Genomic DNA, 57,106 nt, shown 5'->3' with positions numbered 1-57,106 from the left:
AGGAGGTGATGACCGACAACGGGTCCGCGTATGTCTCCCGGCTGTGGGCGGCAACGTGCGCCGAGGTGGGGCTGGTGCATATTCGCACGCGCCCGTACCGGCCGCGCACGAACGGCAAGGCCGAACGGTTCATCCAGACGCTGTTGCGGGAATGGGCGTACGCGGCGACCTACCGCGACAGTGACCACCGACGAGCGGTGCTGCCAGAATGGGTGCGCTACTACAACACTCAGCGACCCCACGGTTCCCTCGGCCACAAGGCGCCCATGACCGTCCTCGCGGCGGCATGAACAACGTCCCTAGGAACTACACCTAGCGCCGCTGGGGATCGGGTGCGTGCGGATCGCCTCCGGCAAGAGCTACGACCAGGTGATCCCGTGGGGCAGCCACCCGCTCACCGACCCGCTCTGGTCGAGCGAGGGGGTGCGCGTCATCCACGACGGCGCCGACGCTCCGCGCGGCGGCAAGATCGCCCGCATCGCTCACGAGCCTCTCGTCCACGAGCATCTCCGCGTGTGCTGGGAGCAGTTCGATCAGGAGAACTGCGGGAGCTGCGTCAACTGCACACGCACCCGCCTCTACTTCGAGCTGACCGGCGCCGGGCACCGGCTGCGGACCTTCCCGGGGCACATCACCCTGCACCGGCTGCTCGACAACGGATTCCGCGATGTCAACGAGGTGCTCAACATGCGGCACCTCGCCGACGCCCTTCTGGCCAATGCGACCACCCGCGCCTACGGGTCGATCATCGATGCGCGCGTGCGGTTCATCAATCGCCGGCATCCGAACCCCGGCGGTACCCCTCTGCCCGCGCCCGACCGGCGTGACCGCCTGGCCCTGCGGCTCGCACGACGACGGGCACGGATGCTCGAGCAGCGCCAACCGCTGCCCCACCGCCCCGACGCCTGACCGTCGGCCGCTCGGGCCGGGGCAGATCGACGCTCAGACGGCGTTGGCCGTCGCGACCAGCAGCGTGCCGGTGCCGCCCACGAGCAACGCGGCGCGCTCATCGACGTAGGCCGCCTCACCGCGCCGCAGGGTCGCACCGTCGTCGAGCCGGCAGTCGCCGCCGATGCTGATCACGATCGCCGGGCCGCTCAGGGGCACCGTCTCCTCGGCGCCGGCGACGGTGACGACCTGCACGGCGAAGTCGGGAACATCGGGGCGGAACACGCGGCGCGCGCCCTCGACCGCGGGCCGCATCCTGGGTTCCGTGATCGGTCGGAAGTCGACGACACGGAGGAGTTCGTCGACGTCGACGTGCTTGCTGGTAAGTCCGCCTCGGAGGACGTTGTCGCTCGTCGCCATCACCTCGATGCCGAGGCCCTCGAGGTAGGCGTGCAGGTTGCCGGCCGGCAGGTAGAGAGCCTCGCCGGGAGCGAGGGACACCGTGTGCATGAGGGTCGAGATGGCAACGCCCGGGTCGCCCGGGTACGCGGCGGCGAGCCGGCGCACCGTCGACGCGGTGAGCGATCGGTCGCCCTCCGACCACTCGCGGAGGGCATCCACGACCCCGTCGACCTCGGGACCGCGGCGCAGCAGCCAGGGCACGACTTCGCGCAGTGCCGACTCGTCGACCAGGCGCTCGACGAGCGGGGCGAGCCGTGCATCGCCGACGGCGGCGAGCTCGGCGCGCGCCTCTGCGACGGGCCGGAACCCGCACAGCGCCAGGAAGGGGTCGCTGAGGGCGACGATCATCTCGGGCTTCGCGTTGTCGTCGCGGTAGTTGCGGTGCGGCGCATCGACGGGGATGCCCGCGGCCTCCTCGCGCGCGAACCCGGCCCGGGCCTGCTCAGGCGTCGGATGCGCCTGGAGCGAGAGCGGCGCGGCGGCCGCGAGGATCTTCACCAGGAACGGCACAGCGACCCCGGGGCGGTGCTCGGCGAGCCAGGCGGCGAGCGTGGTCCCCGGCTCATCGGCGAGCAGCGCCGGTGAGCCGGGATGCGTACCGAGCCAGACCTCGGCCTCGGGCCCACCGCTCGGGGGCAGTGCGCGGAACGCCGCGATGGCGTCGTACGAGCCCCACGGGTACGGACGGGCAGCATTGGTGATGCGGAGCAGCACGGGAACCTCTCGACGGGGAGCGCGAGCGGGCACAGGCTCGGGCAGGCACAGGGTACTACCCGCGATCCCCGGGCGCGGTTGCGGCGCGGGAGCCCCTTGGTGCACTCCCGACAAAAGGAGGGCCGCTGCCCGCCGCCCGCCCTGCGGGAAGGCCACGGACTCCGCCGCGTGCGCTGGCCCCTCGCCTAGCGTGGTGCCCATGACCTTCCCGACCCTCGCCAGTGACTTCTACGCCTTCGAGAGCCAGCTCGCCGAGCACGAGCAGCGCGAGCTGGTGCGCCTGCGCACCTTCCTCGAGACCGAGGTCAAGCCGGTCGTCAACGACTACTGGGACCGCGCCGAGTTCCCCCGGCAGATCCTTCCCGGCCTGCACGCGCAGCAGGTCTTCGGAAACCTGTGGGAGGAGACCAAGGCCGGCGACTTCAGTGCCGTCTACAGCGGCTGGACCGCCCTCGAGCTGGCTCGCGTCGACGCGAGCGTCGCCACCTACGTCGGCGTGCAGAACGGACTCGCCATGGGGTCGATCGGCGTCGCCGGCTCGCCCGAGCAGCGCGCCGAGTGGCTGCCCAAGCTGAAGACCGGCGAGGTGATCGGCGCCTTCGGCCTGACCGAGCCGCTGTCGGGCAGCGACTCGGCCCAGGGCCTGCGGACCACCGCCACCCGCGACGGCGACCACTGGGTGCTGAACGGCGCCAAGCGCTGGATCGGCAACGCCACCTGGAGCGACATCACGATCATCTGGGCGAAGAGCACGGAGGACGGCCAGGTGAAGGGCTTCATCGTGCCGACCAGCACCCCCGGCTACACGGCGACGAAGATCGAGCGCAAGCAGGCCCTGCGCATCGTGCAGAACGCCGACATCGTGCTCGAGGACGTGCGCGTGCCCGAGAGCCACCGGCTGCAGAACGCGAACTCGTTCCGCGACACCGCGGCGGTGCTGCGCCTGACCCGCGCCGAGGTCGCCTGGGCCGCCGTCGGCACGGCGATCGGCGCCTACGAGGCCGCGGTCGACTACGCGACGCGCCGCGAGCAGTTCGGCAAGCCGATCGCGAGCCACCAGCTGGTGCAAGACCTGCTCAGCCGCAGCCTCGGCAACATCACCGCGAGCATCGCGCTGTGCACGCGCGTCTCGCAGATGCTCGACCAGGGCGTGCAGCGCGACGAGCACGCCTCGCTGGCCAAGGCCTTCGCGACGACGGCGATGCGCGAGACCGTCGCGCTGTGCCGGGAGGCTCTCGGCGGCAACGGCATCGTGCTCGACTACGACGTCGCGCGGTTCCACGCCGACGCTGAGGCGCTGTACAGCTACGAGGGCACGCGCGAGATGAACTCGCTCATCGTCGGGCGCGCGATCACCGGCGTAGGCGCCTTCGTCTGATCGAGCATCCGCCCGGGGCACCGCAGCGGCCCGACGTTAGGCTGGAGCCCATGACGTGGCTCCGCGACCGGCGCGTGGCTCTCGCCGCGCTCACACTGTTCACGTTGCTGGCGGGCGACGCCTGGCGGTACTCGGTGAGCTGGTACGGCTGGGGCGCGGTCGTCGTGCTCATCGTGGCCGGCTGGATCGCCGTCGCGGTGCGGGCCCGGGTGGACCTGCGCCGTATCCCGATCGCGCTGGGCGCGCTCGCGGCACTCATGACCGCATCGATCCTCTGGTCGGCGTATCCGGGCGCCTCGGCACTGGGGGTGACGGGCACCCTCGCGACGATGCTCGTCGGCGTGATCATGGCGCACACGCTCGACCTCGCGCAGCTGGTGCGGGCTCTCGGCGTGGCTCTCCGCTGGATCCTCGGCCTCTCCCTGGCGTTCGAGCTCGTCGTGGCCGCGGTGCTGCAGCGCCCCGTGCTGCCGCTGTGGGTGGAGTACGAGGAGCCCTTCCCCCGCGCGTTCTACTGGTCGCGCGCCCTGCTGTTCGAGGGCGGGCGCATCCAGGGGATCCCCGGCAACGCGAATCTGCTCGCCTTCGCCGCGCTGCTCGCCGTCATCGTGTTCGGCATCCAGCTGGCCGAGCGCCGTGTCGGGTCGGCCGCGGGCTGGGGCTGGCTGGGCGCCGCCCTGCTGACGCTCGCCCTGACCCGGTCCTCCACCGTCCTGCTGTGCGGCCTCGCGGCGGCCGCGATGGTCGGTGTGGTGCTGCTCGCTCGCCGGCTCACCCTGCGCGGGCAGTACGCGCTGGCCGGCGCGACCGCGCTCGCGCTCGGGGCCGTCGCGGCAGGGGCCGTCGCGGCCCGCGAGCCACTGCTCGCCCTCCTGGGGCGCAGCGAGGACCTCACCGGGCGTCTCGACATCTGGGCCGCGGTGATCGAGCTCGCCCAGGAGCGTCCCGTTCTCGGCTGGGGCTGGGTGAGCTACTGGGCGCCCTGGGTCGAACCCTTCGACGACCTCGTCGTCATCAACGGGGTCACCTACCTGCAGGCCCACAACGCGTGGCTCGACGTCTGGCTGCAGCTCGGCGCGGTGGGCCTGGTCGTGTTCGGCGTGCTCGTGGTCACGACGGCGGCGCGCACCCTGGGCTGGACGATCGACGCACCGCGGTCGGCGGAGGAGACCCCCGCACTGCGCCTGCTGCCGACCCTCGTGCTCACCGTTCTGCTCGTGCACAGCCTGGCCGAGTCGCGCCTGCTGATCGAGGCCGGCCTCGTGCTGCTGACCTGGCTCGCGGTCGCGTCGCGCCGCCACGGGCCGCCACGCCGCGGCCCCGCATCCGTCGACGCTGCGAGGGCCCCATGAGGCCGGATGCCCTGCGCGCGCTGCGCGACGCCCTCGGATCGCCCCGCGCGACCCAGGTGCTCACCGAGGTCATCATCACGGTGGCCCTCGTCACCCACGCGGTGCGCGCGTTCGTCGGCTGGCCGGGCGCCATCGCGATCCTGACGACCCTGATCGTGCTCGCCTCGGTATCGCTCGCGGGACAGCCCGAGCGCGCCGAGTGGCGGGGGGTGCTGCCCGTCTCCCTCCTCGCACTGTTCTCGCTCATGGCCGTGAGCATCATCTGGAGCCAGTACACCTGGGCGTCCCTGGGGGGCATCGCCTACGCGATCGCCTTCGGCGTCCTCGGCGTCTACATCGCGCTCGTGCGCGACCTCATCCAGCTGGTGCGGGCGATGGGCAACGCCCTCCGGGCGATCCTCACCGGCTCGTTCGTGCTCGAGATCCTCAGTGGCGTGATCATCGACACCCCCTTCGCTTGGATCGGCATCAGCGGCGACCTGGCGGCGGGAGGTCCGATCCAGGGACTGGCCGGCACTCGCAACGCGCTCGCCTTCCTCGGCGCGCTGGCCGTGCTGAGCTTCTGGATCGAATACCGCACCCGGTCGGTGCCGCGCGGGCTCACGGCGTACTCGCTGACGCTGGCCGCGGCCACGATCGTGTTCGCGCGGTCGCCGGTGTCGCTGCTGGTGCTGGCGGCCGTCCTGGCCGCCGGGCTCGCGCTGGTGGTCCTCCGCCGCCTCCAGCCGGTCGCGCGCCGCGCGACGCAGAGCGTGCTGCTCGTCGCCGCGATGATCGGGGCGATGATCGCCTGGATCTTCCGCGACAGCGTGATCACCGTGGTCGACGCCACCGCCGACGTACAGGCGCGCACGAGCGTCTGGTCGGCCGTGAGCGGCCTCATCGACCAACAGCCGGCACTCGGCTGGGGCTGGGTCGGGCACTGGCCGGTCACCGTCTATCCGTTCTCGAGCGTGCGCTCGAGCGCCGGTCTGCAGCCCGACTCGGCGCTCAACGCCTACGTCGACATCGGGCTCCAGCTGGGACTCGCGGGGCTCATCGTGCTCGTGACCGCGCTCGGGCTCGCCTTCGTGCGGGCCTGGCTGGTGGCGAGCGACCGCCGGAGCACCGTCTACGTCTGGCCCGCTCTGACCCTGGTGCTGCTCATGACGACGAGCCTCACCGAGAGCTACCTGCTCTTCGAGGGGGGCCTGCTGCTCTTCGTCACCAGCGCGTTCGCCGCTGCCCGCAACCGCTCGTGGCGGCGGCGCCTGGCGTGAGCCCGGCCCGTGGCACGATGGAGTCCATGCCGTCGCCGCGCCGTCCCCGCATCGTCGTCGTCGGCGATGTCGGAGGCGGGAGCACGCTGCACGTCGGCGACGAGGCCATGACCGAGACCGCCGTCGCGGAACTGCGACGGCGCGGCCTCGACGGCCTCCTCCTCCTGTCGCGGAATCCGGCGGACACGCGGGCGCGCTACGGGGTTGCGAGCATCCAGCGCATCGGATTCGCCGGTCTCGATCACGACGCGGTCATGGCGCGGTATGACCGCGTGCTGCGGCTGCTCGAGGGCGACGGCGACGCACTCCCGCCCGGGGACCCCGCCCACACGGTGATCCGCACCGTCCGCGATGCCGACGCCGTGCTGATCGCGGGGGGCGGCAACATCACCACGCTCTACGCCGAGCACCTCGCCGAGCGCGCCGCCGTCGGCGCCATCGCCGCGCGCGCCGGGATCCCCCTCGCCATCGGCGGGCAGAGCCTCGGACCCGACTTCAGCGCAGAGGACAGCCTGCGCGTCGCCGCGCTGCTCCGCTCGTCGCACCTGACGGCCGCCCGTGAGCCCGGGTCGTTCGCGCTCGGCCGCGCGCTGGCCCCCGGCACTCGGCTCGTGGAGACCGGTGACGACGCGGTGCTGCTCGGCCCCGCCGATGCGAGCGACGAGGAGATTGCGCGGCGGCACGGCCTCGTGCCGGGGGGCTTCGTCGCGCTGAGCTTCTCCCCCGCATCCGGCGTCATGGGCTACGCCACACTGCTCGACGACCTTCGGCACCTGGCCGGCTCGATCGCGGCCCACACCAGCCTCCCGCTCGTGCTGGTGCGGCACGAGGGGGCGATGGATCCCGCCGACTCTCTCGCCGACGACGCCATTGCCGTGGCCCTCGCCCCGCTGGGCGTTGCCTCGCCGCGGATGCTCGACGCGCGCACCAGCGCGGCGCTCACGCGCTCGGCCGCGCTGTGCGTCACCAGCCGCTACCACGGCGCCGTCTTCGCGCTCGCGGGCGCGGTGCCCACGGTCGCCCTGTGGCCCGAGCGCTACTCGCTGCAGAAGATGCAGGGGCTGCTGGCCCACCACGGTCTCGACGACTGGTGCGCCCCGCTGAGCGCGATCGGTACCGGGCACGCGGAGCGCCTGATCAGCGCGGCCTGGGAGCACCGCGGCGCGATCGCGGAGCACCTTGCCAGCGCCCGTCCGGCCGCCCGCGCGCACGCCGAGCAGTGGTGGGATGCGGTCGCCGCGGTCCTGACCGGGCGCGAGCCGAGCATCCCCGGGCCGTACCCCACCCCGCCGCGCCTCGACCTCGAGGGTTCGCTGGCCGCGGAGCTGAGGCGGATGGCGGCGCTGACGCTCGCCGCCGAAGGGGCCGGCGGTCACGCCGGAGACGACGAGGCGGCGCGCTGGCAGGCTCGGGTGCGCGAGCTCGAGACGAGCAGCTCGTGGCGCATGACCGCTCCCCTGCGCGCCGTCTCGGGGTTCCTGCGCGGGCATCGGGACCCCGCGCGCGGCGGCCGCGGGCCCGGCGGCGTGGGCTAGAAGGAGCCGCGCAGGGCCGCGATGCCGCCCTCGGTGTCGCCGTCGAAGATGACCCGACCGTGCGACAGCACGATGGCGCGGTCGCACACGCGGGTGACCTGATCGGCCGAGTGGCTCACGAACAGGATCGTGCGCCCCTCCTGCTGGAACTCGGCGATCTTGTCCATGCACTTGCGCTGGAACCGCTCGTCACCCACCGCGAGCACCTCGTCGACGAGGAGAAGGTCGGGGTCGACGTGCACCGCGATCGCGAACGCGAGCCGCACGTACATGCCCGAGGAGTAGAACTTGACCTGCGTGTCGATGAAGTCGTGCACCTCGGCGAAGTCGACGATTGAGTCGAAGTAGCGGTCGGTCTGCTTGCGCGACAGCCCCAGGATCGAGCCGTTGAGGTAGACGTTCTCGCGACCGGTGAGGTCGGGGTGGAACCCGGCCCCCAGCTCGAGCAGGGCCGCGACGCGGCCGCGCCGCTCGACGATGCCGCGGGTGGGCTCGATGATGCCGCCGATGACCTTGAGCAGCGTGCTCTTGCCCGAGCCGTTCGCCCCGAGCAGGCCGACGGAGCTGCCGATCGCCACGTCGAACGCGATGTCGTCGAGCGCCCAGAAGTCGTCCTTGTGCTGGTTGGACCGGCCGAAGTTGACCAGCCGCTCCTTCAGCGACTTCTCCTTGCGGATCACGAAGCGCTTGGCGACGCCGTCGACGCGCACGATCGAGGATGCGGTGCTCATCAGATCTCCTGCGCGAAGTTGCCCTGCAGGCGCGAGAACACGCGCTGCGCGATGACCACCAGCACCAGGCCGACGAGGAAGGTGATGAGCAGCCGGAGGTCGAGATCGGCCGGCCACGGCTGCGGCGGCACGACGACGCCGCCGATGACGCGCTCCTGCGAACCCGCGGCCCAGATGCCCCGCTGGAACGCCAGGATCGCCGTCGACATCGGGTTGATCAGGTAGGCGCTCTCCAGCCACGGCAGGTCGGAGCGCTCGCCCGCCTCGACGACGAACGACCACGAGTAGACGATGGGCGAGGCCCAGAAGAAGACGAGAAGGCCGACCTCGACGAGGTACTGGATGTCGCGCAGGTAGACGTTGACGGCCGAGAGCAGCAGCGCGAGAGCGATGCCGTAGACGGCGGCGATCGCGACGGCGACGGGGATGTACAGGAGGTTCCATGAGAGCGGGAACTGCCCGAGCGCCACGACCGCCGCGACGAGGATGAGGAACTGCACACCGAAGTTGACGAAGGCCGAGCCGGTGGCGGCCAGCGGGAAGATCTCGCGCGGCAGGTAGACCTTCTTGATCAGCCCCGCGTTGGCGAGGATCGACTGGGTTCCGGTGACGACGATCTCGCTGTAGAGCGCCCACAGCGTCAAGCCCGCGTAGACGAAGATCGCGAAGTCGGGGATCGCCCGGGCGGCCCCGAGGAACTGACCGATGGCGACGAAGTAGATGAGGAGCATCGTCAGCGGCTTGATGAGGCTCCACAGGAACCCGAGCGAGCTGTCTTTGTAGCGCGCCTTGAGCTCGCGGCGCACGAGCAGCGCGAGCAGCTCGCGCCGCGCCACGACGTCGCGGATGGCGCGCCACAGCCCGGCGAACACGCCGACCCGTCCGGCGACCGTCCGCTCGAACGGCAGCGCCTCGACGTGGGCGACGCGCTGCTGCTTATCCAACCGACGAGCCCGTGCGCACGATGCCGTACTGGATCTCCTTGAGGCGCTCGAGCGACTCCTCGGCCAGCACGCGGTTCGTCCGCTGCAGATCGGCGAGGACGCCGAGCGCGAACGACAGGAGCGCTCCGATCAGGAGGGCCACACCGAGGATCAGCGACTGGAGGTGCTGGCCGGCTTCATCACCGAACACCCAGATCAGGATCAGGTAGCGGACGAAGGGGACCATCGCGCCGACGAACATGAACGTGCCGATGGCCGCGAAGAAGGCGAACGGCTTGAACATGATGTAGCTGCGCAGGATCGCCTGCGCCGACTTGGTGACGTGCTGCCCCATGCTCGAGAACAGGCGCGACTCGCGCGTCTTCGGATTGGTGTCGATGGGCACGCTGCCGATGCGCAGACGCTTGTTGCCGGCCTGGATGATCGTCTCCATGCAGTAGCTGAACTGGGTGACGATGTTGAGCTTGATGAGGGCGTCGCGCGAGTACGCGCGGAAGCCGCTCGCCGCGTCGGGCAGGTCGGTGCTGGCAGCCAGATTCACGACGGCGCTGCCGAGCTTCTGCAGCTTCTTCTTGAACCACGAGAAGTGGGCGATCGTGTGCGTCTGGCGGTCGCCGATCACGATGTCGGCCTCGCCGGCCACGATCGGGGCGACCAGGTCGGGGATGCGGTCCTGCGGGTACTGGTTGTCGCCGTCGGTGTTGACGACGATGTCGGCCCCGTGAAGGAGGGCGTAGTGCACCCCGTCGCGGAAGGACCGGGCGAGACCCATGTTGCGCACGTGGTGCACGAAGTGCTCGACGCCGTGCTCGCGCGCCACCTCGACGGTGCGGTCGGTCGAGCCGTCGTCGATGATCAGGATGTGGATCTCATCGATGCCCGGGATCGACCGCGGGATCGTCGACAGGACGGCGGGGAGGGTCTGCTCTTCGTTGAGACACGGAACCTGCACGAACAGCTTCATGACACTCCTGAGCTCGACTGGGGCCGGCCATCGACGTGCCCCCCGTTGACCATGAACGACCATAGTTCATCGGCATAGGCTTCCCAACTCCGGATGCCCCGCTCGCGCGCCTCGCCGGCGAGCCGCTCGCGGCGCACGTCGTCGGTGAGCAGCCCGCCGATCGCCGCGGCGATGGCCCGGTCATCCCGGGGGTCGACCAGCACGCACCCGGCGGTCGCGATCTCGCGCATGCTGCCGAACGCGGAGGTGATGACGGGGGTGCCGAGCGCGAGCGACTCGACGATCGGCAGCCCGTAGCCCTCGTTGAGCGAGGGGAAGACCGAGAACGCCGCGCGCCGGTAGAGGGCCGCGAGCGTGACGTCGTCGACGCGCAGCAGGCTGCGCACCGGGCGGCCCTGCCGCTGCAGCTCGGCGAGCCGGTCGAGGAACCGCGTGGAGTTCCAGGCGTTGCCACCGACGAACAGGAGGTCGAAGTCGTGCCCCTCGCTCCAGGCGAGCTCGGCGGCGTGCAGCACGGCGAGGTGGTTCTTGCGCGGCTCGTGACTGCCGACGCACAGCACGAGCGGGTGGTCGGGCCGGACGAGCTCCTGGAGCTCGACGGCGTCCCCACCGGCGGGCACGGGCTCGTCGGCGAGCAGCACCGAGGCGATGCGGGGCGCCGTGATGCCCGCGGCCGCGACCATCGCGGACCACCCGCGGTACTCGACGGCGGCCGCCTCGGAGATCGTGGCCACGCGGTCGAACCAGGCGACGGTCGCGAGGTTGCGGGCGAAGGCGCCGGGCATGCCGCCACCGGCGGTCTCCGGCACGGTGAGCGGAACGCAGTCGTAGCCCACGACCGAGCACTCCCCCGCACCCGACTGGGCGAGAGCCTGCAGCCGATCGAGCCGGGTCTCCTCGACGGCCAGCTCGGGCAGCACGTAGGTCGACCGCCAGGGCACGACGGTGTCGTGCGCCGAGCGCGGCCGTCGCGCGGAGTCCCGGGCCTCCTGCCAGCGCTCGCCGAGGTGCTCGAGGGCGCGGTTGTCGGGCGTCCACCCGACGATCGTCATGGCGCGGTCGGCCGCGGTCCACTGCTTCATAACGCCGACGACGACGCGCTGGATGCCCGTCTCGAGGTCGGTGCGGACCGTGTGGTGCACGTCGACGACCACACCGCCCTCGACGACCCGCACGGCGCGGCGGCGCAGACGGCGGGCGGGACGCAGCGCCAGGAGGGCGCCGGCCCCGTCGAGCCGCACCCGGCGGCGCCAAGCGGTCACCTCGGGCGCCGTCGGCAGCTCGCCGCGGAGGACGGCGAGCACGAGCCAGACGCGGTCGGAGGCGGGCTCCGCCTCCAGCACGGTCGCGAGCGAGCGCTCATCGACGGCGTCGGTCGGAGCACCGAGGAGCCGGGCGAGGAGGGCCAGGCGCTCGGGACGGGTCCGGGCGCGGTGCGCCTGCAGCTCGGTCGCGCTCACGCCGCACCTCCGGCGGTCTCGGTGCGCGAGGCGGCCGTCGAGCCGAGCATCGCGGCCCACAGCTCGTCGGCGTACTGCTGCCAGGTCCGCTCGGGCCGCTGGCGCGCCTCCGTCTGCAGACGGTCGACGAGCGCGTCGTCGGTGAGTACCGCGCGCAGGGCCGCGACCAGGCTGTCGTCGTCCCGCGGATCGATGAGCAGGCAGCCGCCGTCACGCGCGATCTCGGCCGTGCTGCCGTAGCGGGTGGTGATCACCGGCGTCGCCCGCGAGAGGGCTTCCGCGACCGGCAGTCCGTAGCCCTCCTGGAGGGAGGGGAAAACCATGACCCGGGCGCGGCGGTAGAAGGCGGCGAGCTCGTCGTCGTCGGCATCGCGGCGCACCACGACGGGGCGGCCAGCAGCACGGAGGGCGGCGACCTCGGCGTCGAAGGCTCCGATGAACTCGGCGCTGCCGCGACCGACGAGCGCCACCTCGAAGTCGAGCCCCTCGCGCCAGAGCACCTCGGCGGCGAAGAGCAGCGCACGGTGGTTCTTGCGGGCCTCGTGGCTGCCGACGGAGAGGACGAGCATCCGGCCGTTGTCGGGCGTGCCCTGCGCGGTTGCGTCGCTGCCCGCGGTGAGCTCGGCGGGGAGCGAGCAGGCGCTCACCCGAGGACCGACGACACCCTGCGAGGAGAGGGCGGAGACGTAGCCCGCGAATTCCTGGGCCGCCGACTCGCTGATGCCCACCACGGAGGTGGCGTGCTTGACGAGGGTGAGGTAGCGCGCGAACTTCTCCGCCTCGCGGGCGTGCAGCATGTCGGCGCTGACGATCGGGATGGTGTCGTACCCGATGAGGTGCACCCGGTTGCCGGAGAACTCGGCGAGAGCGGCGAGCCGCTCGCTGGAGGGCTCGCTCGGCACCTCGACGACGACCACGTCGCTGCGCCAGGGCACGATGATCTCGCCCTGCCGCGGCGGGGCCGCGGCCCGATCACGGTCGGGCGCGTTCCAGGCCACGACCCGCGCGGTCTCCCCGGCAGACAGGGCCCGCAGGCTCGCGCTCGCCGGGGCCCAGGCGGCGAGGTGGACCCCGCCGGGTCGGGCCGTCCAGCGCGCCATCGTCTCGCGCACCACGCGCTGGATGCCGGTGTTGTGCTCGTGCGTCGCGCTGAAGTCGACATCCACCACCACGCCGCTGTCGACGACCGCGAGGTGCCGCTCCAGCCCGCCCGCCCCGATGGCGAGGGGACGAAGGGTGGTCAGCACCGCCCGGATGGCGGCGGCACCGTCGAGGAGGTCGAGCACGCGCCGTACGGCGAGCACGTCCTCCTGCCGCGGGTACGCCCCGCAGATCGCGATGATCAGCAGCCAGACGGCCGCCGCATCACCACGCGCGGCATCGCCACGGGCCGCATCGACCAGGCGGGCGAGCCGCTCCGCGGAGCCCCCCTCGTCGGGCTGGCCCAGCGCGGCCAGGGCGGCACCGAGGCGCTGGCCGGTCGCGGCCGCGACGGCGGCGTCAGTAGCGGCGCTCATCCGGCGGACCGCAGTCGAGAGCGGAGGATCGTCCAGGCCAGAGCGACGGTCCGGGTGAGCCCGACCTCCCTGACCTTGTCGCGCAGGCGGATGGCGATCGCGAGGTAGCGCCCGGCGCCCGCACGGTTCGAGAGATCGGCCAGGCGGTGGTGGCGAGCAGCCGCGTGCTGGGTCGCGGCGAGCCAGGATGCGAGCTCGGCGTCATCGAACGGCGCGTCGGATGCGCGGCGTGAGTGCACAGGTCTCTCTCATTCGGTATTCGAACGGCGAAGGTCGTGGTCGGCGACCCGCTCACCTTTGAACACGGGGAGACGCACGGGGACGGGGTAGTCTAGCAGTGCCGTATCGCGTTCTGCAGTCATGGACGGACACCGGACGCCGGGGGCGGCGGGCACAAGGGGGAGTGGTCGATCGTGAGCCTGAGAGCACGACTGGTAGGGATTCTGGGCGCGTTGGTGATCGTCGCCGGCGGCATCGTCGCCGTGCCGTCGAGCCCCGCGACGGCTCTGTCGGGCGCCGACTTCAACCCGGGCCTCATCATCAGCGATGAGGTCTTCTTCAACGCGAACACGATGACGCGCGATCAGATCCAGGCGTTCCTGGACGCCAAGGGCGGCACCTGTCAGTCGGGCTACACCTGTCTGGCCGACTACACGCAGACGACGTTCACGCGCGCGGCCGACTCGACCTGCGCCAGCTACACGGGCGCGGCGAACGAGACCGCGGCCTCGATCATCTTCAAGGTCGCGAAGGCCTGCGGCATCAACCCCCAGGTGCTGCTGGTGACGCTCCAGAAGGAGATGTCCCTCATCACCCGCACGAGCCCGACGTCGTGGTCGTACAAGATCGCGATGGGCTACGGATGCCCCGACACCGCCCCCTGCGACGAGCGCTTCTACGGCTTCTACAACCAGGTGTACCTGGCGGGTCGTCAGCTGGTGCGCTACGGCGAGTTCCCCGACTACTACAACTGGTTCCCGATCGGGGTGGCGACGAATGTCCGCTACCACCCGAAGGAGGCCTGCGGCACCAAGCGGGTGACCATCCAGTCTCGGGCGACGGCGGCGCTGTACTACTACACGCCGTACACGCCGAACGCGGCAGCGCTCGCCAACCTCACCAGCACGGGCGACGCCTGCAGCTCGTACGGCAACCGCAACTTCTGGCGGTTCTTCAACGCCTGGTTCGGGTCGCCGGTGCTGCCGCAGACCCACATCAACTACGTCGTCGCCGTGTACGACGACGTTCTGGGCCGCCCCGCGAGCGCGCGCGAGTACCCGGGTTGGGTGCGGGCCATCCTCACGGGCATGCCCCGCCAGCAGGTCGCGAACGGCTTCGTCAACTCGACCGAGTACCGGCTGCGCAAGATCGATGAGGCGTACCGCACCGTGCTCGACCGCGAGCCCGACGCGGGCGGGCGGGCCAGCTGGCTCGAGGGTATCCGTCGCGGGCAGCTGACGCCCGACGATGTCTTCGAGATCTTCCTGTCGACCAAGGAGTTCTACCTCAAGGCCGGCGGCACGGACACCGCCTTCGTCGACGCGCTGTACCAGCGGGTCATCGGGCGACCAGCAAGCGTCAACGAGCAGGCGCACTGGGCGCGATACGTCGTGGAGAAGAGCCGCAAGTGGGTCGTCAATGCGATCTACAACTCGGTCGAGACCTCGCGCAACCGGGCCAACGAGACCTTCATCGACTACCTGGGTCGCGAGGCGACACCCGAGGAGCGGATCAGCTGGGGCTCGTTCATCCGCTCCCGCGGGCCGCTCGCTTTCCGCGCCGCGATCCTCGCCACGGACGAGTACTGGGAGTACGCGCAGACGCGGACGGCCGAGGATGCGACCACGAGCAGCGCGCCCGGCCCGGCGCCGACGCGCAGCCCGGCCCCGACACCGTCGCCGAGCCCGACTCCGGCACCGACCGCATCGCCGAGCCCGGTTCCGAGCGAGAGCGTCTCCCCCGCACCCACGGCGGGCACCACCGCCTAAGACGGGCGAGGGCCGTCGTCGCCGTTCACTCCGGGCGGCGTTCCGTCGGCGGCGTAGTCCCGTAGTTGCCCGCTCGGTCGGCGCTGCTCAGTCGGCGCTCGTCGCGCCCTCGTCGAGGGCGGCGAGATCGGCCGCGACCATCGCGGCGACCAGTTCCTCGAAGCCGACGGTGCGGCGCCAGCCGAGAGCGGCCTCGGTCGCCGAGGGGTCGCCGCGCTGCTCGGGCGCGTCGTTCGGCCGCATGAAGCGCGGGTCCTGCCGCACGAGCGGCTGCCAGTCGTCGATGCCGACCGCGGCGAAGGCGGCGGCCACGAAGTCGCGCACCGAGTGGCTGACACCCGTCGCGATGATGTAGTCGTCGGGAGCATCCGCCGCCAGGCGCAGCGCCTCGGCGTAGTCGGGGGCCCAGCCCCAGTCGCGGCGGGCATCGAGGTTGCCGAGCGTCAGCGTCTCCGCCCGCCCGGCCGCGATCTGCGCGACCCCGTGCGTGATCTTGCGGGTGACGAAGGCGAGCGGGCGGCGCGGCGACTCGTGGTTGTAGAGGATGCCGTTCGCGGCGGGCAGCCCCCCGGCCCGGTACATCTGCACGAGGTGGTGCCCGAGCGCCTTCGCCGCGCCGTAGGGCGTCACGGGCGCGATCGCCGTGCGGGCCGTCTGCGGCTGATCGACCGCGCGGCCGAAGACCTCGGCGCTCGAGGCGTTCACGACGCGGACCTCGTGCCCCGCATCCGTCAGCCGCTTCGCGGCGGCGAGGATCGCCGCCGTCGAGCCGCCGACCGTGACCGCGTAGGCCGCGGGATCGGCCCAGGACTCGGCGACCGAGGTCAGGCCGCCGAGATGGAAGACCGCATCGGGGCGCACCCGCTCGATCACCGTCGTGATCTCGTCGGGCCGGGTGAGATCGGCGACGTGCAGCTCCGGAGCGCCGCTGCGCGCCTCCTCGCCGACCGTGCGCACGGCCCCGTGGACCTCCCAGCCGTGGGCGGTCAGCGACTCGGCGAGGTAGCTGCCCGTCTGACCGGTGATGCCGGTGACGAGAGCCCGGCGCATCAGGCCGATTCGGCGTCGATGCGCGCGAGGTCGGCGTCGACCATCATGCGCACGAGCTCGGGGAAGGAGACGGTCGGCTTCCAGCCGAGCTTCTCGTGCGCCTTGCTGGCATCGCCGATGAGCAGGTCGACCTCGGCCGGGCGCATGAAGCGCGGGTCCTGCAGCACCTTCGGCCGCCAGTCGTCGATGCCGACGTGGCCGAACGCCACATCGAGGAACTCCTCGACCGAGTGCGTCTCGTTCGTCGAGACGACGTAGTCGTCGGCCTCATCCTGCTGCAGCATGCGCCACATCGCGTCGACGTAGTCGCCCGCGAAGCCCCAGTCGCGCTTGGCGTCGAGGTTGCCGAGCGTGATCGTCTCCTGACGGCCGCGGGCGATGTTCGCCACGGCCATGCTGATCTTGCGCGTGACGAACTCCGGTCCGCGCATCGGCGACTCGTGGTTGAAGAGGATGCCGCTCGACGCGTGCATGCCGTAGGACTCGCGGTAGTTGATGGTCATGTAGTGGCCGAAGACCTTGGCGACGCCGTAGGGCGAGCGCGGCCAGAGAAGGGTCGACTCCGACTGGGGCACGTGCTGCACCTTGCCGAACATCTCCGAGCTGGAGGCCTGGTAGAACCGCACCTTACCGATGTCGTCGCCGGCATAGAGGCGCACCGCCTCGAGCGCGTTGAGCACGCCCTTGCCGGTGACGTCGCTCGTGAGCATCGCGTTCTCCCACGAGTAGGCGACGAACGAGATGGCGCCCAGGTTGTAGAACTCGTCGGGCCGCGCCACGTCGAGGGCGCGCAGGATGCTCGAGATGTCGAGCAGGTCACCCGTGAGGATCGTGACGAACGGCAGCTCGCGCTCGAGGAACTCGATCTTCGGATTGTTCTGGCCGCGCACGAGGCCGTAGACCTCGTAGCCCTTGTCGTGGAGGAGCTTGCTGAGGTAGTAGCCGTCCTGACCCGTGACTCCGGTGATCAGTGCTCGTTTCATAGTGCAATCTTTCGTCGAGGTGAGGGGGTCGTGCGCCGACGTGCCGGCCGCCTGCGACTGCCGGCCCCGTCGGGGCAGATCGGCGTTCGTCCGGTCGACTCTACCGCGAGCGCACCCCGGCGGCCCTCCTCGACCGGCGCGCGACGGGATAATGGAGCGTCACCCCCGACAGGAAGGCCCCTTGTGCACGCTGCTCCGCCGATCGTGATCGACGCGACGGCGATCCCCGCGCAGGTGGGCGGTGTCGGCCGGTATCTCGAGCAGCTGATCCCCGCCCTGGACGCGGAGGGTGTCGCCCTGGTGATCGCCTGCCAGCGGCGCGACGCCGACTGGATCGCCGAGAGCGCCCCGCACGCGGTCATCCACACCGTGCCCGCGGCCGTCGAGCGCACGGCGCTGCGCCTGCTCTGGGAGCAGACGGGGCTCGTGCGGCTGGCGCGACGGCACCGAGCGGCGGTCATCCACGCGCCGCACTACACGATGCCCCTGCTCGCCGGGCGCCCCGTCGTGGTCACCCTGCACGATGCGACCTTCTTCTCCGACCCGCACCTGCACAGCCGGCTCAAGCGGGTGTTCTTCCGGGCGTGGACCCGCCTCTCGCTGCGGCGCGCGGCGGCCTGCATCGTGCCCAGCGCCGCCACCCGCGACGAGCTGGTGCGATTCGTCGGGCCCCGCGCGGCCGCCTGCCATGTCGCCCACCACGGGGTCGACGGCTCGGCGTTCCACCCGCCGACCGCGGACGAGGTCGAACGGGCACGCACCCTCGTCGGCGCTCCGCACTGGATCGCGTTCCTTGGCACCATCGAGCCGCGCAAGAACGTCCCGAACCTGATCCGCGCGGTGCTGGCCGCGCAGCCCGAGCTGCAGGGGCGGTATCCGGATGCGGCGCTCGTGCTCGCCGGCGCCCGCGGGTGGGACACCGAGGTCGACGGGCTCCTCGCCGAAGCGGGCGACCGGGTGCGCGTGCTCGGCTACGTCGACCGCGACGACCTGCCCGGCCTCCTCGGCGGCGCGCTGCTCGTCGCCTACCCCTCGCTCGGCGAGGGATTCGGCCTGCCGGTCGTCGAGGCGATGGCCTGCGGAGCCCCCGTGCTGACGACGCGGCGCCTCGCCCTCCCCGAGGTCGGCGGCGACGCAGTCGCGTACGCTGAGCCTTCGACGGAGGGGATCCGCGCGGCCCTGGTCGCCCTGCTCGACGACGAGGCCGCGCGGCACGAGCTGGGCCAGCGCGGAGTCGCGCGCGCGGCCCGCTTCACCTGGAGCGCCGCCGCGGCCGCGCACCGCGCGGTCTACGAGAGCGTGAGCAGGAGGGGAGGCAGTGATGGCCGCAGTTGAGTACGGCGACGGCATCGGCGTTGTCGTCGTCACCTACTCCCCCGGCGTCGAGCTCGACGCCTTCGTCGCCTCGCTCGACGCGGCGACGGCGACCCCCCTGCCCGTGGTGCTGAGCGACAACGGCTCGACCGACGGCGCGCCTCAACGGGTGGCCGCCGCCCGTCCGGGCACGCGGCTGATCGTGGACGAGACGAACCCCGGCTACGGGGCGGCCGTCAACGCCGGAGCGGCCGTGCTCGGACCGGAGATCGGGTGGGTGCTGGTCTGCAACAGCGACCTGACCGTACGGCCCGGGGCGATCGAGCGGCTGGCGGAGGTCATCCGCGCGGACGACAGCATCGGCGTGGTCGGCCCGCTGATCCGCAATGACGACGGCAGCGTCTACCCCTCGGCCCGGCGCCTGCCGTCGTTCCGCGACGGCATCGGCCATGCGGTTCTCGCCGACCGGTGGCCGGGCAATCCGTGGACGCGTCGCTACCGCCAGGAGGAGCTCGGGCTCGCCACCGAGCCGACCGCGACCGGCTGGGTCTCGGGGGCCTGCTTCCTGGTACGACGCAGCGCCTTCGACGCGATCGGCGGCTTCGACGAGGGCTTCTTCATGTACTTCGAAGACGTCGATCTGGGCAAGCGGATGCTCGAGGCCGGCTACAGCAGCGTCTACGTGCCCGATGCCGAGGTGGTGCACATCGGCGGAAGCTCGACGTCGCAGCACTCCGAGCGCATGCTGCGCGCGCACCACGAGAGCGCCTACCGCTACCTGGCGAAGAAGTATCCGCAGTGGTTCATGCGCCCCGCCCTGCTCGTCGCCCGCTGGGGCCTGCAGCTGCGCCTGCGCAGCGAGCTGCGGCGCACGGCCCGGTGACCGAGCCGCGGGCTGGCGCCCCCGATTGGAATCATGCCAGTCTGGGCATGACGCCCGCCCCGCACCAGGAAGCAGGTCGACGATGACTCCCAGCGCCCCGTCCACCCCCGCACCGGCCGCCGAGCCGCGGTACGGCGTGCTCGGCTGGATCGCCGCGTTCGCGCGGGCGCTGGTGGCGCTTCCGAGCTTCCGCCGTCACATGGCGCTGGTCGAGGCGTCGGTGAACCAGCAGCTGCGGGCCCTCGAGGGCCGGCTCGACGCGCTGGAGCAACAGGCCGGCACGGTCCGCGCGGGCGCTCCATCAAGGCAGCCGCGGGGCACGGAGGATCCTCTCTCGGTCGCGGTCTCGTTGCGCGAGCTCGGGCGCCGCGTGAGCGCGCTCGAGGGCGAGCAGACGCCCTCCGGGGGCTGACGCGATGAGCGCGCCCCGAGTCTCGATCGTCATCAACACGCTGAACCGGGCGGAGTCGCTGCCGACCACCCTGGAGTCGCTGCAATGGGTCGCGTACCCTGGCGAGTTCGAGGTCGTGGTCGTCAACGGCCCGTCGACCGACGGCACCGACGCGGTGCTCGCCGCGTGGGCCGACCGCGTGGTGGTCGAGCGCTGCCCCGTGGCGAACCTCGGGGTGTCGCGCAACCTCGGCATCGCGGCCGCGAGCGGGGAGGTCGTGGCGTTCATCGACGACGACGCCGTTCCCGAGCCGGAGTGGCTGCGCGAGCTGATCGCCGCCTTCGACGACCCGGCGGTCGGAGCGGCGGGCGGCTTTGTGATCGACCACACCGGGGTGGGCTACCAGAGCACGTTCGCGCTCTTCAACCGGCTGGCGGACCCAGTGGCGTCGCCCAACGCGGCCAGCCCGGAACGGGTCTTCCCGTACAGCCTCACCTTCCCGCACCTGATCGGCACGAACATGGCCTTCCGCCGCGCGGCGCTCGAGGAAGTCGGCGGTTTCGACGAGCAGTACGAGTACTACCTCGACGACACCGATCTGGTCGTCCGGATCATGGACCGGGGCTACGACGTGCGGCAGGTCGCCGGCGCGCACCTGCACCATCGGTTCGCCCCGAGCACGATCCGCGACCACCGCCGCGTGGCACGCAACCGCTACCCGGTGCTCAAGAACCACGCCTACTTCGCGCTCCGGCACGCCCGGCCGTTCTTCGACGAGAGCGAGCTCGTCGACCAGCAGTGGGCCTTCGCGCAGATGCACGAGGGCGAGATGGTGCAGGCGGTCGCGGACGGCCTGGTCGACAGCGGTGATCTCGACCGCTTCCTGCAGCACCGCGATCGCGCGGTCGAGACGGGGATCCAGGCCGCTCGCGAGGCCAGCCGGAACGGGCATCGCGGGCAGCTGCCGCGCGGACTGAGCGGCGCCGGGTTCCGGCGGTTCCCCACGCTCGTCAACGACGACGTCGTGCGCCGGGTTCTGGTGGCGGGGCCGTCGCGGGTGACGGCCACCCTCGAGCGAGGCCGCTCGCTCGCCGCCGAGGGCCAGATCGTGCACCTCATCGTGCCGACGCACAACGACGACCACATCGACTTCGACCGCGGGGTGTGGGTCAGCGCCGTGGACGTGCGCTCGACCCCCTGGCGCGCCGCGCGCACACGGGGAGCCCGTCGTCTCGCCGAGCGGTTCGCCGGCCTCGTCGGCTGAGCGCCGAGTCGGCCGGGTCAGCGCACGCAGGCGGCGGCGCTCGCGCTGAGCGCCTCGACCTCCCAGACACCGACCGTGAAGTCGACCTTCTGCCATCCAGCGCCCGGGGGCTGGCTCAGCAGCGACATCGATCCGCTGACCGTCTCGCGCAGGCGGATGCTCACGCCCTCGTCATCGATGCGCTCGCCGAGCACGGGGCCGCCGTTCTGGAGCTCGTAGACCAGGATCCGCCCGGTCAACGAGCAGGCCAGAGAACTGTCGATGGCCGCACGATCAACGACCTCATCGCGGCCGAAGTTGTCGCGACCGGTCACGCGCAGCACCTCATAGCCGTAGGAGATCTGCATGGGGCGGGCGAAAGCCATCCACGTGTTCGGGAAGAAGAAGCCGGGCACGGTCGCGGTCGACGTCGCGGCCCAGACCACCGGCACCTGCTCCTGCTCGACGGCCTCGTTCAGGTCGACCTGCAGATCGTAGGCGCCGCGCATGTAGCTATCGGCAAGCATGAGCCGCAGGTTCTGCTGCTGCGGCAGCACCACGATCGCCATGACGACCGCGCCGATCGCCAGCAGGGCGGGGGCGGTGAGCATGCCCGCGGGCACCCGTGCCCGCACCCGCTCGGAGGCGGCCGCGCGGCGGCGGGTCAGCTCGAGACCGATGCCGAGCAGGAGGAACAGCGCCGGGAGGATCTCGCTCACCGCGTAGCGGTCCCAGTACAGGAAGAAGGAGTGGTCGGAGAGGAGTCCGAGCCGCACGGTCTGCAGGGCGTAGAACAGCGCGATCGTGGCGCCGAGCATGAGCACGACAGCCGCCCGCGGGGCGTCGTCGCGGGCGCGGGAGCCGAGCACGATCGCGGCGATCCCCACGACCATCAGCACGACCCCGAGGCGCAGCGTGATGTTCCACAGGGCGGTGCCGCCGACGGCTGTCGCCAGCACGCCCGCCGCGAGCACCGCGGCGACGATGATGCCCAGGATGCCCGGCACCCGGGTCGGGCGGCTCTCGACCACTGGGCGGCGGGCGATCACGACGGCGGCGGCGATCGCGGCACCGCACACGATGATGAGCACGGCGGCCGTGGTCACCGTGGGATCGAAGAGCCCGAGACGGCCGCCGACGAGCGACATGACGGCGTCGGGAAGCAGGTTGGTCAGCTGGGTCTCGACGTAGTAGCGGCGGATCTCCGTGATGCCGTACCAGAAGCCGAGCACCGCCGCGACGATGTTGCCGGCAACGAGCATCCACACGGAGCGCCGCAGGGCGCGGAAGTCGGGCACGACGATGGTGCACACGGCGAGGATGACCAACGGCACGAGCAGCAGCGGGCCGGTGCCGCGCAACAGGCCCAGCGCGGTCATCGCGAGAACGTTGAGCAGCACGGGCCCGAGCGGGCGCTCGGACCGCATGGCCGTGTAGGCCGTCACCACCCAGATCACGAAGAGCGGCGCGTTGAGGGTCTCGCTGCTGGGGAAGCTCGAGTACCAGATGGCGTGCACGTGCACCGCGACGAGCCCGGAGACCGCGAGAACGAGCCAGCGGTTCACCTCCATGCGGTGCAGGGTGCGCGCGATCGCGATGGCGAGCACCAGGCCTGAGACCGAGAGCGACGAGGCGACGTGCTCGAAGCCGAACACCGCGCTGTTGAGGCCCAGGTAGGCGGGCAGGAGCGGCGGCCACGACGACGACAGCTCGCCGGTGCGGGCGAACTGGTTTGCCCAGTTGATGTAGGCGCCCATGTCGCCCAGCCAGGGTAGGAAGTTCACGGAGTCGACGCGCGGGATCAGCGTCACCACCGCCACGATGGCGGCCCCGGCCCAGAACCAGCGGTCGCGAGCGGAGAGCACCGGGCGCGCGGGAACCTCGCGCCGCCGCACGGCGAGGACGATCAGCACCACCCAGCCCGCGGCGAAGAGCGCCAGCGGCACCGCGCCCCACCACGCGTAGACCGTCGGCATGAGCATGAGGACGAGGTACCCGTAGATGGAGGCGTCGGCGGCGAGCGCCGCCCAGCCCTCGCCGCGCTCGCGCGCGAGCAGCGCGATCGGCAGCCCCAGCACGAGGCAGACGAGGAGCGCGAGAGCGATGATGCCGAGGATCGTCATGCGCGCGAGGCTTCCGCACCGGTGACCAGGGCGGCGATCAGGTCGGCCTGCGCCAGCGACCGCGCCTTGACGGCAGGGAGGTGGGTGCGCAGGCGATCGCGCACCTCGTCACCCGCGGCGACGAGCGCCTCGAACCGCTCGCGGAGGAAGTCCGGCTCGAGCTTGTCGTGGCCGAAGGCCCACTCGTCCAGCTGGAACATCTCCAGCACCTCCTGGTACTTGTGGCTCCAGCCGATCACGAGCGTGGGCACCGCCATCGCGAGCGACGAGACCATGGCGTGGAACCGGCTGGCGACGAAGTAGTCGCACCGCCCGATGAGGTACCGCAGGGTCTGCGACGACAGCTCCCGGTCGATGAACAGCACGCCCTCGGGGTGGGCCAGCCGCTCGTGGATGCGGGAGCACAGGGGGAGGTCGTTGTTGTGGGTCTTCTCGGTGCCGGTGCGCACGCTGTGCGGGAAGAGCACCACCCGGCGGCCGGATGCCACGAGTTCGTCGATGAATGCGGCGACGTCGCCGATGTAGTCGGCGCCGCGCGCCTCGACCTTCTTCTGCAGGACGACGCTCGGCGAGACGCCCACCACCTGCTCCGGTCCCTCGAAGAAGCCGAGGTCGAAGGCCGCAGCGGCGGCCGCCTGCTCGGTGCCGTCGAGCTCGAGCGAGAAGGCGTAGTCGGCTCCGGCGTACAGGTTCGTGAGGCCCAGGGCCTCGGCGAACTCGTGGGTGATGCGGCCGCGCGTGACCAGGGTGTGCACTCGGGGCAGGAAGCGCTTGGCCGACCAGCGGTTGATGGGGTTCTGGAAGGGCCCCACCGCCTGCGCGCACTTGAAGACCGGCACCCGCAGCATCATCGCCGGCAGGATCGAGGCGACGTTGTAGAGGAGGAACTTCTCGCGGCCGTCGGTGAAGGTGATGCCGCCCTGGTCGAGCAGCACCTGCGACGAGGCGAGCGCTCCGATCGCGCGCGACCGCGCCCGGAGCAGCGGACGCAGCGGCGGCAGGATGCGGTAGAGCAGCGCGAGGGTGTTGATCGTGACGCCGAGCTGGCGGGGACGGGCGTCGATGATGTCGAGAGCGGCGTACTCGTTCTGGGCGCGGTCCTCGGCCGGGTACATGCTGAACAGAGTGAAGCGCACGCCCGGGATGCGCTCGCTGAGCGTCGCGATCGAGCTCTCGAGCATCGCCGACGCGCCCTTGTTGCCCGACAGTGCCGAGCCGATGATCGCGATGCGGGGAGCGGGGACGGTGGTGGTCATGCGGTGGTGTCCTTACGGGGCAGGATGCGGAGCAGGGCGTACATCAGGGCGAGGAGAGCATCGGCGATCGTGCTGAGCAGCCGCGCGAGGAGCGAGATGAGCACGGCATCGGCGGCGGAGTAGCCCGCGGCCACGAGACAGGCGAAGAGCACGGCCTCGCGCACACCGAGCCCGCTCGGCACGAAGAAGACCAGGATACCGAGGGCCCCGGCGAGCGCGTAGGCCGCGCCGATCAGCAGCCAGTCGTCGGCGGGGACGCTCGTGATCGAGGCGGCGACGAGCACGATGCCGACGCCGTTGATCACGCGCGGCGCGACGAAGCCGGCGAGCAGAGCGAGGGTTCGGCGGGTCGGCAGGAAGTACTCGACGGGGAGCGCCTGCTTGGTCAGTCGCCGGGTCGCGAGATCGAGCACGCGTCGGAAGACGCGGCGGTCGAGCACGGCGATGAGCGGTACGAGCGCGATGCCGACAACGATGGCGGTGGCGATGTTGCCCGCCAGCACCCCGACCCCGACCGAGATCGCGATGATGACGACGCTCGGCACGATCGACACGATCTGCAGGAAGACGTTCTCGTAGATGAAGCTGATCAGGATCACCATGCGGCTGATGCCGCGGCGCCCTCCCCACACGACCTTGTTGACGAGCGACCCGACCTGCCCGGGGATGTACTTGAGCAGCCAGGATGCGCTGTGCACCTCGATGGCCTCGCGCGGGGTGATGCGGGCATCCGGGGCGAGGACGGCGACGATCGCGCCCCACAGCAGCCCGGAGACGGGGACCGCCGCGGCGAAGACCACGACCGCGACGACCATGAGTCCGTTGGGCCGCAGGTCGGCCGCCTGCACCTGCTCCCAGTTCTGGGCGAGGGCGAGGGCGAAGAGCCAGCCCACCGCGATGAGCACGACCGTGGTGAGGCCGTACCGCAGGATCGTGCGGGTGCGCGGCCGACGGCCCGAGCTCATCGCAGCACGTTGTACGAGCGGAAGGTGTCGAGCTCCTTCTTCTGCGAGTAGGGCACCATGCCCTCCGGGTGCGCGTGCCCGACGGCGATCAGCATGACGACGCGGTCGGAGATGTCGAGGCCGAGGGTCTTCTGCATCTTCGCCTCGAGAGGCTCGAAGTCGGGCCAGTTGATGACGCTGGACGACAGGCCGAGCGTCTCGAGGGCGAAGATGAACGACATCGCGGCGAGCGAGGAGTCGACGTAGATCGCGTGCCGGTCGCGGGGGCTGAAGTACGACTCGAGCTTGCCGACGACCACCACCACGGCGGGAACGTTGTGCGCGAATCCGGCGGCGCCGAAGGGCAGGCCGACGACGGTCTGCACGGCCTCGGGCTCGTCATAGATGCGGAACTCGTAGGGCAGCCGGTTGCAGGCGGTGGGGGCCTGCCGAGCGACGGTGAGCGCCTTGTCGATGAGCTCGCGGTCGACGGGGCGCTGCTCGAACCAGCGCACCGAGCGGCGCTGCATGGCGAGCTGGTGCAGCTCGTCGTAGCTGATGGTCGAGAGCTGCCTCTTCACGTAGGGCACCTTGCCCGAGGGCTCGGTGGGCTTCGGGAGGGCCTCGAACCGCGCCCGCGCGGCATCGACGACCGGGTGGCTCCCGGTGCTGACGCGGAAGTACTCGGTGATGACGTCGTGCGCCCACTCCATCTCCGCGGTCTCCATCGGCGCGGCGTCACCGGTGTACTGGGCGACGGCGGCGGCGTAGAACTCGACGGTCTCGCCGATGTAGTCGCGCGCGAAGACATCGCGGCGTGGCCGCATGATGATGCCCTTCTCGAGGCGGTGCACGTTGCGGCGCAGCTCGACGTGCGTCAGGCGCGCGCGGCCCTTGTTGCGGTAGTAGTTGCGGCGACCCCGCAGCACGGCGGCCTGCTCGCGGTTGAAGGTCAGGAAGCCGATCGTGAAGAACAGGTGGGTGAGGATCCGGCTCGACCCGAAGGTCTCCAGGAACACCCGGTTGACGACCTCGTAGGTGCGGCGGATCCAGGTGATCGCCAGCAGCTTCTTGGCGATGCGCTTGAGTCTCTTGAGCACGATCTCTCCGTCACGAGAAGGACTGCGCGTCGCGAATCGGCATCCGGACGCGGGACGCGCCGACGCGGCACAGCCTCCCCCACTATACGCGGCCCGCTGCCCCGGACGGCGGTGGGCGGTAGCCTGAGCAATCGTCCGCCCGCGAGGGACCAGGACCCCGAGAACAGGAGGGCCGATGGCCGCGACCGCGACACCGTCGGCACCCGGCGCGCTCCCCCGACGGGTCGCCGCCCTCCTCACCGCGCTCGCTCTCGTCGCTGGTGCCCTGATCATGGGCTCCCCCGCGCCGGCGCAGGCCGCCCGGCACCCCGCCTGCGCGATCGTTCCCGACGCGATCTACTCGAGCTGGGTGAACCCGCTCGCCTCTCCCGACGGGCCGTACTGGTGGGTCGGCTCGGTGGCCCGCGACGGCACGAACGCCGTGAGCCGCGTGGACTGCCGCTCAGGGGAGGTTCGCCGAGTCCCGCTCGGCGGGCCGGAGAGCCCGGATGACCACAATGCGACCGCGATCGCGGTCGATCCCGACCAGCCGACGCTCCTGGCCGTGTACTCGACCCACGGCCTGCTCACCCACACCCGGTTCCGCTGGGTGGACCGCGAGACGCTCGAAGCCTCGGAGGAGCAACGCATCGAGTTCGGGGCGCGCGTCACGTACGCGCAACTCCTGCGCACCGACGATGCCCTGCTGCTCATCGTGCGGGCGGGTCGCGACTGGACGTACGTCGTCACCACCGACTGGGGAACGACCTGGAGCGAGCCGCGGCTTCTCACCGATGGAACGGATCATCCGGGCATGTACCTGCTCGCACGGCCGGGCTACGGCGACGAGGGCCACCTGGTCTCGCTCGCCTACTACGCGCACCCTGCCACCCTCATCCCGCGGAACGTGGGTACGGCGACCCTCGACCTGACCACCGGTGAGATCACCCGCGTCGACGGCACCGTGATCGGATCCCTCGATGAGCCCGGGGGCCCTGCCCTGCTGCCGGAGGAGTTCGACGCCACCGTCGTCCCGATAGGAAGCACCCGCGTGCGGCTGCACGACATCGCCCGGGTGAACGGAGCGCCGGCCGTCGTCTATGCGGCCTGGCAGGGCACCGCGACGGCGACCTACCGCTACAAGGTCTGGAACGGTGCGCGCTGGACCTCCGGCACCTGGGGTCAGCTCACGGGCCGCCCTTTCGGCTACCGGTATGCCGCCCGCTACGTCGGCGGGGCGGCCTTCATCGACGGCGGCATCATCACGGCTCGGCAGACCCCCACCACCTCGACCTCGGGCTCGTGGACGATCAGCTACCTGCGCTGCCGCTGGGGGGCGGGATGCACGACCACAAACAGCTTCACGACGTCGCGCACCGCCGGGCGCATGGTGCGGCCGTACGTCGTCTACAGCGAGACCGAGCGGTTGGTCATGCTGCTGGCGGTCAGCCGCTATGCGTGGTTCACCGACTACAAGGCGAACATCCTCGTCCGGACCCGTCCGGCCGGCTGAGCACGCCGCCCTCGAGCGCCGACTAACTGCGCGGCAGCGTCAGCAGCCGCTGGAGGTACGTGCCGTAGCCGCTCTTGGCCAGGGGCTCGGCGAGAGCCGCCAGTTGGGCGTCGTCGATCCAGCCGGCGCGCCAGGCGATCTCCTCGATGCAGCCGATCTTGAAGCCCTGGCGGTCCTCGATCACACGGACGTACTCCGAGGCCTGCATCATCGACTCGACGGTGCCCGTGTCGAGCCAGGCAGTGCCGCGATCGAGCACCTGCACCTGCAGGCGACCCTCCCGCAGGTAGTGCTCGTTGATGCTCGAGATCTCCAGCTCGCCGCGCGCGCTGGGCGTGATGCCGTGCGCGACTGCGACCACGCCCGCGTCGTAGAAGTAGAGGCCGGGCACCGCGTACGAGCTCCGCGGGTTCGCGGGCTTCTCCTCGATGGCGATAGCACGGCCGGTGCCGTCGAACTCGACCACCCCGTAGTCGCTCGGGTTCGCGACCTGGTAGGCGAAGATGAGCCCGCCGTCGATCTCGCGGTACTGGCGCAGCGCGGTGCCGAGCCCCGCGCCATGGAAGATGTTGTCGCCGAGCACCAGGGCGACGCTGTCGTCACCGATGAAGTGCTCCCCGATCAGGAAAGCCTGGGCGAGGCCGTCGGGGGAGGGCTGCACAGCGTACGAGAGCTCGATGCCGAGCTCTCCGCCATCGCCCAGCAGCTGCTCGAACTGCGCGCGGTACTCCGGCGTCGTGATGATCAGGATCTCGCGGATGCCGGCCATCATGAGCGTCGAGAGCGGGTAGTAGATCATCGGCTTGTCGAACACCGGCATCAGCTGCTTCGAGATGCCCTTGGTGATCGGCCACAGCCGCGTGCCGGTGCCACCGGCCAGGATGATGCCCTTCATCGCGCCCTCCATGCGGCGTCGAGCGACGCCGTCAGCTCGGTCGATGCCGACCAGGTCGGCAGGAGTCCCCGGTCGACCGCCTCGGCGAGCGTCGGCGCCGCGGCGTCCTTCGGCGCGAGAATCAGCTGGTCGGGGGCGAACGGCAGCTCGAGCCCGATCGCCGGGTCGAGGGGGTGCACGCTGTGCTCCCGCTCGGGCGCGAAGACCTGGTTGACCAGGTAGGTCACGACAGTGTCATCCTCGAGCGCGACGAAGCAGTGCCCCAGGCCCTCGGCGAGATAGACCGCGGTGCGCTCGCGCCCATCGATCGGCACCGCATCCCACCGCCCGAACGTCGGCGAGCCGACCCGCAGGTCGACGACGAAGTCGATGATCGAGCCGTGGGGCACCGTGACGTACTTCGCCTGGCTGGGCGGCACGTCGGCGTAGTGGATGCCGCGAACGACGCCGCGGCGCGAGACCGAGGTGTTGCCCTGCCGCAGGTCGAGGGGGTGGCCGACCGCCTCGGCGAGCGCCTCGAAGCGGTAGTGCTCGAGGAAGACGCCCCGCTCGTCGGCGAACTGCCGAGGCGTGACCGCGAAGGCACCCGGCACCGAGAGCTCGCGGATTCGCACGCCCGCCAGCCTAGCAACGGCCCCTCACTAGGCTGGAGGCCATGCGACTGCTCGTCACCGGCGGCGCCGGGTTCATCGGCTCGAACTTCGTGCACCACGTGCTCGGCGCGGGCGCCCACCACGTGACGGTCATCGACAAGCTCACGTACGCCGGCAACCGCGCATCGCTGGCGGGCCTGCCGGATGACCGGCTCACCTTCGTGCAGGGCGACATCGTCGACGCCCCGCTGGTCGACCGGCTCGTCGGGGAGGCAGACGTGGTCGTGCACTACGCCGCCGAGAGCCACAACGACAATTCGCTCGCCGACCCGCGGCCGTTCATCGACACCAACCTCACGGGCACCTACACGCTGCTGGAGGCGGCGCGGAAGCACGGCACCCGCTTCCACCACATCTCCACCGACGAGGTCTACGGCGATCTCGAGCTCGACGACCCGGCGCGCTTCACCGAGACCACGCCCTACAACCCGTCGAGCCCCTACTCGTCGACGAAGGCCGGCAGCGACATGCTCGTGCGCGCCTGGGTGCGCTCGTTCGGCGTGCGGGCGACAATCTCGAACTGCTCGAACAACTACGGGCCCTACCAGCACGTCGAGAAGTTCATCCCGCGCCAGATCACGAACGTGCTGCGCGGCGAGCGCCCCAAGCTCTACGGCACGGGCGAGAACGTGCGCGACTGGATCCACGCCGACGACCACTCGGCCGCCGTGCTCGCGATCATCGAGCGCGGACGCATCGGCGAGACCTACCTGATCGGCGCCGACGGCGAGCGCAGCAACCGCGAGGTTCTCGGCATGATCCTCACCGCAATGGGGCACGACGAAGACGACTTCGACGAGGTCGCCGACCGGCCGGGTCATGACATGCGCTACGCGATCGACTCGTCGAAGCTGCGCGCCGAGCTCGGCTGGGTGCCCCGCTACGGCGATTTCGCGGCCGGCCTGGCGGCGACGATCGACTGGTACCGCGACAACGAGCCCTGGTGGGCGCCGCAGAAGGACGCCACCGAGGCGCGCTACCGCGCGCAGGAGTCGGCGCGCCCGTGACGCGGATCCTGCTGACCGGTGCCGACGGGATGCTCGCGCACGATCTGCGCGCCCGCTTCGCCGGCCGTCCCGTCACCGCGCTGGGCCGGGCTTCCCTCGACATCACCGACACGGAGGCGTGCCGGGCGGCGGTGCGCGGGCACGACGTGGTGCTCAACACGGCGGCCTGGACCGCCGTCGACGCGGCGGAGGACGAGCCGGAAGCGGCGGGGCGCGTCAACGCGCTCGGTGCCGAGAACCTCGCCCGGGCGTGCGCCGACACGGGGGCCGTGCTCGTGCAGTACTCGACGGACTACGTCTTCGGCGATACCCCGCCGACCGGTGCCGGAACGCCCTGGCCCGAGGAGGCGCCGCTGCGGCCGATCTCGGTCTACGGGCGCACGAAGGCGGAGGGCGAGCGCCGGGCGCGCGCCGCGCATCCGGACGGGGTCATCGTCATGCGCACGGCGTGGCTGTACGGCGCGCACGGCAGGAGCTTCGTCACAGCGATCCGCGATCGGGCCGCCCTCGGAGAGCCGTTCACGGTGGTCGACGACCAGTGGGGCCAGCCGACGTGGACGCGCGAGGTGGCCGACGGCACGGCGGCGATCCTCGATCGGGGTGTCCGCAGCGGCATCGTGCATGCCACGGCGAGCGGCAGCACCACCTGGTTCGGGTTCGCGCGGACCATCCTGGCGACGGCCGGCCTCGACCCCGAGCTGGTGCGGCCGGCGGCGACCGTACCGGGCGAACGGCCCGCCCCGCGCCCGCGCTGGTCGGTTCTCGGGCATGATGGATGGGCGCGACTGGGTCTCGCGCCCCTGCGCGACTGGCAGTCGGCCTTCGCCGATGCCGCGGCCGAGATCGGCTGGGCCAGCGCGCCGCCGTCACCGACCGACGGACCCTGACCTCACCCTGACGCCTGGAGAGCCCCACCATGACTCTGCCCCCCGCGCTCGTCGCCTTCGATCTCGACGACACGCTCGCCCCCTCGAAGTCGCCGATCCCGCCGAGCATGCTCGAGCAGCTCGTCGCTCTGCTCGAGCGCCGCCCGGTGTGCATCATCTCGGGCGGCCAGTACGGGCAGTTCCGCGCGCAGATCCTCGACCGCCTGCCGGAATCCAGCGTGCCGCTGCTCGACCGCCTGCACCTGATGCCCACCTGCGGCACCCAGTACTGGCGCTACGAGGATGGCGACTGGGTGCAGCGCTACGCCGAGAACCTCACCGAGGAGGAGCGCCTCGAGGCCCTCGCGGTCGTCGAGGAGGAGGCGAAGCGCCTCGGGCTGTGGGAGGCGGAGACCTGGGGGCCGATCCTCGAGGATCGCGGCTCGCAGATCACCTTCTCGGCGCTCGGCCAGGAGGCTCCGGTCGACGCCAAGAAGGCGTGGGACCCGGACGGCGCGAAGAAGGAGCGCCTGCGGGCCGCGGTCGCCGAGCGGCTGCCCCAGCTCGAAGTGCGCTCGGGCGGATCGACCTCGGTCGACATCACCCGCCGTGGCATCGACAAGGCCTACGGCATGCGCAAGCTCGCGGAGCTGACCGGCATCGCGCCGGCCGACATGCTGTTCATCGGAGACCGCCTGGACGAGGGCGGCAACGACTTCCCGGTCATCACCGTGGGCGTCCGGACGCACGCGGTCAGCGACTGGGAGGAGACGGTCGACGTCGTCGCCGAGCTCGTTCCGACCCTCGCCGGGTAGCCTGGCCGTCAGCCCATGACGACTCTCCGCGTGATCCTCGACCAGCTGGCCGCTCCGGTTCCGGGCGGCATCGGCCGCTACACCCGCGAGCTCACGCGGGCCCTGATCGCGACGCAGCCACGCGGCTGCACGGTCTCGGGCTGGGTGCCGTCATCGCCGGAGACCGCCTACCGGGCGATCGAGGAGGCACTGCCGGGTCTCGCGAGCCTCGAGAAGAGCGCGCTCGACCGGCGTCAGATCGCGGCGGCGTGGCAGCACGGCTTCACCCGTCTCGGCGCCGGGTCGACGACGCACGCTCCGAGCCTGCTCGCTCCCCTGTTTCGTCACGATCGCATCAACAACCCGGGCGACCAGATCGTGGTGACGATCCACGACGCCGTGCCGTGGACCCACCCGGAGACCCTGACCCCGCGCGGCGTCGCCTGGCACCGCGCCATGGCGAAGCGCGCCGAGCGCTACGCCGACGCCGTCGTCGTGCCGACCCACGCCGTCGCCGAGGAGCTCGCGGAGGTTCTCGCGCTCGGCGATCGGGTGCGCATCATCGCGGGCGCGGTCGCGAGCGATCTCGCGGTGCCGACGGATGCCGCCGAGCGGCGCGCCGCCCTCGACCTGCCCGAGCGCTACGTCGCGGCCGTCGGCACGGTCGAGCCGCGCAAGGGCCTCGAGCCCCTCGTGCGGGCGCTCGCCCGTCTCGACCGCCCGGAACTGCCGCTCGTGCACGTCGGCCCGCAGGGCTGGGGAGACCTCGACCTTGCCGCGGTGGCGCGGGAGGCCGGCCTCGCCCCCGAGCGCGTCCGCCCCCTGGGCTTCCTCGACGATTCCGATGTCGCTGCCGTCATGCAGGGGGCGAGCGTCTTCGTCATGCCCAGCCAGGCGGAGGGCTTCGGCCTGCCGATGCTCGAGGCCATGAGCCTGGGCACCCCGACGATCCACACCGATGTTCCGGCGCTCGTCGAGGTCGCCGGCGGTGCGGGTCACCTGGTCGAGCGCGAGCCGGCCGCCACCCTTCCCGAGCGTCTCGCCGAGGCGATCGCAGCGGTCGTCGACGACGACTCGCACGCCGAGACGCTGCGGATCGCTGGGCGCGATCGCGCGCGGGCCTTCAGCTGGCTCGACTCGGCCGAGAAGACCTGGCAGCTGCACGCCGACCTCTAGCGTCGAACCAGCACAGCGCTTCGACGCCGGCTGATCACGGCTCCGGCGTCTCGGTCGGCGTCGGCAGCGGGGCGACGGCCTCGGCGACCAGGGCCCGGATGAGCTGCCAGTCGGGCACGACATTGTCGATGACCGGCGGCACCAGCTCGAGCCGCCGGATCTCGTGCTGGCGGGACTGCACGGCCAGGTCGCTGAGCACCCCGACCATGCCCTGCGGCACGTCGGTGCGCACGAGCTCGCTCGAGGCCTGGGCGATCGCCTGGAACCGCGTGAGCACGGTCGCCGGGTCGAGCTGGCGCAGCATGGCCTCCTGGAGGTCCCGCTGGTGCTGCATCCGGTCGAAATCGGTCAGGTTGTAGCGGCTGCGGGCGTACCAGAGCGCCGTCTCGCCGTCCATGCGCTGCTCGCCCGCCGGGATCACGCCGTAGACCGTGCCGCCGTTGATGCCTCGCGAGACGGGCTCGTCGACGGTGACCACGACGCCGCCGAGCGCGTCGATGAGGGAGGTGAACCCGGCCATGTCGATCAGCACGGTGTACTGCACCGGGAGCCCGGTGACGCCCTCGATCGCGTCCTTCATGGCCTCCAGCGGGGGCGTGCTGCCGGCAGCGGCCGCGTCGGGGTACAGTTCGGGATGCTCCTCGACCCAGGGATACAGGTAGGCGAGCAGGCAGTCGTCGCCGCAGTCGAAGCCGTTCGGCCAGACCTCCCACAGCGGCGAACCCTCGGAGAACGGCGCGCTGTACAGGTTGCGCGGGATCCCGATCATCGTAACGGCCCCCGACTGCGCGTCGACGCTCAGCAGGGTCATGCTGTCGGGGCGCAGGCCGATGCGGTCATCGCCCGCGTCGCCGCCGAGCAGCAGGATCGTGTACCGACCGTCGATCGGCTCGACGTACCCGCCGTCGGCGAAGACCGAGCCCAGGGCATCCCGCCCCGCACCGGTCAGCACCGCGGCGTACCCGGCGGTTCCGGTCGTCAGCAGCAGCGAGAGCACCGCGAAGGCGGCGATCGGGAGGCGGGCCCGCGGCGGGGTGCGCACGAGCCGCACGAGCCGCATCGTGTCGATCGTCGCGGCGAACCACAGCACCGCGTAGAAGACGAGGGCGAGCTGCGCGACCCAGAGCACGAGGGCGGTGGAGGCGATCGTCAGGGCCGCAGGGCGCCACAGCACGACGAGCAGGAGGGCGAGCGCCGCGACAGCCCACAGCACGAACGTCGAGCCGACCGCGAACCGGCCCCAGCGGCGGTCGCCGGCGAGCAGCTGGGCGCTGCCCGGGATCAGAAGGTTGAGGCCGAGCAGCCACCACGCCCGGCGGCGCATCACCTGGGGGTCGCGCGTGTTGGGGTGTCGGAGGGGAGCGGTGTGGCTCACGGGGCGACGCTCACGAGGAGGGCAGCGAGGCCTTCAGGGCCGCGTTCTTCCGGGCCACCTGCTGCTCGAGGTCGGCCGCGAAGGCCGCGAGCCGGGCAGCGATGGGCGCATCCGACGACCCGATGATGCGCGCCGCGAGGATCCCCGCATTGCGGGCACCCCCGATCGAGACGGTCGCGACGGGGATGCCCGCGGGCATCTGCACGATGCTCAGCAGCGAGTCCATGCCGTCGAGGTAGGCGAGCGGCACCGGCACGCCGATGACCGGCAGCGTCGTCACGCTCGCGATCATGCCGGGCAGGTGCGCGGCGCCGCCGGCCCCGGCGATGATGGCCCGGATGCCCCGGCCGGCCGCCGCCCGCCCGTAGGCGATCATCGCGTCCGGCGTGCGGTGGGCGCTGAGCACCTCGACCTCGTAGGCGATGCCGAACTCGTCGAGCGCCGTGGCGGCGTTCTGCATCACCGACCAGTCGCTGTCCGAGCCCATGACGACGGCGACGAGGGGTGTGCTCATGCCCTCCAGGGTAGGGCTCAGGCGTCGAAGTGGCTGGCCGCGGCGCGCGCGCGGTACACCACGTCGTCGAGCTCGGCACCGATCACCGTGACGTGCCCGGCCTTGCGGCCCGGGCGCTGACCCTTGCCGTAGGCGTGCACCTTCGCCTCCGGCTGGTGGGCCAGGGCGGCGGCGATACGGTCGTCGGGCAGCCCGCCGAACACGTTGATCATGACCCCCCAGGGAGCGCGGGGCGTCGTGTCGCCGAGCGGCCAGTCGAGCACCGCCCGGAGGTGCTGCTCGAACTGGCTCGTGGTGGATCCCTCGATCGTGACGTGGCCGCTGTTGTGCGGGCGCATCGCCAGCTCGTTGACGAGCACGCGGCCGTCGGCGGCCTGGAACAGCTCCACGGCGAGCACGCCCGTCACGCCGAGCCCGTGGGCGATGGTGGTCGCGATCTCCGCCGCCGCGCGCTCCTGCGCGTCGGTGAGCTGCGGGGCGGGGGCGATCACCTCGGCGCACACGCCGCCGCGCTGCACGGTCTCGACGAGCGGCCACAGGCGGGCATCCCCGCTCGGGCGGCGCGCGATCAGCTGGGCGAGCTCGCGGTCGAAGCGGACGAGCTCCTCGGCCAGGAGCGGACCATCGGCGAGCCAGTCCGCCACCTGCGCCGGGTCGTCGACGACGCGCACGCCCTTGCCGTCGTAGCCGCCGCGCGGCGTCTTCACCACGGCGCGTCCCGCGTGATCGGTCAGGAACTGCCCCAGCTCGTCGGCCGAGGAGACGCGCGCCCAGTCGGGCTGCGCGACGCCGAGTTGCGACAGGCGCTCGCGCATCTGGAGCTTGTCCTGGGCGTAGAGCAGGGCATCCGGCCCCGGGTGCACGGCGGCGCCCGCGGCGACCAGCGCGCGGAGGACCTCCTGCGGCACGTGCTCGTGGTCGAACGTGATGACGTCGCAGCCCTCGGCGAAGGCGAGCACGGCGGCCGTGTCGCGGTAGTCGCCGACCGCCGAGGCGGCGAGGCGGGCCGAGGAGTCGGCGGCCTCGGCGAGCACGCGGATCTCCAGACCGAGGGCGGTCGCCGGGGGGATCATCATCCGCGCCAGCTGGCCCCCACCGATGACGCCGACGACGGCCATGGATGCTCCTCACTAGACTGCGGACGACTCCCGTCTATTCTGGCCGACCACCGCCCCCGCCGAGGACCGATGCGCACCCTGCTGCCCCAGCTCGCCCGTTTCGGCACGGTCGGGCTCGTGGGCCTGGTTGTCGATGTGGCGCTGTTCAACGCACTGCGGCTGACCGTTCTCGCCCCGGAGGTGATCGCCGAGGGCCCGGTCATCGCGAAGGTGATCTCGACCTCGATGGCGATCGTCGTCAACTGGCTGGGAAGCCGGTACTGGACGTTCCGGCGCGAGCAGCGCCGGCCGGCCGTGCGCGAGGCCGTCGAGTTCGCCGTCGTCAGCATCGGCGGCATGTTCATCGCTGTCGGATGCCTGGTGATTTCGCACTACGTGCTCGGGTTCACGAGCGTGCTCGCCGACAACATCGCGACCAACGTGGTCGGGCTCGGGCTGGGCAGCGCCTTCCGCTTCGCGCTCTACCGCTGGTGGGTGTTCCACCCGGAGCGTGCCGACTACGGGCGGCCGAGCCCCACGTAGGTGAAGCCCGCGTCGCGCCAGCGCTGCGGGTCGAGGCAGTTGCGGCCGTCGACGATGAGCCGGGCCGGCGTGCGCTGGGCGATCGTCACCGGGTCGAGCTCGCGGTACTGACGCCACTCGGTGACGACGACCAGGGCGTCCGCCTCGGCGATGGCGTCGTCGAGCTCCGGACGGTAGTCGAGCTCGGGGTGAACGCGGCGCGCGGTCTCGATCGCCTCGGGGTCGGTCGCTCGAACGAGCGCGCCCGCCGCCACCAGACGGCCGGCCACGTCGAGTGCCGGGGAGTCGCGCACATCGTCCGATTCGGGCTTGAAGGCGAGCCCGAGCACGGCGACGCGGCGATCGGTGAGGCCCCCGAGGTTCGCGTCGACCAGGTCGACGACGCGCTGCCGGCGGCGGAGGTTGATCTGGTCGACCTCCTCCAGGAAGGTCAACGACTCGAGCCCGAGCTCGCGCGCGCGGGCGCGGAAGGCGCGGATGTCCTTCGGCAGGCAGCCGCCGCCGAATCCGACGCCGGCGTTGAGGAAGCGCCGACCGATGCGCGTGTCGTGACCGATCGCATCGGCGAGCGTCGTCACGTCGGCACCGGTGACCTCGGCGATCTCGGCGATCGCGTTGATGAACGAGATCTTCGTGGCGAGGAAGGCGTTGGCCGACACCTTCACCAGCTCGGCCGTGGCGAAGTCGGTCACGATGCGCGGAATGCCCGAGGCGAGGGGGGTGGCGTACACCTCATCGAGCAGCTCTGTCGCGATCGAGTCGCCGGGGCGCACGCCGTACACGAAGCGGTCGGGGGTCAGGGTGTCGCTGACGGCGAAGCCCTCGCGCAGGAACTCGGGGTTCCACGCCAGCTCGGCGCCCGTCTGCTCGACGATCGCGGCGAGGCGGGCGGCGGTGCCGACCGGCACGGTCGACTTGCCGACGACCAGGTGACCCGGGCCGATGTGCGGCAGCAGCGAATGCACAGCCGCATCGACGTAGCGCAGGTCGGCGGCGTCGCTGCCCGCCTGCTGGGGAGTGCCGACGGCGATGAAGTGCACGCGCGCGTCGGCGGCGGCCGCGATGTCGGTCGTGAACCGGAGGCGGCCGTGGCGGGAGCCGAGCAGGTCGTCGAGACCCGGCTCGAAGAAGGGCGAACGACCGGCGGCCAGATCGGCGACCTTCGCCGCATCGACATCGATGCCCACCACGTCATGGCCGAGCTCCGCCATGCAGGCGGCGTGCACGGCACCCAGATACCCGCAACCGATCACCGAGATACGCACCGGACGAGCCTACCGGTGCGCGCGTGGCCCAGAGCGCGCCGGCCCGGGGCAGCCGTGATGACGACGAGGTGGAGCGGGCTCGTCAGTCGCGGGGCCGGCGGGGCCCGGCATCGCCGGTGTCGGCAGCGCGCCGCACGACCGGGATCGACGTCGTGCTGGCCTCCATCACGTCGCCGAGGGCCGCCTGCACCAGGTCGGCGCGCGGCACATCCCGCAGCACGATCGGCCGGTCGAGCCCGGTGTTGAGCAGCACGTCGCCCGAGCGGAAAGCGCCCTGCAGCCCGGAGCGCCGCAGCGTCACGTCATGACCGCGGCTGAGCAGCACCTCGCTGCGGGTGCGCACGAACAGGCCGCGGCTGAGCACGATCCGCCGCGTGGTGACGACGTACTGCGTGCTCAGCCAGCGCAGCAGGGGCAGCAGCCACAGCAGGGCGGCGAGCAGCACGCCAATGCCGAGCGCGAGGAGGCGCATCCAGAGCTCATCGAGGGTGAACGCCAGGTAGGTGGAACCGCCGGCGAGCGCGATGAGCGCCAGGGAGGGCAGGACCAGGGCCCGAGCGTGCGGCCGCAGGCGGGCGATCACCCGTTCCGGTGCGCGTCCCTCCCCCGTCATGCCCTATTCATACCGCAGATGGGTCACGTCACCCGCGGCAATCGCGATGGTCGGTTCCGTCGTGTCGGCGGGGCGCACCAGCAGGCGCCCGTCGTCATCGAGGCCGGATGCGATGCCGATGAGCACCGCCGCCCCCGGGCGGTCGACGCGCACCGCGCGGCCGAGGGTGCCCAGCTCGGGCTCGACGATGCCGCGCAGGTCGGCCGGGCGCGGCACGGAGCGCCACTGGGCGACGAGCGGCAGCAGTTGCTCGAGGTACGCAGCGAGGGCGCGATCGACGGCAGCCTCCTCGGCGGCGAGCCCCTGGAGGACGAGCGAGGTCGCCGTCGGCACCGGCAGCTCGTCGGCCCGGGCCGTGAGGTTGAGCCCGGCGCCGATCACGACGCCGTGCGGCGTCAGCTCGGTGAGCAGCCCGCTCAGCTTGCCCGGCGCCGGGCCGGACTCGACGAGCACGTCGTTGGGCCACTTCAGGCGGGCATCCGCCACCCCGAGCGCACGGACCGCGCGGACCATCGCCACGCCGGCCACGAGCGGCAACCAGCCCAACCGGTGCGGATCGGGGGCCCCTTCATGCCGGACCAGGACGGAGACGGCGAGCGCCGAGCCGGGCGGCGTCGACCAGACCCGATCGAGCCGGCCCCGCCCCGCCGTCTGCGTGTCGGTGGCGAGCACCGCGAGGTCGGGCGCATCGGCCGCTCGCGCGACGAGCTCGCTGTTCGTCGACGCGCAGGCCGCGCGCCAGTCGAGCGCGGGGGCGAGGGCACGACTGAACGGCATCGAATCGGAAGGGGCAACGTCAGTCATGGGCTCAGGCTAGGCGCGGGGCCGGGTTTTTGTGGGCGATCACCAACCGGTGCCCGGGGGGTGCTGTCGATAGGCTGACCCGGTGACCGAGCAGACGAGCCCCCCCGACCTGTCGACCACCGCCGGCAAGATCGCCGACCTCAAGGTGCGCTACCACGAGGCGGTGACCGCCGCCGGCGAGGCCGCGATCGAGAAGCAGCACGCGAAGGGCAAGCTGACCGCCCGCGAGCGCATCGACGCGCTGCTCGACCACGGCAGCTTCGTCGAGCTCGACGAGTTCGTGCGGCACCGCACGAGCGCCTTCGGCATGGATGCCAAGCGCCCCTACGGCGACGCGGTCGTCACCGGCACCGGCACCATCCACGGCCGCCAGGTCGCCGTCTACAGCCAGGACTTCACCATCTTCGGCGGCTCGCTCGGCGAGGTCGCGGGCGAGAAGATCATCAAGGTCATGGAGCTCGCGCTCAAGACCGGTGTGCCGATCATCGGCATCCTCGACTCGGGCGGCGCGCGCATCCAGGAGGGAGTGGTCGCGCTCGGCAAGTACGGCGAGATCTTCCGCCGCAACACGGCGGCCTCCGGCGTGATCCCGCAGATCTCGATCATCTGCGGCCCGGCCGCCGGCGGTGCCGTGTACTCGCCCGCGCTGACCGACTTTGTGATCATGGTCGACAAGACCAGTCAGATGTTCGTCACCGGCCCCGACGTCATCAAGACCGTCACCGGCGAGGATGTCGGCATGGAGGAGCTCGGCGGCGCGCTCACGCACAACCGCACCTCCGGCGTCTCGCACTACCTCGCGAGCGACGAGCACGATGCCTTCGACTTCGCCCGGGCGCTGCTGAGCTACCTGCCCGACAACAACCTGGCCGAGCTGCCGCAGTACGAGTCGGCCGTCGAGCTCGAGATCACCGACGACGACCGTCGGCTGAACACGATGATCCCGGACAGCCCGAACCAGCCGTACGACGTCGTCGACATCATCGACCACGTCGTCGACGAGGGCTCCTTCCTCGAGGTGCAGCCGCTGTTCGCGCCCAACATCGTCGTCGGCTTCGCCCGCGTCGAGGGCCGCAGCGTCGGCGTCATCGCCAACCAGCCGAACGCGATGGCGGGCACCCTCAACATCGATGCCGGCGAGAAGGCCGCCCGCTTCGTGCGGTTCTGCGACGCGTTCTCGATCCCGATCCTCACCCTCGTCGACGTGCCCGGCTACCTTCCCGGCACCGATCAGGAGTGGACGGGCGTGATCCGCCGCGGGGCGAAACTGCTGTACGCCTACGCCGAGGCGACGGTGCCGCTCGTCACCGTGATCACCCGCAAGGCCTACGGCGGCGCGTACATCGTCATGGGCTCAAAGCAGCTCGGTGCCGACATGAACCTCGCCTGGCCGACGGCCGAGATCGCCGTGATGGGCGGGCAGGGTGCGGTGAACATCCTGTACCGCAACGAGATCAAGGCGGCCGAGGCGGCCGGCGAGGACGTCGCGGCGGTGCGCACCCGCCTGGCGAACGAGTACACCTACAACGTCGCGAGCCCGTTCCTCGCCGCCGAGCGCGGCGAGCTGGACGGCATCATCGAGCCGGCCGCGACGCGCGTCGCCGTCATCAAGGCCCTGCGGGCCCTCAAGGGCAAGCGGGCGAGCCTGCCGCCGAAGAAGCACGGGAACATCCCGCTGTGAGCGGCCTGCCGTCGAGCGAGCCGGAGCAGTTCACGGCGACGGATGCGGTGCCCGCCATCCGCGTCGTGGCAGGCAGCCCCACCGAGGAGGAGCTCGCCGCCACCCACGCCGTGATCATGGCCGTGCTCGCCGAGCAGGCGGCGCGGGGCGCCGAGCGCGTGGAGCCGCCCGTCGACCTCTGGCGGCGCAGCGGGCGGGGCATGCGGGCGACCGTCGCCGCCGGACCGGGCGCCTGGGCCGCCAGCCGGGACATGCGCGGCTGCTGACGGAGACCCCCCCTTTCGGGGGATATGTCCCCCGGTTCCACTCCCCGAGTGCTGAGATTTCCGCAGAAAACCGGGGTTCTCGGCTCGATGGGGTACAGATTCTGTCCCCCAGAGTCCTCCAAAATGACGACTGTGCACCCTCGCTGCACTTGGCATCCTTGAGACATCGGATGGACCCATCGTTGGTCCACCGCCGATCACCACCGCTCGGGTATGCGGTTCTGTGATTGGGGGGCGAGGGAGCTCGGCATTCGGGTTGCAGGACTCCCTCGATACATGACGAAGGGCCGGAGCTGGGTACTCCGGCCCTTCGGTCGTTAACGCTGCGGGTGCTCGGCGCGCAGCGTGATCGGGTGGCGAGCAGCTGTCACGCGACATGCGCCGCAGCGAATCGCTCCGCGATTCGCACCTAGCGGCTGGTCCGCGGGATCTCCAGCCAGAGGTCGACGACATCGTCCTCGTCGTCCTCGTCGCTCTCCCCCAGCTCGCGGACGCGGCTCGATGCCGAGGGGGTCAGGCCGACCACGGTGACCGCGGTCTCCGAATCGGCCGGGGCCGTGCGGGCGATCACGCGTGTGGCCGACGTCGTGCGGATCGCCTCCGCGAGCATGCCGAGCACGCGGTCGAGCGAGGCCGCGTCGAGCTCATCGAGGCCGCCCTCGTCGAACAGGGTGACAGCGACTCCGCGACGGCGCGCGGCCATGACCTCGCGGCGCACCGCGTCGTCGAGCAGCCGCCGCCCGCGGATCTCGTCGCGGATCGCGCCCTCGAGGTGCAGACACTCCTGCCGCTGTTCATCCGTCAGCTCACCGCCCGACTGCTCGATGATCGTCAGCATGGGCACCGCCATGGCGCCGGTCTGGCCGAGCCGGGTCTGACGCTCGTACAGGTGAGCCTCTTGCGCGGCCTGCCAGTCGGTGGCCTCGCGCTCGGCCCGGGCGAAGCTCGCCGCATCACGCGAGGCCTTCGCGAGCGCCCGAGAGAGGATGTGCGAGACCGCGACCCACGAGATGCTGCCCACCACGCCGATGCCGAGCAGCAGGCCCGGCCCGCCCCACACGATCGTGTGCACGACCAGCACCGCGATGCCGATCCAGGCGAAGAGGTGGCGCCGGCGCGTGGAGGTGATGGTCATCAGGGTTCCGACCGCGGCGACGTACCAGGTCGCGTAGCTCAAGCCTCCGGGGCGGGCAGGATCGAGCTGCGAGGCGACGAGCACGGTGATCGCCAGGCAGGCGATGACGTTGACGACGGCCATCCAGGTCGACATGCGCTCGGGCTGCCCCGGCAGCATGCTGATGGTCACCGTACTGGCGTAGATGACCATGGCCGCGAGCACGGGGAGCGGGTTGGCCGGGATATCAATCGTGTACAGCCCGAGCACGATGTGGTACGCCGCGAAGATGCCCGCCATCGACACGATGAGGGCACGGGGAACACCGATCCTCACGCGCGCACCTCCTCGCCGTCGGTGGAGAGCGCGGGGCCGCCTGCGAACGCGGCGTCCTCGCCCTCCACCGGAACGACCGGCCAGGACAGGGTGATGACGGTTCCCTTGCCGGCGCTCGACTGCACGTCGGCTCGACCGCCCGCGTTCGCCGTGCGCTCGATGATCGAGCGACGCACACCAAGCCGGCCCTCCGGCAGGTGCTCCGGGTCGAAGCCCGCTCCCGCATCGCCGACCTCGATCTCGACGGCGCCGCCGTGCACGCCCGACACCCTCAACCACCGCCGCACCTCGGGCGGCCCCGCGTGCTGCACGCTGTTCATCATCGCCTGCACCGCGGCGGAGTACAGCGCCTCGGCCTGCGCCGAGGGGATGACGCGGGTGTCGAGCGAGCGCACCCGCACGGCGAACGGCGCCTGCATCTGACGCGCCGCCGTCACGATGCGGTCGGCGAGCTGCCGGAACCGCACGGTTGTGCCGTCATCGGGTGACACGAGCGCCGCCTCCTCGAGGTGCCGCATAGCCGCGGAGGCCATCTGCGCCGAGAGCGCCTTCTGCTCCGGGGTCTCCGCCCGCGCGGCCGTCAGCAGCGTCGTCAGCACGCTGTCGTGCACGATCGAGTCGACGTGCACGCGCTCCACCTCCGTCGCGTGCTGGCGCACGGCCCGGGCGTAGCGGTCGAGGGCCGCACCCTGGGCCTCGTCGACCGAGGTCGCGGCCACACGCGTCATCGTGATGATGATGAGCACCGCGCCGCCCAGGATGATCGCGTAGATGGCGTTGAACAGTCCGAGCTCCCAGGGGCCGCCGCCGCCCTGCGGGGTCGCCCTGATGACGCCGTAGATGAGCGGGACGACGATGAGGTAGATCAGTGCACCCCGCACCCGCAGGCCGATCGCCGCGGTCGCGGTCGCCACCGTGGTCAGCTGGTACAGCCAGTGGTCGCCCTGCTGCGGCACCTCGGGGTCGGCGAGGAAGAACGGCCAGGTGACCAGGGCGACCGCGTAGACCGCCGAGACCAGCAGGTGCGACGGCCCGACCCACCGCTTGATCGTCGAGCAGAGGAGGGCCACGAGCAGCGAGCCGTAGAGGGCACCCACGGTGAGGGCCGACCACACGGGCTGCCCCAGGGAGTACTGGCCCAGCAGCCCGGGCACCGCCTGCAGGCCGAACACGATGCCGAACCAGGCGACGGAGCGCGAGACGACGGTGTCGACCCGCTTGCGGCTCAACGGCGTGCGCTGCGGGGCGCGCTGCGCCGCGCGCTGCGCGGACCGCTGCGCGGCACGATCGGCTGGGGCGCTCGCGACGCGCTGCGATGGTCGCCGCGATGCGCGCTGCGATGAGCGCTTCCCCGTGGAGGCGTCGGCCGCGGCGACGGGCGCGGGCTCAGGCCTGGTCATCACCGTCGGGGTCGAGACCGGGCAGGATGCCGTCCTCCACGGCGCGGCGCAGGAGGTCGACCTTCGTCGGGGCGGGGCGACCCACCTCGACGTACTTCGCACGGATGCGGTCGAGGTACTCGCGCGCGGTGGAGTAGCCGATGCCGAGCTGCTGGGCGGCCAGCTTGAGGGGCAGCCCGCTCGCGTACAGGTGCAGGATCTCCCGCTCGCGCCGCCCGAGCTGGGCCTTGGCGAAGTCGCGGTCGGCGTCGATGGCGCTCGCCCACTCGAGGTTGTTCAGCACCTCGCCGCGGGCAACCGTCTCGGCCGCAGCGATCACGGTGCTCGTCGCGGACGACTTCGGGATCACCCCGGCCGCTCCGGCCGCGAGAGCCTCGCGCACACTGGCCACGCGGTCGGCGATGGAGTGCACCAGCACACCGGCCCCGAGCGACTGCACGGCCTTCACGTTCTCGGTCACGCTCGAGCCGTCGCCGAGCGACAGGTCAAGCACGACGACGTCGGGCTCGCGGCCCTCGAGCAGCTCGATCAGCTCCGCGACGCTCGGCGCGGTGCAGAGAACGTCGAATCCGGCGTTCTCGAACGCCGCCTGAAGCCCGAGCCGCACGGACTCGTGGTCATCGACGACCGCGACGCGCACCTTCTTGCTGCCAGAGGAGACCACTGCTACCGAACCGGACCTTTCGAACGCGGCACTGCGCCCGCGAATCCCGCGGCGGTGCTGGATTCCATCGTACCGATGGAGTCACCCCGAACGGGGGGCGCGGCTCGCCGGGCGCTCAGGTGCGCACGAGCGTCGCGACCGCCTCGACGTGGTGCGTGTGCGGGAACAGATCGAGACCCCGGATGCCCACCAGCCGATACCCGTGCTCCGCGGCGAGCGCCACATCGCGCGCGAGCGCCACGGGGTCGCAGGCGACGTAGACGAGCTGCGCGGGGGCCAGGCGCCCGAGCAGCTGCATGACCTCGCCGCCCGCTCCCGAGCGCGGCGGGTCGAGCACGACCGTGGCCGCCCGCAGCCGAGCGCGGTCGGCCTCCGAGGCGCCGCTGTCGAGCGTGCGCAGCCAGCGGTCGACGCGCCCGGTCTCGGCCGAGGCACCCACCCACTCGGCGAGGTTCTCGCTGGCGTGGTCGGTGGCGCGCTCGTCGGACTCGACGCTCGTGATGCGGGTGGCGGGGCCGAAGCGGTCGGCCACCGCTGCGGCGAGCAGACCGACACCGCCGTAGAGGTCGAGGTTGTCGGCGCGCGGGTCGAACACGGTGGGGTCGATGGCCTCCTGCACCGCGGCGGTCAGGGCCACCGGCGCGGCCCGGTGCACCTGCCAGAAGCCCGTGTCGTCGAGCTGGAACTCGCGCTCGCCGACCACCTCGCGGATCACGCTCGGCTTCTGCTCGCCGATCACCAGGCGCGGTTCGCCCACGGTCGGCGCGAGCACGTCGAGGGTTCCGAGACCGGTGAACCGCTCGGCGAAGGGGATCGCGGCCTGCACGGCGGGCGTCGCGAGAGGCGCATCCGTCACCGGGATCACCGTGTGCGAGCGGGACGCCATCGGTCCGAGCCGGCCCTGCGGGTCGACGTGCAGGCGGATGCGCGTGCGCCAGCCGAGGCCGTTCGCCGCGGTGTCGCCCGGCAGGGCGTCGACGGCGAGCGGGTTCGGCAGGTCGTCGGGGCCGAGGCCCGCCTGCCGCTGCAGCGCCTCGGCGAGCACCTGGCGCTTCAGCTCGCGCTGGTGGGCGAGGGCGATGTGGCCGAACTCGGCGCCGCCGACGCGCCCGCGCGGGTCGCGGTCGAGCGAGGCGGCCGCCCAGACGTGCTCGCGACGGTGCTCGCTCGCCTCGAGCACCGCGACCGTGTCGGCGCGCCAGAAGCTCTTCTTGCGGTCGTCGCTCACGCGCGCCCGCACCGTCTCGCCGGGGATCGCGTCGGAGACGAACACCACCCGCCCATCGAGCCGCCCGACGGCGATGCCCCCGTGCGCGATGCGGTCAACGGTCAGCTCGATCTCGCGGCCCACGTTCTCACCCATGGGCCCAGCCTAGGGTTCGCTCCTCATGCTCGACGGCCCTGCGTGCGCGGGTACTGCGTCACATCGGCGGGTACAGCCTGAGTTGCGAACACCGCCGTAGCATCGCACCGTGCGCCTGTATCTCGCCTCGACCTCCCCCGCCCGGCTGGCCACCCTGCGCGCGGTCGGCATCGAGCCGGTCGCCTTCGCGCCCGGGGTCGATGAGGAGGCGGCGGTCGCCGCGGCTGAGAGCGCGCATCCCGACGGCCGTCTGCCGGCCGCCGAGATGGTGCAGCTGCTGGCGCGGCTGAAGGCCGAGGCGGGCCTCGACCCGGCCGTGCTCGTCGGCGCGGGCCTCGCGCCGACCGACATCGACGGGTTCATCCTCGGCGGCGACTCGGCGTTCGAGCTCGACGGCACCGTGTACGGCAAGCCGCACGAGGAGCACGTCGCGCGCGAGCGCTGGCTCGTGCAGCGCGGGCGCAGCGGTGTGCTGCACTCGGGACACTGGCTCATCGACCACCGCGGCGGCTCCGTGCGCGGCACGGTCGGGCGCGCCTCCAGCGCCGTCGTGCACTTCGCCGACGACATCGAGACGGCCGAGATCGACGCCTACATCGCCACGGGCGAGCCCCTGCGCGTCGCCGGAGCGTTCACCATCGATTCGAAGGGCGCCGGCTTCATCGATCGCATCGAGGGCGACCCCCACACGGTCGTCGGCCTGTCGGTGCCGCTGCTGCGCAAGCTCGTGCACGAGCTCGGCGGCCGCTGGACGGATCTCTGGAACCGCTGACCCGGTCCCCTCCCGCCCATCGGCGGAACCGATAACGCCCCGGCCCTCCTTTTGTGGCGCACCGCCAAACCGGGGCACCCGGCGCACCCCTAGGCTGGGGAACCATGGCCCGCATCACGAAGATCCTCATCGCCAACCGTGGCGAGATCGCCGTCCGCGTCATCCGCGCCGCCCGCGACGCCGGCATCGCCACCGTCGCCGTCTACGCCGACCAAGACCGGGATGCCCGCCACGTGCGCCTCGCCGACGAGGCCTACGCGCTCAACGGGTCGACGAGCGCCGAGACGTACCTCGTGATCGACAAGCTGCTCAGCGTCGCCCGGCGGTCCGGAGCGAACGCGGTGCACCCGGGCTACGGGTTCCTCGCCGAGAACGCCGACTTCGCCCGCGCCGTGATCGATGCGGGCCTGATCTGGATCGGGCCCTCCCCTGAGGCGATCGAGAAGCTGGGCGACAAGGTCAGTGCCCGACACATCGCCGAGAAGGTCGGCGCGCCGCTCGCTCCCGGCACCCTGAACCCCGTCAGCGGCGCCGACGAGGTGCTTGCCTTCGTCGACGAGCACGGGCTGCCCGTCGCCATCAAAGCCGCCTTCGGCGGCGGCGGCCGCGGCCTGAAGGTCGCCCGCACGCGCGAGGAGATCCCGGAGCTGTTCGAGTCGGCCACCCGCGAGGCGGTCGCCGCGTTCGGCCGCGGGGAGTGCTTCGTCGAGAAGTACCTCGACAAGCCGCGCCACGTCGAGACCCAGTGCCTCGCGGATGCGCACGGCACCGTCGTCGTCATCTCGACGCGCGACTGCTCGCTGCAGCGCCGCCACCAGAAGCTCGTCGAGGAGGCCCCCGCGCCGTTCCTCACCCCCGAGCAGATCGAGCTGCTCTACTCGTCGTCGAAGGCGATCCTCAAGGAGGTCGGGTACCTCGGCGCCGGCACCTGCGAGTTCCTCATCGGCGCCGACGGCACCGTGTCGTTCCTGGAAGTCAACACCCGCCTCCAGGTCGAGCACCCGGTGTCGGAGGAGGTCACCGGCATCGACCTCGTCCGCGAGCAGTTCCGCCTCGCCGAGGGCGAGCCGATCGGCTACGACGACCCCGTCGCGCACGGGCACTCGTTCGAGTTCCGCATCAACGGCGAGGACCCGGGCCTGAACTTCCTGCCCATGCCCGGCCCGGTGCACGCCCTGCGCTTCCCCGGCGGCCCCGGCGTGCGCGTCGACTCGGGCGTCACCACGGGCGACGTGATCTCCGGCGCCTTCGACTCGCTGCTCGCGAAGCTCATCGTCACCGGCAAGACGCGCGAGGACGCCCTCGAGCGCTCGCGCCGCGCCCTCGCCGAGTTCGAGATCGCCGGCCTGCCGACCGTGCTGCCCTTCCACCGCGCGATCGTCGATGACCCGGCCTTCGCGCCCGCCGACGGCGCGCCGTTCAGCGTGTACACGCGCTGGATCGAGACCGAGTTCGACAACCAGCTCGAGCCGTGGAGCGGCTCGCTCGCCGAGCCGCTCGCGGCCCCCGCCCCGCGCCACACCGTGGTGGTCGAGGTCGCCGGCAAGCGCCTCGAGGTGTCGCTGCCGGACAGCCTGGCCCCCGCATCCGGTGCTCGCGCGCAGACCGCGCTCGCCGCGCCCCCGTCGCGCCGCGGCGGCTCGCGCGTCGCGGCCGGGGCCTCGGGCGACGCGGTGAAGAGCCCGATGCAGGCCACAGTCGTGAAGCTCGCTGTCGCCGAGGGCGACACGGTCGTCGCGGGCGACCTGGTGGTCGTGCTCGAGGCCATGAAGATGGAGCAGCCGATCACCGCGCACCGTGACGGCACCATCAGCGGCATCGGCGCGGCCGTCGGCGACACCGTGGCCTCGGGCCACGTGCTGCTCAGCATCGTCGACTAGCGCGGTGCGGCCCGCGCGCCCTCCCACCCCGCGCTCCCGTGCGCGCAGCCGGACGGGCGGCCGTGCCCGCAGCCAAGAGCCGGGGCGTCAGCCCTGACGACGAACGTTCGCGCTCATCGCCGACAGACCTGGTCCGGGCGCGGGCACAGGCGCGAGCTCGGGCCCGGGCTCTGGCGCGGGAGGCTGCGGACGGCCTCGGCGAGGCGCACTCGCGTCCGAATCGCTGCACCCCGTCTCACCAGCGCAGACCGATGTGGCGCAGTTTCGCTTCGAGGAGGCGCGGCGAGCGGGCGACGGCCCAGTCCCACCGGCCGAAGCCGCTGAGCTCGAGACGTACCTCGTCTTCCCGCACCTTCTCGTCGTAGACGACCTGCTCTGCCGTCCGACCGTTGCGGTAGCGCGGGTCGAGGTACTTCGCCCTGCCGTCGAACTCCGCTCCGATGTTCTGCCCGGGCCAGTAGAAGTCGAGGTCGTAGACCCGTCCGGTGACACTGATGATGCGGTGCTGCAGCACCGGCAGGGGAACCCCCAACCGCATCATCGTGAGACGGCTGAGCGACTCTCCGGGAAGGTGCGCTCGCCCATCGGCCAGACTCACCACACGAGCGGCGCGCCGCTCACCATGACACGGAGGGATTCGCTGAAGCTCTCGCTCGAGATCCGCCCGCGTTGCTCCCTCGCGCGGAATTCCCGGGCGGGGATGCTCGATCCGACGCAGGGCGGCATCGGCGACCGTCACGGCGACCTCGAGCGACTCTGTGCGACTGATGTCGATGACGGTCCGCGCCAGCGAGGTGGTCGGAATGCCCGCGATCACCACGGGATGCTCGTCGGGCGCTCCGGTGCGACGAGAGCGCTCGACGGTGGAGCGACCCCCGCCGATGGGCGGCCCGAGCGTGTGGACGCGGTCGGGCCACGGCTCGATCATCGGCAGGCGCCAGAGTGCCGCCGCCGACAGGTGGGCGACGAGCTCGTCGCCGGGCATCCGTTCGGCGACTGCGCGGACCCGCAGTCGGTAGCGAGCGTCATCGTCGAGTTCGGCCCACGTCGACGCAGGCACAAGGACACCGCGGGCAACCCGGTGGTAGAGGCGAGCGGCGAGGTCGCGGTAGAGGCGGCTGCGGTCGCCCAGGTCGTCGACCTGAGAGAGGCGGAGGAGATGGGAGTCGGAGAGGTAATGGTCGAGGGAGCGCATGCGCGGAGTGTCGCCGAGGCCTGGACAGGATGATGACGACCGCGCGGTGCCGGAGGGCTGTCGCCGCGGTCACGGACGAGGGGAGGAGCGGCGAGCGGGATTGCACGGCAGCGCGGACGCGACGCGCTGGCGATGACGGCGAACGTTCGCACTCATCGCCGACAGAGCACGTCCGCGCGAGGTGCGCGCCGCGCGAGGTGCGCGCCGCGCGAGGTGGGCGCCGCGCGAGGTGCGCGCCGCGCGGGGTGCGCGCCGCGCGAGGTGCGCGGCGGGCGGGCAACCCGCGCCGCGCGCGGGCGGGCTAGTCGCGGCCGACGTGCATCGCGCGCGCCGCATCCGTGATGCCGCCCGACAGCGACGGGTACACCGAGTAGGCGCGGGCCAGCTGATCGACGGTCAGGCGGTGCTCCACGGCGAGCGCGACCGGCAGGATCAGCTCGGACGCGCGCGGCGCCACCACGACGCCGCCGATGACCGTGCCGGAGGTGCGGGCCGCGAACAGCTTGATGAAGCCGTCGCTGACGCCCTGCATCTTCGCCCGCGGGTTGGTCTCGAGCATGAGCTTGTGCACGACGCCGCGCGTGGCGCCCTCCTCGATCTGCTTCTGCGAGAAGCCGACCGTGGCGATCTCCGGCGCCGTGAAGATGTTCGACGTCACGTTGCGCAGGGTGAGCGGCGTGACCGCGTCGCCCATCGCGTGGTAGACCGCGGTGCGGCCCTGCATCGAGGCGACGGAGGCCAGCGGCAACGAGTCGCTGCAGTCGCCGACCGCGTAGACGCTCGGCATCGAGGTGCGGGCCACCTTGTTGACGGCGATGTGGCCGGATGCGGTCAGCTGGACCCCCGCATCCTCGAGCCCGATGCCCGCGGTGTTGGGGATCGAGCCGACCGCCATGAGGCAGTGCGAGCCCTCGATCACGCGCCCGTCGGCGAGCGTCACGACCACGCCGTCGGCGCTGCGCACCACCGAGTCGGCGCGGCTCTTCGAGAGCACCGTCATGCCGTTGCGGCGGAAGACCGTCTCGATCACCTGCGCGGCATCGGCGTCCTCCCCCGGCAGCACCTGGTCGCGGCTCGACACGAGCGTGACCTGCGCACCGAGGGCCCGGTAGGCGGAGGCGAACTCGGCGCCGGTGACGCCCGAGCCGACGACGATGATGTGCTCGGGCACGGTGTCGAGGCGGTACAGCTGGGTCCAGGTGAGGATGCGCTCGCCGTCGGGCTGCGCGCTCGGCAGCTCGCGGGGCGAGGCGCCGACGGCGACGATGACCGTGTCGGCGTCGACCTGGTCGAAGTCGGTGCGCTTCTTGCCCTGCCCGGTCGAGACGACGACGCGCTGCGGCCCGTCGAGGCGCCCCTCGCCGACGATGATCCGCACCCCGGCGTCGATGAGCTGCTCGCGCATGTCGTCGCTCTGCTCCTGCGCGAGGCGCAGCACGCGCTTGTTGACCTGGGCGAGGTTGACGGCGAGCTCGGGCTTGACGGCCCGACCGCCCTCGCCGCGCGCGAAGAACTGCACGCCCAGCTCGCCCGCGCCGCCGATGGCGCCCGCGGCCTCCGCGGTCGCGATGAGGGTCTTCGAGGGCACGACGTCGGTGAGCACCGCCGAGCCGCCGACCCCGGAGCGCTCGACGAGGGTCACCTCGGCGCCGAGCTGCGCGCCGGCCAGCGCGGCCTCGTAGCCGCCGGGGCCTCCACCGAGAACGGCGATGCGCTGCTTGCGGTCGAACAGTGTCGTCATGCTGACCATCCTTCCGCATCCGGCCCCTCATTCGAGCAGGAGACAGCGCGGCAGAGAGCGCGGAAGTAGGCTGGCTGGCATGTCGCACACTGCCTCGAACCCGCTCGACGACCCGCACGCCGACCCCTTCGCCATCGCCGCCCAGGCGGCCGCGCAGCTGGCCGAGGCGACCGGTGTCGAGCGCCACGACATCGCCCTGACGCTCGGCTCGGGCTGGGCGAAGGCCGCCGACCTGATCGGCGAGACGACGCACACCATCCCGGCCACCGAGATCGCCGGCTTCAGCAAGCCCGCCCTCGAGGGGCACGTCGGCACGCTGCGGTCGATCCTGCTGCCGAGCGGCAAGCGCGCCCTCGTCATCGGCGCCCGCACTCACTACTACGAGAACCACGGCGTGCGGCGCGTGGTGCACTCGGTGCGCACCGCGGCCGCGGCCGGCGCCTCCGTCATGATCCTCACCAACGGCGCCGGCGGCATCAAGGAGCACTGGAAGCCCGGCACGCCGGTGCTGATCAGCGACCACCTGAACCTGACGGCGAACTCGCCGCTCGAGGGCGCGACGTTCATCGACCTGACCGATCTGTACGCCCAGCGCCTGCGCGACCTCGCCCACGAGGTCGACCCGGGCCTCGACGAGGGCGTGTACGTGCAGTTCCGCGGCCCGCACTACGAGACGCCCGCCGAAGTGCAGATGGCGAAGGCGATGGGCGGCCACATCGTCGGCATGTCGACGGCCCTCGAGGCTATCGCCGCGCGCCAGGCCGGCATGGAGGTGCTGGGCCTCTCGCTCATCACCAACCTCGCCGCGGGCATCTCGCCCGAGCCGCTCAGCCACGCCGAGGTGATCCAGGCGGGCAAGGATGCCGAGCCGGTGATCAGCGCCCTGCTGGCCCGCATCGTCGCGAAGCTGTAGTTCCGCCGTCTGCGCAAGGAGACCGTCATGACCACTCTCGACCAGGCCAAGTCGTGGCTCGAGCAGGACCCCGACCCGGAGACCCGCGCCGAGCTCGCGGCGCTGATCCCCGCGGCCGAGGCGGGCGATGCGGCGGCGATGGATGCCCTCCGCGACCGCTTCGACACCCGCCTGACGTTCGGCACCGCGGGCCTGCGGGGTGAGCTCGGTGCGGGCTCGAACCGCATGAACCGGGTGCTCGTCTCCCAGGCCGCGACCGGATTCGCCCGCTGGCTGCTCGACCGCGACGAGAACGCTTCGGTGGTCATCGGGTACGACGGCCGCGTGAACAGCGACGTGTTCGCGCGCGACTCGGCCGAGCTGATGGCCGGGGCCGGCGTGCGCGTCGTGCTGCTGCCGCGCGCCCTGCCGACGCCCCTGCTGGCCTTCGCCGTGCGGCACCTCGGGGTGAGCGCCGGCGTCATGGTCACGGCGAGCCACAACCCGCCGCGGGACAACGGCTACAAGGTGTACCTCGGTGGCCGCGACGGCGGCTCGCAGATCGTCGCGCCGACCGACGAGGCGATCCACCAGGCGATCCTCGCCGTGGCCGACACGAGCGTGGTCGGCGAGCTTCCCCGCTCGACTGCCTTCGACCTCGCCGACGAGAGCGTCATCGACGCCTACGTGGCGCGCACGGCTGCGCTGGTGCCCCGCACGGCCGAGTCGCCGGTCATCGATCCGGTGCGCTTCGTCTACACGGCCCTGCACGGCGTCGGGTGGGAGGTCGCGCAGCGCGTCTTCGCCGCCGCCGGGCTCGGCGAGCCGACCGTGGTGGCCGAGCAGATCGAGCCCGACGGCGCGTTCCCGACCGTCGCCTTCCCGAACCCGGAAGAGCCGGGCGCCATGGACCTCGCGTTCGCGACGGCGCGCGCCGCCGGGGCCGAGCTGATCATCGCGAACGACCCCGACGCCGACCGGCTCGCGGTCGCGATCCCCGACGACAGCGCCCCCGAGGGCTGGCGCCGCCTGACCGGCAACGAGGTCGGCGCGCTGCTCGGCTGGCGCGCCGCCGAGCGCCTGCAGCGTGAGGAGCGCCAGGCGAAGTTCGCGGCGTCGCTGGTCTCCTCCCCCGCCCTGTCGGCGGTCGCGAACGCCTACGGCGTGAGCTACAGCGACACCCTCACCGGCTTCAAGTGGATCTCGCGGGTCGGCGGCCTCGGCTACGGCTACGAGGAGGCCCTCGGCTACCTCGTCGACCCCGAGAAGGTGCGCGACAAGGACGGCATCTCGGCCGCCGTCGACCTCCTCGCCCTCGCCGGCGAGCTGAAGGCGGCCGGCCGCACCCTCGCCGAGCACCAGCGCGACTTCGACGAGCGCTTCGGCGCGTTCGCGAGCGCCCAGGTGTCGCTGCGGGTCACCGACCTGAGCCGCATCGGCGCCATCATGGCGGCCCTGCGCGACAACCCGCCCGCCGAGGTCGGCGGGGTGCGGGTCAGCCAGGTTGACGACTTCTCGGGCGGCTTCGGGGTCTTCCCACCGAGCGACATCCTGCGGTTCTGGATGCACGGCGGCGCGCGCGTCATCGTGCGGCCGAGCGGCACCGAGCCCAAGGTCAAGGTCTACATCGACGCCTCGAGCGAGACCGGCTCGGTCGACGAGCGTCGGGCGGCCGCGGCGGCCCAGGTGGCCGCGCTCGAGGGCGGCATGCGCGCCCTGATCGTCTGACACCGAGCCCGACCACTGTCGCCCGCGGCCGTCTGTGTTCGCAACTCAGGCAGAGGTGCGGCCGACGACGGGTGAACCGGTCTTCACTGTGCACACAGCCTGAGTTGCGAACAGCACGCCCCCGTAAGGTGGGAGGGTGGCAGACACGACGCCCGACCCGACCGCGCGGCGGCCTCTGCTGCCGACTCCGGTCGTCGTGCTGTGGTTCCTGGCGCTGCTGAGCTGGGCATCCGGACGGGTGATCGGCGCCCTCAACCTGCTGCCGCTTCCAAACCCGTATGGCCCGCTCGGCGAGCCCGGTCGCGACACGGTCGACGAGGCGCTCCTCGCCGAGCTCCAGCGCATCGCGGCGCTCCAGTCGCTGCCGACGACCATCGCCGTGATCCTGGCCGCGGTCGGGCTCGGGATGCTCTACAACCGTCGCGGATCCGACCGGCTCTCCCGCCCCGCGGCCGCCGCGGCCGTCGTGATGGCGATCGCGAGCGCGCTCGCCGCCGTCGGGGTGCTGACCCTGCTCACGATCGGACCCGCACGCCCGATCGGCATCATCGACCTGCAGGTCGGCGTGGTAGTCGCAGTGGCAACCGCGGCCGCCTCCGCCTCCGCGGTCGTGCTGATCCGGCCCTACGTCGACCCGATGGTCGCGCACGTGTGGGCGGGGATCGCGGGCGCGGGCATCGCCCTGCCGTTCATGGTCGCGGGCATCAGCCCGGCGCTCGTCATGGCGGGGGCCGTCGGCATCGGGATCCTCGACCGGGCGCGCGGCGCCCGCACCGAACGCGAGCTCGCCGAGCGTGCCCGGCGGGAGGTCGAGCAGGGCGAGCGCGGCATCGGCGTGCGCGGGCTGCCCGGGCTGCCGCCCGTCGCGCGCACGCCGCGCCCGCTGCTGCCGTGGTCGCCGGGCGAGCGGCGGGCATCGCTCTGGCTGGGCCTCGGCGCCGTGCTGATCGTCGCCCTGGCCTGGGCTGCCGGGACGACCGCGGCCGAGGTCGGGCTGCTGGTCGCCGGGCAGGGCTTCGCGCTCGCATCCCTCGGGGCGGTGCCGCTGCTCGTGCAGTCGGCGGTGCTGCTGCGCGTGGCGAGCGGCATGCGCGAGGCGCTCGCGGTCGCGAGCGGGTTCCTGGTGGCCGCCTCGGTCGCGATGCTCACCGCTCCCGTCGACCCGGTCGTGCCGATCGCCCTGCTCGTGCAGGCGGTCGCCCTCGCGGTCGTGACGGCCCTCATCGCGCGCCGGGCGCGGGATGCGCGCACGGGCACCGCCGTCATGCTCGCGGTGACGACCGCCGTCGTCTGGCTGCTCGTCGTGCTGCCGAGCGGTGCGCTCGTGCTCGCCTTCGCCGCCGTCGTCACCACGCTCATCGCCGTGCGCAGGAAGGTGCACCGATGACCGACTCCCCCGCCTCCGGGCTCCTCGCCCGCCTCGCCGCGGCCCCCGTCGTCGGGAGGGCGCCGTCTGGGCGTTCGTCGCCCTCGGGATGATGCTCGTCGGCAGCGTGCTGATCCCCTCACTGCTGACGGTCGAGACCGACCAGATGACGCTGATCCGGGCGCTGCTCGGGGGCAGCGTGCTCGGCTTCCTGGGGTTCCTGCCGCTGCTGCGGGCGACGCACGCGGTCATCGGAGCGCGGGCGGTGCCGGCGTGGGCGATGCTCGTGGCCTACCTCGTGCTGCTGGTCCGGCCCGCCGCCCTCGCCGTCGAGGCCGCCGCGGCACCGCTCGCGGTACTCTCGAACCTTCCGGGGCTCTCCCCGCAGCTCGTGCCCTACCTGCTGCTCGCGACGACGGCGATCGGCGCCGGCTTCGCCGCCTACGCCGTGCTGCCGCTCGCCCAGAGCGCGGTCAGCACGGGGCGCCGGGTCGCCGTCGCGGCCGGGGTCGGCCTGCTGGTCGGGCTCGCGCTCTACGCGTTCGCGCCGTACGTGGCCCCGCTCGCCGCCCTCGGCGTCGCGGTGGCGCTGCTGATCGGCCGCGGGCGCGCCGCGGAGGACTGAGCCCGGCGCCGAGCCGGGTGACCGCGCCGGTCGACCGTGCCCGGCGATCAGCCGAGCGCGGCCTCGAGCTTGAGCGCGAGCTCCTCGCCGTCGAAGTAGTTCTCCACCACGATGACGTCGGCGCGGGTCGCACCGATCGCCTCGACGAACTCGGCGCTGGTCAGGATCACCTGCGCGTCGGCGGCGACGCGGGCCACCGACGCGACGTCGGCCGCGACGACCGTGGCCGAGAGCCCGAGCCGCTGCAGGGCCCGCTCGGCGTTGACCTTCAGGATGCCGCTCGTGCCGATGCCGGCCCCGCAGATCGTGACGATCTTCACGCGGGCGACCCCGCGCCCGCCTCGGCTCCCAGCAGGCGGCGCACCTCGTCGCGGGTGGCCGCCGCGGCGAGCGCCGGGATGACCGCCGGATCGTTGAAGGCGTTGGCCAGCTCGGCGACCGCGGTGAGGTGGCTGTCGGCCGCGGCTCCGGCGAGCCCGATGACGACCGACACGGGGTCGTTGTGCGCGT

At 72.0% G+C, this 57,106-nt stretch carries 53 protein-coding genes and 1 pseudogene (2 of these 54 only partly in view); 25 read left to right on the top strand and 29 right to left on the bottom strand.

Going from position 1 to position 57,106, the window contains the following annotated elements; translation table 11 throughout:
• Together BJ959_RS10295 and BJ959_RS10290 are read left to right on the top strand one after the other, a co-directional pair.
• Positions 1-290, top strand: the end of a protein-coding gene (locus BJ959_RS10295) for an IS481 family transposase (protein ID WP_183321834.1). It extends 631 nt beyond the left edge of the window; only the last 290 of its 921 coding nucleotides appear in the window; its start codon lies off the left edge, out of view; its stop codon occupies positions 288-290.
• A 46-nt stretch (positions 291-336) separates the two neighbouring features.
• Positions 337-909, top strand: coding sequence for a hypothetical protein (locus BJ959_RS10290; RefSeq protein ID WP_153981436.1), 573 nt, complete (start codon positions 337-339; stop codon positions 907-909).
• Positions 910-942: 33 nt separating this feature from the next.
• Here BJ959_RS10290 and manA read toward each other — a convergent pair whose 3' ends face one another.
• Positions 943-2,064: a mannose-6-phosphate isomerase, class I gene (gene manA, locus BJ959_RS10285; protein WP_341799919.1), complete on the bottom strand. Its 1,122-nt coding sequence runs from the start codon at positions 2,062-2,064 to the stop codon at positions 943-945.
• Positions 2,065-2,263: 199 nt separating this feature from the next.
• Between manA and BJ959_RS10280 the strand changes: the two genes are divergently transcribed.
• The 4 genes from BJ959_RS10280 to BJ959_RS10265 are packed head-to-tail and all read left to right on the top strand — an operon-like array spanning position 2,264 to position 7,588.
• Entirely contained in the window at positions 2,264-3,442 is a 1,179-nt protein-coding gene (locus BJ959_RS10280) for an acyl-CoA dehydrogenase family protein (protein ID WP_153981438.1), read from the top strand.
• Positions 3,443-3,492: 50 nt separating this feature from the next.
• Positions 3,493-4,794 carry an O-antigen ligase family protein gene (locus BJ959_RS10275; RefSeq protein WP_153981439.1) on the top strand — a complete coding sequence of 434 codons (1,302 nt, stop codon included), beginning with the start codon at positions 3,493-3,495 and terminating at the stop codon, positions 4,792-4,794.
• A complete protein-coding gene (locus BJ959_RS10270; protein WP_153981440.1) occupies positions 4,791-6,053 on the top strand; it encodes an O-antigen ligase family protein in 1,263 nt (420 codons plus the stop codon). The genes BJ959_RS10275 and BJ959_RS10270 overlap by 4 nt, the downstream gene beginning before the upstream one ends.
• Entirely contained in the window at positions 6,050-7,588 is a 1,539-nt protein-coding gene (locus tag BJ959_RS10265) for a polysaccharide pyruvyl transferase family protein (protein WP_153981441.1), read from the top strand. Before BJ959_RS10270 ends, BJ959_RS10265 begins: the two co-directional genes overlap by 4 nt.
• A gap of 2 nt (positions 7,589-7,590) precedes the next feature.
• On the opposite strand, the pseudogene BJ959_RS10260 reads toward BJ959_RS10265, so the two are convergent.
• The 6 genes and pseudogenes from BJ959_RS10260 to BJ959_RS10235 all read right to left on the bottom strand — a co-directional run.
• Positions 7,591-8,319, bottom strand: a pseudogene (locus BJ959_RS10260) (ABC transporter ATP-binding protein); the annotation flags it as partial.
• Positions 8,319-9,263 (bottom strand): ABC transporter permease, encoded by a 945-nt coding sequence (locus tag BJ959_RS10255; protein ID WP_153981443.1) that lies wholly within the window; start codon positions 9,261-9,263, stop codon positions 8,319-8,321. The pseudogene BJ959_RS10260 and the gene BJ959_RS10255, both read right to left, overlap by 1 nt.
• Positions 9,256-10,227 carry a glycosyltransferase family 2 protein gene (locus BJ959_RS10250; RefSeq protein ID WP_153981444.1) on the bottom strand — a complete coding sequence of 324 codons (972 nt, stop codon included), beginning with the start codon at positions 10,225-10,227 and terminating at the stop codon, positions 9,256-9,258. The genes BJ959_RS10255 and BJ959_RS10250 overlap by 8 nt, the downstream gene beginning before the upstream one ends.
• Positions 10,224-11,687 carry a glycosyltransferase gene (locus BJ959_RS13035; protein ID WP_153981445.1) on the bottom strand — a complete coding sequence of 488 codons (1,464 nt, stop codon included), beginning with the start codon at positions 11,685-11,687 and terminating at the stop codon, positions 10,224-10,226. The genes BJ959_RS10250 and BJ959_RS13035 overlap by 4 nt, the downstream gene beginning before the upstream one ends.
• A complete protein-coding gene (locus BJ959_RS10240) occupies positions 11,684-13,204 on the bottom strand; it encodes a glycosyltransferase (RefSeq protein WP_153981446.1) in 1,521 nt (506 codons plus the stop codon). Before BJ959_RS10240 ends, BJ959_RS13035 begins: the two co-directional genes overlap by 4 nt.
• The gene (locus tag BJ959_RS10235) at positions 13,201-13,443 is read right to left on the bottom strand and encodes a hypothetical protein (RefSeq protein ID WP_153981447.1); all 243 of its coding nucleotides are present in this window, start codon (positions 13,441-13,443) and stop codon (positions 13,201-13,203) included. Before BJ959_RS10235 ends, BJ959_RS10240 begins: the two co-directional genes overlap by 4 nt.
• A gap of 174 nt (positions 13,444-13,617) precedes the next feature.
• On the opposite strand from BJ959_RS10235, the gene BJ959_RS10230 reads away from it, so the two are divergent.
• Entirely contained in the window at positions 13,618-15,192 is a 1,575-nt protein-coding gene (locus tag BJ959_RS10230; RefSeq protein WP_153981448.1) for a DUF4214 domain-containing protein, read from the top strand.
• An 87-nt stretch (positions 15,193-15,279) separates the two neighbouring features.
• On the opposite strand, the gene BJ959_RS10225 is transcribed toward BJ959_RS10230, so the two are convergent.
• Positions 15,280-16,242: a GDP-mannose 4,6-dehydratase gene (locus BJ959_RS10225; RefSeq protein WP_153981449.1), complete on the bottom strand. Its 963-nt coding sequence runs from the start codon at positions 16,240-16,242 to the stop codon at positions 15,280-15,282.
• On the bottom strand, positions 16,242-17,225 hold the full coding sequence (locus BJ959_RS10220; RefSeq protein ID WP_153981450.1) for a GDP-mannose 4,6-dehydratase: 984 nt from the start codon (positions 17,223-17,225) through the stop codon (positions 16,242-16,244). Before BJ959_RS10220 ends, BJ959_RS10225 begins: the two co-directional genes overlap by 1 nt.
• Before the next feature lie 183 nt (positions 17,226-17,408).
• On the opposite strand from BJ959_RS10220, the gene BJ959_RS10215 reads away from it, so the two are divergent.
• The 4 genes from BJ959_RS10215 (at position 17,409) to BJ959_RS10200 (ending at position 21,077) form a co-directional block, all read left to right on the top strand.
• Positions 17,409-18,560 (top strand): glycosyltransferase family 4 protein, encoded by a 1,152-nt coding sequence (locus BJ959_RS10215; RefSeq protein WP_341799920.1) that lies wholly within the window; start codon positions 17,409-17,411, stop codon positions 18,558-18,560.
• A complete protein-coding gene (locus BJ959_RS10210; protein ID WP_153981451.1) occupies positions 18,547-19,422 on the top strand; it encodes a glycosyltransferase family 2 protein in 876 nt (291 codons plus the stop codon). The genes BJ959_RS10215 and BJ959_RS10210 overlap by 14 nt, the downstream gene beginning before the upstream one ends.
• Positions 19,423-19,504: 82 nt before the next feature.
• A complete protein-coding gene (locus BJ959_RS10205) occupies positions 19,505-19,834 on the top strand; it encodes a hypothetical protein (RefSeq protein ID WP_153981452.1) in 330 nt (109 codons plus the stop codon).
• Positions 19,835-19,838: 4 nt separating this feature from the next.
• Positions 19,839-21,077, top strand: coding sequence for a glycosyltransferase family 2 protein (locus tag BJ959_RS10200; RefSeq protein ID WP_153981453.1), 1,239 nt, complete (start codon positions 19,839-19,841; stop codon positions 21,075-21,077).
• Positions 21,078-21,094: 17 nt separating this feature from the next.
• Here the strand turns inward: BJ959_RS10200 and BJ959_RS10195 are convergent, their stop codons facing one another.
• Genes BJ959_RS10195 through BJ959_RS10180 form a run of 4 tightly spaced genes read right to left on the bottom strand, consistent with a single transcriptional unit; the run spans position 21,095 to position 26,479 of the window.
• Entirely contained in the window at positions 21,095-23,179 is a 2,085-nt protein-coding gene (locus BJ959_RS10195) for a hypothetical protein (protein ID WP_153981454.1), read from the bottom strand.
• A complete protein-coding gene (locus BJ959_RS10190) occupies positions 23,176-24,435 on the bottom strand; it encodes a polysaccharide pyruvyl transferase family protein (RefSeq protein ID WP_153981455.1) in 1,260 nt (419 codons plus the stop codon). Before BJ959_RS10190 ends, BJ959_RS10195 begins: the two co-directional genes overlap by 4 nt.
• Positions 24,432-25,400, bottom strand: a complete 969-nt coding sequence (locus BJ959_RS10185) for a lysylphosphatidylglycerol synthase domain-containing protein (RefSeq protein WP_153981456.1) — start codon at positions 25,398-25,400, stop codon at positions 24,432-24,434. The genes BJ959_RS10190 and BJ959_RS10185 overlap by 4 nt, the downstream gene beginning before the upstream one ends.
• Complete coding sequence (locus BJ959_RS10180) at positions 25,397-26,479, bottom strand: nitroreductase family protein (protein ID WP_153981457.1); 1,083 nt, start codon at positions 26,477-26,479, stop codon at positions 25,397-25,399. The genes BJ959_RS10185 and BJ959_RS10180 overlap by 4 nt, the downstream gene beginning before the upstream one ends.
• A 175-nt stretch (positions 26,480-26,654) precedes the next feature.
• Between BJ959_RS10180 and BJ959_RS10175 the strand changes: the two genes are divergently transcribed.
• A complete protein-coding gene (locus BJ959_RS10175) occupies positions 26,655-27,971 on the top strand; it encodes a BNR-4 repeat-containing protein (protein WP_153981458.1) in 1,317 nt (438 codons plus the stop codon).
• 22 nt (positions 27,972-27,993) lie between these two features.
• Here the strand turns inward: BJ959_RS10175 and rfbA are convergent, their stop codons facing one another.
• Both rfbA and BJ959_RS10165 read right to left on the bottom strand, forming a co-directional pair.
• Complete coding sequence (rfbA, locus tag BJ959_RS10170) at positions 27,994-28,866, bottom strand: glucose-1-phosphate thymidylyltransferase RfbA (protein ID WP_153981459.1); 873 nt, start codon at positions 28,864-28,866, stop codon at positions 27,994-27,996.
• Positions 28,863-29,480, bottom strand: a complete 618-nt coding sequence (locus BJ959_RS10165; protein WP_153981460.1) for a dTDP-4-dehydrorhamnose 3,5-epimerase family protein — start codon at positions 29,478-29,480, stop codon at positions 28,863-28,865. The genes rfbA and BJ959_RS10165 overlap by 4 nt, the downstream gene beginning before the upstream one ends.
• Before the next feature lie 41 nt (positions 29,481-29,521).
• Between BJ959_RS10165 and rfbB the strand changes: the two genes are divergently transcribed.
• From rfbB to BJ959_RS10145, 4 genes are read left to right on the top strand one after another with little or no spacing between them, the layout of a single operon-like run.
• The gene (gene rfbB, locus BJ959_RS10160; RefSeq protein ID WP_153981461.1) at positions 29,522-30,526 is read left to right on the top strand and encodes a dTDP-glucose 4,6-dehydratase; all 1,005 of its coding nucleotides are present in this window, start codon (positions 29,522-29,524) and stop codon (positions 30,524-30,526) included.
• The gene (gene rfbD / locus BJ959_RS10155; RefSeq protein ID WP_153981462.1) at positions 30,523-31,413 is read left to right on the top strand and encodes a dTDP-4-dehydrorhamnose reductase; all 891 of its coding nucleotides are present in this window, start codon (positions 30,523-30,525) and stop codon (positions 31,411-31,413) included. The genes rfbB and rfbD overlap by 4 nt, the downstream gene beginning before the upstream one ends.
• 29 nt (positions 31,414-31,442) lie before the next feature.
• On the top strand, positions 31,443-32,207 hold the full coding sequence (locus BJ959_RS10150; RefSeq protein WP_153981463.1) for an HAD-IIB family hydrolase: 765 nt from the start codon (positions 31,443-31,445) through the stop codon (positions 32,205-32,207).
• Between the two features lie 15 nt (positions 32,208-32,222).
• Positions 32,223-33,362: a glycosyltransferase family 4 protein gene (locus BJ959_RS10145; protein WP_153981464.1), complete on the top strand. Its 1,140-nt coding sequence runs from the start codon at positions 32,223-32,225 to the stop codon at positions 33,360-33,362.
• A 34-nt stretch (positions 33,363-33,396) separates the two neighbouring features.
• Here the strand turns inward: BJ959_RS10145 and BJ959_RS10140 are convergent, their stop codons facing one another.
• From BJ959_RS10140 to BJ959_RS10130, 3 genes are read right to left on the bottom strand one after another with little or no spacing between them, the layout of a single operon-like run.
• Complete coding sequence (locus BJ959_RS10140) at positions 33,397-34,737, bottom strand: LCP family glycopolymer transferase (RefSeq protein ID WP_153981465.1); 1,341 nt, start codon at positions 34,735-34,737, stop codon at positions 33,397-33,399.
• 10 nt (positions 34,738-34,747) lie between these two features.
• On the bottom strand, positions 34,748-35,251 hold the full coding sequence (gene purE / locus BJ959_RS10135; RefSeq protein WP_153981466.1) for a 5-(carboxyamino)imidazole ribonucleotide mutase: 504 nt from the start codon (positions 35,249-35,251) through the stop codon (positions 34,748-34,750).
• Between the two features lie 17 nt (positions 35,252-35,268).
• The gene (locus tag BJ959_RS10130) at positions 35,269-36,369 is read right to left on the bottom strand and encodes a 5-(carboxyamino)imidazole ribonucleotide synthase (RefSeq protein ID WP_153981467.1); all 1,101 of its coding nucleotides are present in this window, start codon (positions 36,367-36,369) and stop codon (positions 35,269-35,271) included.
• A 69-nt stretch (positions 36,370-36,438) separates the two neighbouring features.
• Here BJ959_RS10130 and BJ959_RS10125 point away from each other — a divergent pair, with 69 nt between their 5' ends.
• Entirely contained in the window at positions 36,439-36,891 is a 453-nt protein-coding gene (locus BJ959_RS10125; RefSeq protein WP_153981468.1) for a GtrA family protein, read from the top strand.
• Here BJ959_RS10125 and BJ959_RS10120 read toward each other — a convergent pair.
• The 3 genes from BJ959_RS10120 to BJ959_RS10110 all read right to left on the bottom strand — a co-directional run bounded on the left by BJ959_RS10120 (position 36,867) and on the right by BJ959_RS10110 (position 39,573).
• Positions 36,867-38,156, bottom strand: coding sequence for a nucleotide sugar dehydrogenase (locus BJ959_RS10120; RefSeq protein ID WP_153981469.1), 1,290 nt, complete (start codon positions 38,154-38,156; stop codon positions 36,867-36,869). The two genes, BJ959_RS10125 and BJ959_RS10120, sit on opposite strands and share 25 nt — an antisense overlap.
• Positions 38,157-38,238: 82 nt before the next feature.
• Positions 38,239-38,769, bottom strand: a complete 531-nt coding sequence (locus BJ959_RS10115; RefSeq protein ID WP_207949172.1) for a PH domain-containing protein — start codon at positions 38,767-38,769, stop codon at positions 38,239-38,241.
• A 3-nt stretch (positions 38,770-38,772) separates the two neighbouring features.
• Positions 38,773-39,573: a biotin--[acetyl-CoA-carboxylase] ligase gene (locus BJ959_RS10110; RefSeq protein WP_243738920.1), complete on the bottom strand. Its 801-nt coding sequence runs from the start codon at positions 39,571-39,573 to the stop codon at positions 38,773-38,775.
• A gap of 82 nt (positions 39,574-39,655) precedes the next feature.
• Here BJ959_RS10110 and BJ959_RS10105 point away from each other — a divergent pair, with 82 nt between their 5' ends.
• On the top strand, positions 39,656-41,254 hold the full coding sequence (locus BJ959_RS10105) for a carboxyl transferase domain-containing protein (protein WP_153981470.1): 1,599 nt from the start codon (positions 39,656-39,658) through the stop codon (positions 41,252-41,254).
• The gene (locus BJ959_RS10100) at positions 41,251-41,520 is read left to right on the top strand and encodes an acyl-CoA carboxylase epsilon subunit (RefSeq protein WP_153981471.1); all 270 of its coding nucleotides are present in this window, start codon (positions 41,251-41,253) and stop codon (positions 41,518-41,520) included. The genes BJ959_RS10105 and BJ959_RS10100 overlap by 4 nt, the downstream gene beginning before the upstream one ends.
• A gap of 409 nt (positions 41,521-41,929) precedes the next feature.
• Here the strand turns inward: BJ959_RS10100 and BJ959_RS10095 are convergent, their stop codons facing one another.
• From BJ959_RS10095 to BJ959_RS10080, 4 genes are all read right to left on the bottom strand, one after another.
• Positions 41,930-42,970, bottom strand: a complete 1,041-nt coding sequence (locus BJ959_RS10095) for a hypothetical protein (RefSeq protein WP_341799921.1) — start codon at positions 42,968-42,970, stop codon at positions 41,930-41,932.
• Positions 42,967-44,370, bottom strand: a complete 1,404-nt coding sequence (locus tag BJ959_RS10090) for a sensor histidine kinase (RefSeq protein ID WP_183321975.1) — start codon at positions 44,368-44,370, stop codon at positions 42,967-42,969. Before BJ959_RS10090 ends, BJ959_RS10095 begins: the two co-directional genes overlap by 4 nt.
• Positions 44,357-45,034: a response regulator gene (locus tag BJ959_RS10085; protein ID WP_153981472.1), complete on the bottom strand. Its 678-nt coding sequence runs from the start codon at positions 45,032-45,034 to the stop codon at positions 44,357-44,359. The genes BJ959_RS10090 and BJ959_RS10085 overlap by 14 nt, the downstream gene beginning before the upstream one ends.
• A gap of 115 nt (positions 45,035-45,149) precedes the next feature.
• Positions 45,150-46,397, bottom strand: a complete 1,248-nt coding sequence (locus BJ959_RS10080; protein WP_153981473.1) for a class I SAM-dependent RNA methyltransferase — start codon at positions 46,395-46,397, stop codon at positions 45,150-45,152.
• A 109-nt stretch (positions 46,398-46,506) separates the two neighbouring features.
• On the opposite strand from BJ959_RS10080, the gene BJ959_RS10075 reads away from it, so the two are divergent.
• Both BJ959_RS10075 and BJ959_RS10070 read left to right on the top strand, forming a co-directional pair.
• Entirely contained in the window at positions 46,507-47,169 is a 663-nt protein-coding gene (locus BJ959_RS10075) for a Maf family protein (RefSeq protein ID WP_153981474.1), read from the top strand.
• Positions 47,170-47,273: 104 nt separating this feature from the next.
• On the top strand, positions 47,274-49,049 hold the full coding sequence (locus tag BJ959_RS10070; RefSeq protein ID WP_153981475.1) for an acetyl/propionyl/methylcrotonyl-CoA carboxylase subunit alpha: 1,776 nt from the start codon (positions 47,274-47,276) through the stop codon (positions 49,047-49,049).
• Between the two features lie 235 nt (positions 49,050-49,284).
• On the opposite strand, the gene BJ959_RS10065 is transcribed toward BJ959_RS10070, so the two are convergent.
• The gene (locus BJ959_RS10065) at positions 49,285-50,244 is read right to left on the bottom strand and encodes a hypothetical protein (protein ID WP_153981476.1); all 960 of its coding nucleotides are present in this window, start codon (positions 50,242-50,244) and stop codon (positions 49,285-49,287) included.
• Between the two features lie 301 nt (positions 50,245-50,545).
• Positions 50,546-51,985 (bottom strand): NAD(P)H-quinone dehydrogenase, encoded by a 1,440-nt coding sequence (locus tag BJ959_RS10060; protein ID WP_153981477.1) that lies wholly within the window; start codon positions 51,983-51,985, stop codon positions 50,546-50,548.
• Positions 51,986-52,064: 79 nt separating this feature from the next.
• Between BJ959_RS10060 and BJ959_RS10055 the strand changes: the two genes are divergently transcribed.
• The 4 genes from BJ959_RS10055 to BJ959_RS10040 all read left to right on the top strand — a co-directional run bounded on the left by BJ959_RS10055 (position 52,065) and on the right by BJ959_RS10040 (position 56,596).
• Complete coding sequence (locus BJ959_RS10055) at positions 52,065-52,898, top strand: purine-nucleoside phosphorylase (protein ID WP_153981478.1); 834 nt, start codon at positions 52,065-52,067, stop codon at positions 52,896-52,898.
• Positions 52,899-52,925: 27 nt separating this feature from the next.
• Positions 52,926-54,605: a phospho-sugar mutase gene (locus BJ959_RS10050; protein WP_153981479.1), complete on the top strand. Its 1,680-nt coding sequence runs from the start codon at positions 52,926-52,928 to the stop codon at positions 54,603-54,605.
• Between the two features lie 136 nt (positions 54,606-54,741).
• Positions 54,742-55,992, top strand: coding sequence for a hypothetical protein (locus BJ959_RS10045; protein WP_153981480.1), 1,251 nt, complete (start codon positions 54,742-54,744; stop codon positions 55,990-55,992).
• A 106-nt stretch (positions 55,993-56,098) separates the two neighbouring features.
• Entirely contained in the window at positions 56,099-56,596 is a 498-nt protein-coding gene (locus BJ959_RS10040) for a hypothetical protein (protein WP_153981481.1), read from the top strand.
• 47 nt (positions 56,597-56,643) lie between these two features.
• Here BJ959_RS10040 and BJ959_RS10035 read toward each other — a convergent pair whose 3' ends face one another.
• On the bottom strand, positions 56,644-56,916 hold the full coding sequence (locus tag BJ959_RS10035; protein WP_153981482.1) for a PTS ascorbate transporter subunit IIB: 273 nt from the start codon (positions 56,914-56,916) through the stop codon (positions 56,644-56,646).
• On the bottom strand, positions 56,913-57,106 hold the 3' end of the coding sequence (locus BJ959_RS10030) for a PTS sugar transporter subunit IIA (RefSeq protein WP_153981483.1). It continues 271 nt past the right edge of the window; only the last 194 of its 465 coding nucleotides appear in the window; the start codon falls outside the window, past its right edge; its stop codon occupies positions 56,913-56,915. The genes BJ959_RS10035 and BJ959_RS10030 overlap by 4 nt, the downstream gene beginning before the upstream one ends.

Source organism: Microcella frigidaquae (genome assembly GCF_014200395.1).
In the GTDB taxonomy this organism is placed as follows: Bacteria; Actinomycetota; Actinomycetes; order Actinomycetales; family Microbacteriaceae; genus Microcella; species Microcella frigidaquae.
This window is presented reverse-complemented; position numbering and strand designations above follow the sequence as displayed.

Coding starts and splice junctions, on each gene's coding strand:
- BJ959_RS10280 (WP_153981438.1), top strand. CDS start 2,264: ATGACCTTCCCGACCCTCGCCAGTGACTTCTACGCCTTCGAGAGCCAG.
- BJ959_RS10275 (WP_153981439.1), top strand. CDS start 3,493: ATGACGTGGCTCCGCGACCGGCGCGTGGCTCTCGCCGCGCTCACACTG.
- BJ959_RS10270 (WP_153981440.1), top strand. CDS start 4,791: ATGAGGCCGGATGCCCTGCGCGCGCTGCGCGACGCCCTCGGATCGCCC.
- BJ959_RS10250 (WP_153981444.1), bottom strand. CDS start 10,227: ATGAAGCTGTTCGTGCAGGTTCCGTGTCTCAACGAAGAGCAGACCCTC.
- BJ959_RS10240 (WP_153981446.1), bottom strand. CDS start 13,204: ATGAGCGCCGCTACTGACGCCGCCGTCGCGGCCGCGACCGGCCAGCGC.
- BJ959_RS10225 (WP_153981449.1), bottom strand. CDS start 16,242: ATGCGCCGGGCTCTCGTCACCGGCATCACCGGTCAGACGGGCAGCTAC.
- BJ959_RS10220 (WP_153981450.1), bottom strand. CDS start 17,225: ATGAAACGAGCACTGATCACCGGAGTCACGGGTCAGGACGGCTACTAC.
- BJ959_RS10210 (WP_153981451.1), top strand. CDS start 18,547: ATGGCCGCAGTTGAGTACGGCGACGGCATCGGCGTTGTCGTCGTCACC.
- BJ959_RS10205 (WP_153981452.1), top strand. CDS start 19,505: ATGACTCCCAGCGCCCCGTCCACCCCCGCACCGGCCGCCGAGCCGCGG.
- BJ959_RS10200 (WP_153981453.1), top strand. CDS start 19,839: ATGAGCGCGCCCCGAGTCTCGATCGTCATCAACACGCTGAACCGGGCG.
- BJ959_RS10195 (WP_153981454.1), bottom strand. CDS start 23,179: ATGACGATCCTCGGCATCATCGCTCTCGCGCTCCTCGTCTGCCTCGTG.
- BJ959_RS10190 (WP_153981455.1), bottom strand. CDS start 24,435: ATGACCACCACCGTCCCCGCTCCCCGCATCGCGATCATCGGCTCGGCA.
- BJ959_RS10185 (WP_153981456.1), bottom strand. CDS start 25,400: ATGAGCTCGGGCCGTCGGCCGCGCACCCGCACGATCCTGCGGTACGGC.
- BJ959_RS10175 (WP_153981458.1), top strand. CDS start 26,655: ATGGCCGCGACCGCGACACCGTCGGCACCCGGCGCGCTCCCCCGACGG.
- rfbA (WP_153981459.1), bottom strand. CDS start 28,866: ATGAAGGGCATCATCCTGGCCGGTGGCACCGGCACGCGGCTGTGGCCG.
- rfbB (WP_153981461.1), top strand. CDS start 29,522: ATGCGACTGCTCGTCACCGGCGGCGCCGGGTTCATCGGCTCGAACTTC.
- BJ959_RS10150 (WP_153981463.1), top strand. CDS start 31,443: ATGACTCTGCCCCCCGCGCTCGTCGCCTTCGATCTCGACGACACGCTC.
- BJ959_RS10145 (WP_153981464.1), top strand. CDS start 32,223: ATGACGACTCTCCGCGTGATCCTCGACCAGCTGGCCGCTCCGGTTCCG.
- purE (WP_153981466.1), bottom strand. CDS start 35,251: ATGAGCACACCCCTCGTCGCCGTCGTCATGGGCTCGGACAGCGACTGG.
- BJ959_RS10130 (WP_153981467.1), bottom strand. CDS start 36,369: ATGGCCGTCGTCGGCGTCATCGGTGGGGGCCAGCTGGCGCGGATGATG.
- BJ959_RS10125 (WP_153981468.1), top strand. CDS start 36,439: ATGCGCACCCTGCTGCCCCAGCTCGCCCGTTTCGGCACGGTCGGGCTC.
- BJ959_RS10115 (WP_207949172.1), bottom strand. CDS start 38,769: ATGACGGGGGAGGGACGCGCACCGGAACGGGTGATCGCCCGCCTGCGG.
- BJ959_RS10110 (WP_243738920.1), bottom strand. CDS start 39,573: ATGACTGACGTTGCCCCTTCCGATTCGATGCCGTTCAGTCGTGCCCTC.
- BJ959_RS10090 (WP_183321975.1), bottom strand. CDS start 44,370: ATGACCAGGCCTGAGCCCGCGCCCGTCGCCGCGGCCGACGCCTCCACG.
- BJ959_RS10080 (WP_153981473.1), bottom strand. CDS start 46,397: ATGGGTGAGAACGTGGGCCGCGAGATCGAGCTGACCGTTGACCGCATC.
- BJ959_RS10070 (WP_153981475.1), top strand. CDS start 47,274: ATGGCCCGCATCACGAAGATCCTCATCGCCAACCGTGGCGAGATCGCC.
- BJ959_RS10065 (WP_153981476.1), bottom strand. CDS start 50,244: ATGCGCTCCCTCGACCATTACCTCTCCGACTCCCATCTCCTCCGCCTC.
- BJ959_RS10060 (WP_153981477.1), bottom strand. CDS start 51,985: ATGACGACACTGTTCGACCGCAAGCAGCGCATCGCCGTTCTCGGTGGA.
- BJ959_RS10055 (WP_153981478.1), top strand. CDS start 52,065: ATGTCGCACACTGCCTCGAACCCGCTCGACGACCCGCACGCCGACCCC.
- BJ959_RS10050 (WP_153981479.1), top strand. CDS start 52,926: ATGACCACTCTCGACCAGGCCAAGTCGTGGCTCGAGCAGGACCCCGAC.